Origin of the sequence: uncultured Sneathiella sp. (assembly GCF_963973085.1) — a bacterium.
GTDB lineage: Bacteria > Pseudomonadota > Alphaproteobacteria > Sneathiellales > Sneathiellaceae > Sneathiella.
This window is the reverse complement of sequence record NZ_CAXAXA010000007.1, coordinates 1-57671: the sequence shown is the minus strand read 5'-3', so window position 1 is coordinate 57671 and position 57671 is coordinate 1. Positions and strand designations below refer to the sequence as shown.

Annotated in this window: 46 protein-coding genes (1 of these 46 running past the window's edge); 23 read left to right on the top strand and 23 right to left on the bottom strand. The window is 52.1% G+C overall.

From position 1 onward, the window contains the following. Positions 1-790, top strand: the 3' portion of a protein-coding gene (locus tag AACZ19_RS15710) for a glycosyltransferase family 9 protein (RefSeq protein WP_339635432.1). The gene continues 167 nt to the left of window position 1, outside the view; 790 of the gene's 957 nt are visible here — the last part of the coding sequence; the start codon falls outside the window, past its left edge; its stop codon occupies positions 788-790. 12 nt (positions 791-802) lie between these two features. Here the strand turns inward: AACZ19_RS15710 and AACZ19_RS15705 are convergent, their stop codons facing one another. Next, positions 803-2605, bottom strand: coding sequence for an ABC transporter transmembrane domain-containing protein (locus AACZ19_RS15705; RefSeq protein WP_339635431.1), 1803 nt, complete (start codon positions 2603-2605; stop codon positions 803-805). A 267-nt stretch (positions 2606-2872) separates the two neighbouring features. On the opposite strand from AACZ19_RS15705, the gene AACZ19_RS15700 reads away from it, so the two are divergent. Both AACZ19_RS15700 and AACZ19_RS15695 read left to right on the top strand, forming a co-directional pair. After that, positions 2873-3247 (top strand): hypothetical protein, encoded by a 375-nt coding sequence (locus AACZ19_RS15700; protein ID WP_339635430.1) that lies wholly within the window; start codon positions 2873-2875, stop codon positions 3245-3247. 344 nt (positions 3248-3591) lie between these two features. Beyond that, positions 3592-3963, top strand: a complete 372-nt coding sequence (locus AACZ19_RS15695; protein WP_339635429.1) for a MarR family transcriptional regulator — start codon at positions 3592-3594, stop codon at positions 3961-3963. Here AACZ19_RS15695 and AACZ19_RS15690 read toward each other — a convergent pair. After that, positions 3960-4844 (bottom strand): DMT family transporter, encoded by an 885-nt coding sequence (locus AACZ19_RS15690; protein ID WP_339635428.1) that lies wholly within the window; start codon positions 4842-4844, stop codon positions 3960-3962. The genes AACZ19_RS15695 and AACZ19_RS15690 overlap by 4 nt on opposite strands. 184 nt (positions 4845-5028) lie before the next feature. On the opposite strand from AACZ19_RS15690, the gene AACZ19_RS15685 reads away from it, so the two are divergent. The 3 genes from AACZ19_RS15685 (at position 5029) to AACZ19_RS15675 (ending at position 8469) form a co-directional block, all read left to right on the top strand. Continuing rightward, on the top strand, positions 5029-6021 hold the full coding sequence (locus tag AACZ19_RS15685; protein WP_339635427.1) for a metal-dependent hydrolase: 993 nt from the start codon (positions 5029-5031) through the stop codon (positions 6019-6021). 249 nt (positions 6022-6270) lie between these two features. Further along, positions 6271-7161 carry a DMT family transporter gene (locus AACZ19_RS15680; RefSeq protein WP_339635426.1) on the top strand — a complete coding sequence of 297 codons (891 nt, stop codon included), beginning with the start codon at positions 6271-6273 and terminating at the stop codon, positions 7159-7161. A gap of 69 nt (positions 7162-7230) precedes the next feature. Continuing rightward, positions 7231-8469, top strand: a complete 1239-nt coding sequence (locus tag AACZ19_RS15675; protein WP_339635425.1) for a glycerophosphodiester phosphodiesterase family protein — start codon at positions 7231-7233, stop codon at positions 8467-8469. Here the strand turns inward: AACZ19_RS15675 and putA are convergent. The 7 genes from putA to AACZ19_RS15640 all read right to left on the bottom strand — a co-directional run bounded on the left by putA (position 8466) and on the right by AACZ19_RS15640 (position 19266). Then, positions 8466-12167, bottom strand: a complete 3702-nt coding sequence (gene putA, locus AACZ19_RS15670) for a bifunctional proline dehydrogenase/L-glutamate gamma-semialdehyde dehydrogenase PutA (protein ID WP_339635424.1) — start codon at positions 12165-12167, stop codon at positions 8466-8468. The genes AACZ19_RS15675 and putA overlap by 4 nt on opposite strands. Positions 12168-12349: 182 nt before the next feature. Beyond that, positions 12350-13897, bottom strand: coding sequence for a carboxyl transferase domain-containing protein (locus AACZ19_RS15665; RefSeq protein ID WP_339635423.1), 1548 nt, complete (start codon positions 13895-13897; stop codon positions 12350-12352). Between the two features lie 138 nt (positions 13898-14035). After that, a complete protein-coding gene (locus AACZ19_RS15660; protein ID WP_339635422.1) occupies positions 14036-14908 on the bottom strand; it encodes a pirin family protein in 873 nt (290 codons plus the stop codon). Then, positions 14908-15690: a 3-hydroxybutyrate dehydrogenase gene (locus AACZ19_RS15655; RefSeq protein ID WP_339635421.1), complete on the bottom strand. Its 783-nt coding sequence runs from the start codon at positions 15688-15690 to the stop codon at positions 14908-14910. The genes AACZ19_RS15660 and AACZ19_RS15655 overlap by 1 nt, the downstream gene beginning before the upstream one ends. Before the next feature lie 61 nt (positions 15691-15751). After that, positions 15752-17527: an SLC13 family permease gene (locus AACZ19_RS15650; RefSeq protein WP_339635420.1), complete on the bottom strand. Its 1776-nt coding sequence runs from the start codon at positions 17525-17527 to the stop codon at positions 15752-15754. Positions 17528-17566: 39 nt separating this feature from the next. Further along, positions 17567-17956, bottom strand: a complete 390-nt coding sequence (locus tag AACZ19_RS15645; protein WP_339635419.1) for a nuclear transport factor 2 family protein — start codon at positions 17954-17956, stop codon at positions 17567-17569. After that, positions 17953-19266 carry a mechanosensitive ion channel domain-containing protein gene (locus tag AACZ19_RS15640; RefSeq protein WP_339635418.1) on the bottom strand — a complete coding sequence of 438 codons (1314 nt, stop codon included), beginning with the start codon at positions 19264-19266 and terminating at the stop codon, positions 17953-17955. The genes AACZ19_RS15645 and AACZ19_RS15640 overlap by 4 nt, the downstream gene beginning before the upstream one ends. A 169-nt stretch (positions 19267-19435) precedes the next feature. On the opposite strand from AACZ19_RS15640, the gene AACZ19_RS15635 reads away from it, so the two are divergent. The 6 genes from AACZ19_RS15635 to pgi all read left to right on the top strand — a co-directional run bounded on the left by AACZ19_RS15635 (position 19436) and on the right by pgi (position 29890). Continuing rightward, positions 19436-20683, top strand: a complete 1248-nt coding sequence (locus AACZ19_RS15635; RefSeq protein ID WP_339635417.1) for an MFS transporter — start codon at positions 19436-19438, stop codon at positions 20681-20683. A 218-nt stretch (positions 20684-20901) separates the two neighbouring features. Beyond that, the gene (locus AACZ19_RS15630) at positions 20902-22239 is read left to right on the top strand and encodes a TolC family protein (RefSeq protein ID WP_339635416.1); all 1338 of its coding nucleotides are present in this window, start codon (positions 20902-20904) and stop codon (positions 22237-22239) included. Continuing rightward, a complete protein-coding gene (locus tag AACZ19_RS15625; RefSeq protein ID WP_339635415.1) occupies positions 22240-23370 on the top strand; it encodes an efflux RND transporter periplasmic adaptor subunit in 1131 nt (376 codons plus the stop codon). It abuts the gene before it with no gap. A gap of 34 nt (positions 23371-23404) precedes the next feature. Further along, on the top strand, positions 23405-27025 hold the full coding sequence (locus AACZ19_RS15620) for an efflux RND transporter permease subunit (RefSeq protein WP_339635414.1): 3621 nt from the start codon (positions 23405-23407) through the stop codon (positions 27023-27025). 110 nt (positions 27026-27135) lie between these two features. Then, positions 27136-28128, top strand: coding sequence for a TRAP transporter substrate-binding protein DctP (gene dctP / locus AACZ19_RS15615; protein ID WP_339635413.1), 993 nt, complete (start codon positions 27136-27138; stop codon positions 28126-28128). A 130-nt stretch (positions 28129-28258) separates the two neighbouring features. Then, complete coding sequence (gene pgi, locus AACZ19_RS15610) at positions 28259-29890, top strand: glucose-6-phosphate isomerase (RefSeq protein ID WP_339635412.1); 1632 nt, start codon at positions 28259-28261, stop codon at positions 29888-29890. Here the strand turns inward: pgi and AACZ19_RS15605 are convergent. From AACZ19_RS15605 to AACZ19_RS15580, 6 genes are all read right to left on the bottom strand, one after another. Further along, positions 29887-30855 carry an ABC transporter ATP-binding protein gene (locus tag AACZ19_RS15605; RefSeq protein ID WP_339635410.1) on the bottom strand — a complete coding sequence of 323 codons (969 nt, stop codon included), beginning with the start codon at positions 30853-30855 and terminating at the stop codon, positions 29887-29889. The two genes, pgi and AACZ19_RS15605, sit on opposite strands and share 4 nt — an antisense overlap. After that, positions 30852-31844 carry an ABC transporter ATP-binding protein gene (locus AACZ19_RS15600; protein WP_339635409.1) on the bottom strand — a complete coding sequence of 331 codons (993 nt, stop codon included), beginning with the start codon at positions 31842-31844 and terminating at the stop codon, positions 30852-30854. Before AACZ19_RS15600 ends, AACZ19_RS15605 begins: the two co-directional genes overlap by 4 nt. Next, positions 31844-32725, bottom strand: coding sequence for an ABC transporter permease (locus tag AACZ19_RS15595; protein ID WP_339635408.1), 882 nt, complete (start codon positions 32723-32725; stop codon positions 31844-31846). Before AACZ19_RS15595 ends, AACZ19_RS15600 begins: the two co-directional genes overlap by 1 nt. 1 nt (position 32726) lies before the next feature. Beyond that, positions 32727-33704 (bottom strand): ABC transporter permease, encoded by a 978-nt coding sequence (locus AACZ19_RS15590; RefSeq protein WP_339635407.1) that lies wholly within the window; start codon positions 33702-33704, stop codon positions 32727-32729. A 42-nt stretch (positions 33705-33746) separates the two neighbouring features. Continuing rightward, entirely contained in the window at positions 33747-35327 is a 1581-nt protein-coding gene (locus AACZ19_RS15585) for an ABC transporter substrate-binding protein (RefSeq protein WP_339635406.1), read from the bottom strand. Between the two features lie 86 nt (positions 35328-35413). Then, positions 35414-36385, bottom strand: a complete 972-nt coding sequence (locus tag AACZ19_RS15580; RefSeq protein ID WP_339635404.1) for a LysR substrate-binding domain-containing protein — start codon at positions 36383-36385, stop codon at positions 35414-35416. A gap of 149 nt (positions 36386-36534) precedes the next feature. Between AACZ19_RS15580 and AACZ19_RS15575 the strand changes: the two genes are divergently transcribed. The 4 genes from AACZ19_RS15575 to AACZ19_RS15560 all read left to right on the top strand — a co-directional run bounded on the left by AACZ19_RS15575 (position 36535) and on the right by AACZ19_RS15560 (position 42198). Then, positions 36535-38124 (top strand): amidohydrolase, encoded by a 1590-nt coding sequence (locus AACZ19_RS15575; protein WP_339635403.1) that lies wholly within the window; start codon positions 36535-36537, stop codon positions 38122-38124. Continuing rightward, positions 38121-39062, top strand: coding sequence for a CobW family GTP-binding protein (locus AACZ19_RS15570; RefSeq protein ID WP_339635402.1), 942 nt, complete (start codon positions 38121-38123; stop codon positions 39060-39062). Before AACZ19_RS15575 ends, AACZ19_RS15570 begins: the two co-directional genes overlap by 4 nt. A gap of 148 nt (positions 39063-39210) precedes the next feature. Further along, positions 39211-41529, top strand: a complete 2319-nt coding sequence (locus AACZ19_RS15565; protein ID WP_339635401.1) for a heavy metal translocating P-type ATPase — start codon at positions 39211-39213, stop codon at positions 41527-41529. 90 nt (positions 41530-41619) lie between these two features. After that, positions 41620-42198: an HdeD family acid-resistance protein gene (locus AACZ19_RS15560; RefSeq protein WP_339635400.1), complete on the top strand. Its 579-nt coding sequence runs from the start codon at positions 41620-41622 to the stop codon at positions 42196-42198. A 2-nt stretch (positions 42199-42200) separates the two neighbouring features. Here the strand turns inward: AACZ19_RS15560 and AACZ19_RS15555 are convergent, their stop codons facing one another. Next, positions 42201-43115 (bottom strand): HAD-IIA family hydrolase, encoded by a 915-nt coding sequence (locus tag AACZ19_RS15555; RefSeq protein WP_339635399.1) that lies wholly within the window; start codon positions 43113-43115, stop codon positions 42201-42203. 100 nt (positions 43116-43215) lie between these two features. On the opposite strand from AACZ19_RS15555, the gene AACZ19_RS15550 reads away from it, so the two are divergent. After that, positions 43216-43950, top strand: a complete 735-nt coding sequence (locus AACZ19_RS15550; protein WP_339635398.1) for an SDR family oxidoreductase — start codon at positions 43216-43218, stop codon at positions 43948-43950. Positions 43951-43985: 35 nt separating this feature from the next. Beyond that, positions 43986-44765 (top strand): SDR family NAD(P)-dependent oxidoreductase, encoded by a 780-nt coding sequence (locus AACZ19_RS15545; protein ID WP_339635397.1) that lies wholly within the window; start codon positions 43986-43988, stop codon positions 44763-44765. Between the two features lie 8 nt (positions 44766-44773). Here AACZ19_RS15545 and AACZ19_RS15540 read toward each other — a convergent pair whose 3' ends face one another. The 4 genes from AACZ19_RS15540 to AACZ19_RS15525 are packed head-to-tail and all read right to left on the bottom strand — an operon-like array spanning position 44774 to position 48488. Beyond that, the gene (locus tag AACZ19_RS15540; RefSeq protein WP_339635396.1) at positions 44774-46189 is read right to left on the bottom strand and encodes an MFS transporter; all 1416 of its coding nucleotides are present in this window, start codon (positions 46187-46189) and stop codon (positions 44774-44776) included. 27 nt (positions 46190-46216) lie between these two features. Beyond that, on the bottom strand, positions 46217-46678 hold the full coding sequence (locus AACZ19_RS15535) for a MaoC family dehydratase N-terminal domain-containing protein (RefSeq protein WP_339635395.1): 462 nt from the start codon (positions 46676-46678) through the stop codon (positions 46217-46219). A gap of 52 nt (positions 46679-46730) precedes the next feature. Further along, positions 46731-47975, bottom strand: a complete 1245-nt coding sequence (locus AACZ19_RS15530) for an MFS transporter (protein ID WP_339635394.1) — start codon at positions 47973-47975, stop codon at positions 46731-46733. 3 nt (positions 47976-47978) lie between these two features. Then, complete coding sequence (locus AACZ19_RS15525; protein ID WP_339635393.1) at positions 47979-48488, bottom strand: nuclear transport factor 2 family protein; 510 nt, start codon at positions 48486-48488, stop codon at positions 47979-47981. A 94-nt stretch (positions 48489-48582) separates the two neighbouring features. Between AACZ19_RS15525 and AACZ19_RS15520 the strand changes: the two genes are divergently transcribed. Beyond that, positions 48583-49365 carry an enoyl-CoA hydratase/isomerase family protein gene (locus tag AACZ19_RS15520; protein WP_339635392.1) on the top strand — a complete coding sequence of 261 codons (783 nt, stop codon included), beginning with the start codon at positions 48583-48585 and terminating at the stop codon, positions 49363-49365. Between the two features lie 43 nt (positions 49366-49408). Here the strand turns inward: AACZ19_RS15520 and AACZ19_RS15515 are convergent, their stop codons facing one another. From AACZ19_RS15515 to AACZ19_RS15505, 3 genes are all read right to left on the bottom strand, one after another. Beyond that, positions 49409-50386, bottom strand: a complete 978-nt coding sequence (locus tag AACZ19_RS15515) for a nitronate monooxygenase family protein (protein ID WP_339635391.1) — start codon at positions 50384-50386, stop codon at positions 49409-49411. A 154-nt stretch (positions 50387-50540) separates the two neighbouring features. Then, positions 50541-52211 carry an acyl-CoA dehydrogenase family protein gene (locus AACZ19_RS15510; protein ID WP_339635390.1) on the bottom strand — a complete coding sequence of 557 codons (1671 nt, stop codon included), beginning with the start codon at positions 52209-52211 and terminating at the stop codon, positions 50541-50543. Positions 52212-52265: 54 nt separating this feature from the next. Further along, positions 52266-54152, bottom strand: coding sequence for an acyl-CoA synthetase (locus AACZ19_RS15505; RefSeq protein WP_339635389.1), 1887 nt, complete (start codon positions 54150-54152; stop codon positions 52266-52268). A gap of 146 nt (positions 54153-54298) precedes the next feature. Between AACZ19_RS15505 and AACZ19_RS15500 the strand changes: the two genes are divergently transcribed. From AACZ19_RS15500 to AACZ19_RS15485, 4 genes are all read left to right on the top strand, one after another. Continuing rightward, a complete protein-coding gene (locus AACZ19_RS15500) occupies positions 54299-55357 on the top strand; it encodes a carbohydrate kinase family protein (protein WP_339635388.1) in 1059 nt (352 codons plus the stop codon). A 78-nt stretch (positions 55358-55435) separates the two neighbouring features. Next, complete coding sequence (locus tag AACZ19_RS15495; protein WP_339635387.1) at positions 55436-56062, top strand: FecR domain-containing protein; 627 nt, start codon at positions 55436-55438, stop codon at positions 56060-56062. A 295-nt stretch (positions 56063-56357) separates the two neighbouring features. Further along, entirely contained in the window at positions 56358-56993 is a 636-nt protein-coding gene (locus AACZ19_RS15490; RefSeq protein ID WP_339635386.1) for a FecR family protein, read from the top strand. Positions 56994-57015: 22 nt separating this feature from the next. Further along, positions 57016-57552: a PAS domain-containing protein gene (locus AACZ19_RS15485; RefSeq protein WP_339635385.1), complete on the top strand. Its 537-nt coding sequence runs from the start codon at positions 57016-57018 to the stop codon at positions 57550-57552. Positions 57553-57671: the final 119 nt, after the last annotated feature.

The following is a 57671-nucleotide window of genomic DNA, read 5'->3' as shown; positions in this document are numbered from 1 at the left end:
TGGAGTCAAGAAGCGACGCTTCAGCTTGCATTGGCCGGAAGTAGCTCTATCCCTAGGGCCTGTGATCTGGCATCGTATTGTTGATTTTCGTAGTTCTCTTCTCGGTTTTCTCCCGACCCGCCACCGTCATATTTGGCATGGCGGAAAAGATGATATCCACAAGGCTCAGGCCAATGCACAGCTTATCGGCCTCGATACCCCGTTACCGCCTCGCATATTGCCGACACCAAGCCAGCTAAACGCTTCAGAAAAGTGGCTGGGCCCCCTCAATCAGCGAGGGAAAATCCTGGCCCTTGCCCCCACAGCAAATTTTTACCAGAAGCAGTGGCATCATGAGAACTACCTCAGGCTCGCTCAGGCATTAACGGCAAAAGGCGGTATTCTGGAAGGCGCCCGCATCGCTGTCTTTGGCGCACCCGGTGAAGAAGCGCAGGCAATGCCCGTCGTCAATGCCTTGCCCGTGGATCAGGTTATTTGCCTTGTCGGGAAAACAACGCCCATGGAGGCGGCGACCATCCTTTCGCAATGCGACCTGTTCGTCGGGAACGATTCCGGGCTGATGCACACAGCAGTAGCAGTCGATATTCCAACGGTTGCGCTTTTCGGCATCGGCAAACCAGCTGTCTACCGCCCGTGGGGTGATCGCTCCCTGTGTCTCGAAAGCTCGCCTCCGGGTGCGCCCATCATTCGGCCTGAAGGATATTCCGATATCGCCCCTGAAGAACCACTTCCGTTTGAGTTAGTCTTGAGCGAGATTGAAAGCTTTTACGCCAGCATTATCAGTAAATAACTCTGCGGGCTCTCAGGACCTGACTTCGCGAAACGGCGTTACGCTGGAATCAATGGAAAACTGATGATTATAAAGATCGGCATAGACCCCCTCCTTTTTAAGAAGCTGGTCATGTGGCCCACTTTCAACGATTTCACCTGCAACGACGACATTAATCACATCAGCGTCCAGAATAGTTGACAGCCGATGTGCTATTACAAGGGACGTCCGCCCTTTCATGAGATGTTTTAGCGCAACCTGAATCTTCCGCTCAGATTCTGTATCCAAAGCCGATGTCGCCTCATCGAGCAACAGTATTGGCGCGTCTTTCAACATCGCCCGCGCGATTGAAATCCGTTGCTTCTGCCCGCCGGACAGACGAACGCCGTGGCTTCCGACAAGAGTGTCGTATCCTTTTGGCAAAGCCGAGACAAAATCATGCACCGCCGCCGATTTTGCCACTTCGATAATTTCGTCATCACTCACGTCGTCGCGTCCGTAGGCAATATTGGCCCTGATGGTATCATCAAACAGAAACACATCCTGACTCACCAAGGCTATTTTCTGGCGAAGCGAGGCAATTGTTACATCCCGTATGCTCTGACCGTCGACCAGAATATCGCCGCCATTGACATCATAAAACCGGGGAATGAGGTTTAGAATAGTTGATTTGCCCCCGCCGGAAGGCCCTACCAACGCAATCCTCTTACCAGCTCCCAGGCGAAGTGATATATCCTTCAGGACCACCTCATCCGGATGATACGCGAAGTTAACATTCTTGAATTCGACTTCACCCCTATGAAATTCAAGTGGGGCGGCATCCGGCTTATCAACGACTTTATGCTTAATATCCATAAGCGTAAATATTCGCTGCGCGGCAGCGAGGCCTGTCTGCATTCGCGGAAAAAGCTTAGCCACACTCTTGATAGGTTGATAGGCGAGCATGATCGCCGTAATAAAAGCGAAGAAAGTACCAGGTGTCGTCTCCCCCTCAATGACGTTGCTGGCTCCGTAAAAAATAACGCCGGCGATCAGAAAGCCGGCAAGCGTCTCGACAATCGGACCGCTCGACGCTTCAATACGCAGCGCTTTGAACTGAATTTTAAACCGATCTTCTATAACACTGTCGCCCTGTTGCACGGCCTGAGTCTCACGATCATAGGCTTTGACAACACGGATGCCCTGGAAATTCTCTTCAAGAAAGGAGCTAAAATCCGCTGTCTGCTCAAGAACTTTGCTTGACGCCTTACGGGATCGCTTTCCAAGCTGCCGGATCGCCAGAGTGCCCGGTGGCAGAACGATCAGGATGAACAACGCCATCTTCCAGTCATAGTAAAAAAGAGACCCAATCAGGAAAATTGCCGTCAGGCTATCCTTGGTCATCACAACCAGTGTTTGCGTCGCGACTGTTTTCAGATAATTGGTGTCAAAAACGAAGCGTGAGATCAGGCTTCCCGATGCGTTATCGTGAAACCAGGCGAGATCCGCAAAAACCAGCTTTTTGAAAAGGTCTTTCTGTATATCCGCGACAACCCTTGTCCCCACCCAATCCATAACTATCGTCTGACCATAGGTAGCAAAACCGCGTGCAGCGAAAATACAGACAACGGCGAGAGTTGTATAGATAACGTATTCAGGATTCTTGTCGAAAAAGACCTCATCGATAATTGGCTTCATCACGAAGGCTGTCGCCGTCGCCGTCAAAGCGCTTATAATCATGAAGAAAATTGCCAGAAAAAGGCGGCCTTTATAATGAGTGACATAATCACGCAATAGCCGACTGTACAGGACGATAGTCGCCGACTTAGGCAGCTTTTCAGAAGTCAAATCGCTCAATCTTTTATCCGATTTTACCTGTCACAATTTCTCAACTGGTATCACAGCTGTTATTTATCCAATAGAAAAAATACCGGTTTACGACGCCAGAGATTTCAATCACAACCGAGATACAACAGTTTCATGACCGAATTTTTATTTCCAAAGATGCATAATCCAAAAACTGCACGCTCCGCCTACATTCGTATTGATAATGATTATGGTTTTCATCATCAATACGAATAGCAAGTTTGAAAATGAAATTCACTTTCATAAAGATAAATTTCCATGTCTATGTACCAGTCACAATCGGTAAATCTATCCGCATTGATAGTTATCGCTTCGCAACTTTTCCTTTATGGGCTTTCCGCCTCTGCCGGAGAGCCCGCCTATCCCGACATTAGCAGAGAGATCTCCATTGAGATTGATGATAACTGGACGTATCGATCCGATGACCCAACTGCAGAGTTCTACGATCCTTATCCAACAGTAATTCTGGGAACAAATATCGCCTTTACCAAAGCATTTTTCTTCAATTTCGAGGCGACAATGGAGCCGGTTGAAGATTCAACAGGAGATCGGGCGTTCAAGGGTCTGGGCGGATATCATGCAGCTTCTGGCGTTCCTGAATTCGCTATAAGGCTCATATGCGGCTTGCAGTAAATCATGCCCACAGAGCGCATTTCCAGCGACTATCAACCCGAAGTCGTAAAATAAAGAAGAAAACATGACGGTCCCGAAACCGACCCTAATTCTATTTTTAAGAGTATTTAATTAGTATATCACCCCCATAAGGAGATATATGCATGATATGAAGGGAAGAAGTTTCCCCAATTAGGATAACAAACGGGCGTTTTCCCCTCCCCACACCTTTAAATGCCTGATATACTCCTGGAATGAGCGCATCCAGAGAAAATGAGAAATATGACCGCAAGGAAGAGTTATCCTCTTCCGATTTTAGGATCATAAGTTGGATCGGGATAATCAGTCAGCAGACGGATACGAAAATGCGTCAACTTCTGGATGGAACCGATGTGCCGCCGCCCCAATTCATGCTCCTCAACCATTTCCTTCATCAGCCCGAAGAAGGCAAAACGGTTTCAAAAATCGCCTGGGCATTGCAACAACCGCAGCCGGGGATTACAAAAACGGTCGCAAAAATGTTGAAGAAGGGCTTTTTGCGGGCAGAGGAAAACCCCGAAGACGGTCGCTCCAAATTTCTGTATCTCACAGATAGTGGGAAAAAAGCCCATCAGCAGGCGCAAGCCCTACTTGAAGCCGCTCTGTCCGATACCTTCTCAGGATGGCGGGAGTGGGAGAAGAAGGATTTCTTTGGCTTTCTCGACAAACTAAAAACCTATCTTGACGAGAACCGTTAAACCTCCGGTTCCGGGGCAGCCTTAGGGTTCTTTTTTGCGGTTCGCATATTAATGATCCCGACACCGACCAGCGTGATAGTTCCCCCGATAAGGAAGCGTATGGTAATCGGCTCGGAAAACAGCACAACGCCAAAAATCACCCCGAAAACCGGCGCCAGCAGTCCAAAGGGTGTTAGCACGGAGATCGGGTAGCGTTGTATCAAAAAATACCACCCGCCATGAGCAATAATCGTTGTCACAATGACGACGAAAGCAAGGGCTCCCCCCGCCTCCCATCCCATCGACATGACAGCGTCAAATTGTCCTGTTTCGGTCGTAAAGGAAATCAACATCAACGGCAAAAAGGAGATGGCGCCGATCCAGGCCTGCATTGTCATTGTTCCGACATTCTGTATCTGCCGCATGAGGATAAGGCCAACTGCCATGAAAAGGCCGGCGAAGGCGACAAGCGCGACACCTTCCAGCTGATCAAATATTACCGGATCAAAGCCGAGGAACATAACCCCGCTGAAGGCCATAATGATACCAAGGATCCGTCTCCAGCCGATGGTTTCCTTCAAAACGATAACGGCCAGGATTACGGAAAATGGTGCTATCAACTGGCTAGTGATGGCAACCGCCGTAACCCCGCCCGCCGCATAAATACCGAGATAAAGAAAGGTAAAATGAAATACGCCTACCGTTACCGCGATCCAGAAAATCGCTTTCATTCGGCCCTTGACGATTTTCAGGAAAGGAGACAGCAAGATAGCTACGAGAGAAAACCGCAAGGCCGTGAAAAAAAGTGGAGGGAAATGATCAAGTCCGACTTTTGAAGCAACAAATGAAAATCCCCATATCGCACTTATCATCAAAGCCATTGCGATATGTGGTAGTGACATGGCAGATACTTCCAGGTTTTCTTGAGAGGCAGATTGAGGCGAATCGATAAATTGTGCACGAGCGACTATGCTGCACTGCCGCAGGATAGCAGTATATATTTCAGGTTTGACCGCCGATTACAATTCAGAAGTTGAAAACAGCCCTCAACCGACCTATTCATCGTGATAACGATATGGAGATTCAATGGATTCTGTAACGCAGTTTGTTTTAGGCGCAAGTATTTCCGGCGCGCTTCTCGGTCCGCGCATCGGCGCCAAGTCATTGCTCATAGGCGGCCTTGTCGGCACATTGCCGGACCTAGACAGTCTCATTCCCATCGACGACGCCATCGACAGCATGACGTACCATCGGGGTTTCAGCCATTCCGTTTTCGTTCAGACTGCGCTTTCACCCGTGATCGCCGTGGTCATCGGCAAGATTTTTCCATCAAGCTGGGCGCATAAAAAAATATTATTCCTGACGGTATGGCTTGTGCTGATCACCCACAGCCTGCTTGACTCACTTACGACATACGGAACTCAGATTTTCTGGCCGATGGATTTCGGACCCCCTGTCGCTTTTTCTGCCGTCTTTATCATTGACCCCATTTATACTCTCCTACTGATATCTGGAGTCTTCGCTGTCTTCTTTATGCGAAAAAGATCTGGAGGATTTCGAACAAACCAGATTGTTCTCGCACTCAGCTGCGCCTACCTGATTGCCGGGCTGACGGGGAACCTGATCATATCTGATCGGGTAAAGGCAGATCCGAATTTCAGTGATATGCGCATTCACGTCCAACCCACAGCCTTTAATCTGCTGGTCTGGCAGGTCACTGGCGTAACCGATGATCGTATGGCGACTGGATTAATGAGCCTGACCAATGAATGTGGTGTACGGCATCTCGTAACTGCCGACCGGAGAAATGCCCCGCGTGATCTCGACAATATTCCCGCATCGGTCAAACGTCTTGAATGGTTCACAAATGGTTTCTTCACCTACGGGGAAATAGACGGGCGCCAGTCTATTTCAGACCTCAGAATGGGTTTTTACCCAAATTATGCATTTTCCTTCAATTTTGCGGAAGATAGCGATGAAGGCGTTGTCGTTATCCCACCTGAACGCATTTCCCTCACCTATGAAGAACGGGCCGGAGACATGTTTCGCTATATGGCTGATACCTTGAATAGCTGCTAAGCAGGGCAACAGAACCTTATTACTACCAATTAATCGTCATAAAAAATTACTGGCGAACTGCTTTTCCGCAGGTTAGTCTTTTTGGCAACGAGCCGACCTCAATGAACAAACAATATTTTTCCGGCGGAATCATGATGCATTCAATTTATAAAGCCGGAAAATTCAGCGGCAAACACCATACCATGTACAGCCTCGACCTTGCCTGACACCGGAACAAAAGCCAGTCACGCGATTCGGCCATTGCCCCTCATGCTCCCGCATATAGCGCTTCTACTGGCCGTCATGCTTCTCGGTCTCTCCTTTGTGGGCATCAGGGCCATCATGATGGATCAGGATGCCCCCGCGTCTCTTGGCTTTTTACGCTACGGGATAGCAACGCTGATGTTACTCCCGTTCCTGTGGTGGCGCCGGATTATCATGCCGCCACTCCACATAACCGTCATCATCGCGGCCCTCGGCGTCCTGCAGTTCGGGTTTTTCCATCTTTTTGTCAATACGGCGCTTGAAGACATATCGGCCTCCCGCGGCGCCGTGATTTTTGCCCTGATACCAATTTTGACCATGCTGATCGCGGCCATGGCCGGACGCGATACGCTGAATGCCATCAAACTTTTCGCGGCAATACTGTCGTTCATCGGTGTCGCCCTTGCCATCGGAGAAAAAGCTTTCACCGAGGGCAACGCGTCCACAGGCTGGACGGGAGAGCTCCTTTTTTTCATGGCGGTATGCTGTGGTGCGACCTACAACGCCTTTGCCAGTCGAGTCATGCAGAACCGCTCCGTTGTTCTAATGACGATTGTCGGAATGAGCGCTGGAACGATGGCAATTTTTCCATTTGCCTATGCTGAAGGACTTGGCAGCGCCATTAGGGGGTACGACACAGGCGACTGGCTCTGGATACTTTATCTGGCGGGGCCCGCCGCCGCCTTTAGTCTCTTTCTATTTAACTGGGGATTGCAGCAGCTTTCCCCGTCACAGGCCGCCATCTATGTTCCGATAGCACCGATTATGGCGGCGGCTTTCGGTGCGCTGATACTGGACGAGCATCTTTCTAGCCTTTTTCTTCTGGGGTTGGCTTGTGCGGTTAGCGGACCAATTATCCTAAACTGGCGACGAACAGCACGCCAGTCCAAACCCTGACTGTCATAAAAGTGAATACCCATGGTTGCTATAAACCGGTAAGCTAAATTCCTGAAAAAAGGGAAAAGAATGATCAAAAGCCGCTGTCCTGCCCTCTTAATCCAGGTATTCTTCGTCATAATCCTGATCGGGTTCAGTAACATTGCTTTAGCGATTGACGGTGTCTCGCTCGGACCGCGCCCTATGTTTCTAATCGATGACATGGAGGCGGGCGAACTGAAGGAAAAGCTTCAGCAGTGTCAGGCCGGACCATTCTCCACATCGGATTTTTCCATAGGACATCGTGGCGCTTCCTTGCAATTTCCGGAACATACGAAAGAGAGTTACCTCGCGGCGGCGCGCATGGGCGCGGGAATCATCGAATGCGACGCGACATTTACCAAAGACAAGGAACTGGTCTGTCGGCATTCCCAATGTGACCTGCATCTGACAACCGATATCCTGACCCGACCGGATCTTGCCGCTAAATGTTCAATTCCGTTCACGCCTGCCAATGGCGGCAAGGCATCGGCGAAATGCTGTACATCCGACCTCACCTTGGCAGAATTCAAGTCTTTGCGCGGCAAGATGGACGGCGCGGACACGTCCGCCGAAACCGTGACCGAGTACATCGCGGGCACACCGGGGTGGCGAACCGATCTTTATGCCGTCCCCGGGACATTGATGACCCATAAGGAAAGCATCGACCTCATCGACAGTCTTGGCCTTAAATTTACCCCGGAGCTTAAATCAGCCGATGTGCCGATGCCATATGAAGGTGACTACAGCCAGCAGGACTATGCAAAGGCACTGATCGCCGACTACAAGGCCGCAGGGATCGCCCCTGAACGCGTTTTCCCGCAGTCATTTAATCTGGACGATGTGCTTTACTGGATCAGGAATGAACCGGAATTCGGAACACAGGCCGTTTATCTGGATGATCGCTATCGCGGCAATGGCATAAATCCTGATGATCCGGCCAGCTTCTCGCCAACCATGCAGGAACTGAGTGATCAGGGCCTTAAATACATCGCGCCGCCGATCTGGATGCTTCTCGCGCTTGATGAGACAGGCAAAATCGTTCCATCCGCCTACGCAGAGGAAGCGAAGAAAGCTGACCTCAGTATCATCACCTGGACGCTGGAACGCTCCGGGTCTCTCGCCAATGGCGGAGGCTGGTACTATCATAGCGTCAAGGACGCCATCGATAACGAAGGCGATATGATGACCGTCCTTGACGTGCTCGCAAGAGACGTCGGCGTCAAAGGTGTCTTCTCCGACTGGCCTGCGACAACAACATATTATGCGAACTGTATGGGCCTCGATTAAGCCTCGTTCGCCGCAAGCAGCTTGGCGTTACCGCCGGATGCCGTTGTATCGATGCTCAGCGCCCGTTCCGCCACCATATAGTCCCAGCTGTGCCCGTTTGTTATGAGGGGGATAATTGCACCTTCCCGCGCTGCCACCGCCTGTCGGTAACGGACAAGTTCATAATCACCGGCGGACAGAGCGACACCACTGAGAGACGGAAGATTTCTCACAATTGATGGGGACAACGGAACGGGCAGAGACGCGATCAATCCTTTCGGAAGTTTTGACTTTTCCAACGCGGCGATCACTTCTGTCGCCTCCGACGGCGCATCAGCAAGCAGGACAGTATTCCCGGTTAGCAAAGCCAGCGCTGACAGCGAAAGCGCATTTTTGCCCGCGCAGATGATAACCCCGCGACCATGTAGGCTAAGTCGGTTGCTTTCGCCCGTCGGCCCAACGAGGTCTCTGGGCCTTGGGTCGTAGTCAGCCGCCCTCTCCAGTGCCGTTGTCATTTCTGACGCGGCCTCATCGCCAAGTTTGGCGGCGACTTTTCGAAGCAGGGAAAGACGGTCATCCTGCCGGTCCCATTTTAACTGCGCCTTTTGGGCCTCAATTACAAGCGCAAGCGTTTCTTTGGAAACTGTGACATCTCCGGCGTCTTCGGACGAGTCCACCTGTGGCGGGGTCTCATGGTCACGCAGCTTCATGAACCGGCGCAAGTATAACGGTCCGCCCGCTTTTGGTCCCGTGCCAGAGAGCCCTTCTCCACCAAAAGGCTGCACACCAACAACCGCGCCGATCTGATTGCGATTGACATAAAGATTCCCGACATGGGCCAGATCGCAGACATCCTGCACCCGGGTATCAACACGCGTATGCAGCCCGAGAGTCAGGCCATAGCCGGTTGCATTAATTTTTTCCACAACCTTGTTAACGTCTTGCGCCTTGAAGGTTGCGATATGAAGTACGGGGCCGAAAATCTCCCGCTCGAGCTCGTTAATATCGCCAATACGATAGGCCGCCGGCCCAACGTAGCAGCCCTTGCCTCCGCCCTTCGGCGGCGGAATCTTCCGGATCAGTTTGCCTTCGGATTCCAGCTTATTGCAATGGGCTTCAATCATTGCTTTTGCCTCTTCATCAATCACCGGACCAACGTCCACCGAAATATCCCAGGGATTCCCGATCCGGAGTTCCGCCATCGCCCCGTCCAGCATTTTTGTTACCTTCTCCGCGACATCTTCCTGCACGTACAGAACCCGCAAGGCTGAGCAACGCTGTCCGGCAGACTGGAACGCCGATGCCACAATATCGCGCACCGCCTGTTCGGGAAGAGCGCTGGAATCAACAATCATTGCATTGAGGCCGCCCGTTTCAGCAATCAATGGTGCTTCCGGATCTGCATTCTCCGCCATCGCACGGGAAATCCGCTGGGCAGTCTCTGTTGATCCGGTGAAGCAGACGCCCTGTACTTGCGGATCGGAGACAAGTGCGGCACCGACAATCGCCCCATCACCCGGCAGGAATTGCAGGACCTCACCGGGGATACCGGCTTCAAGCATCAACTCAACAGCCCGCGCGGCGATGAGGGGTGTTTGCTCCGCCGGTTTTGCAATCACGCTGTTACCCGCGACCAGCGCCGCGACGATCTGACCCGTAAAAATCGCAAGTGGAAAATTCCAGGGCGAGATACAGATGAAAAGGCCTCGTCCGATCATTTCACCGTTTGCCGCATCCTCACGCGCACGTAGCGCATAGTAGCGACAGAAGTCAGCAGCTTCCCGTACCTCGGAAATGCCGTCCATCAGCGACTTTCCCGCTTCACGACTGAGAAGGGCCATTAACTCGACGCGATGGGCTTCATAAAGATCCGCGATGCGCTCCAGAATGGCTGCCCGCTCGACTGATGGTTTGTTACACCAGTTTTCCGCACCCGAAACAGCGACCGTGATAGCGTCCGCCACATCCTTTTCCGTTGCATCCAAGCATTCTCCCACGATATCCGAAAAATGCGACGGGTTCTTGACTGTATAAAATTTCCCCTCAACCTCTTTACCGTTAATCCGGGGAGCCGCCCGCCATTGAAACGTCTTAAAGTCACTCCGCGCCTTGTCAAAATCAGCGAGAGTCGCCGGGTTTGGAAAATTGATACCAGATGAATTCGCACGCGCCTTTCCGTAAAGAGCGCTCGGGAGAGGTATTCTATCGTTCGCAATTGAAGGATACTCAAGAACTGCCGCGACTGGATCGCGGACCACCTTTTTCGGCGGCACTTTTTCATCGAGTACCTGATTGACGAAAGAGCTGTTCGCGCCATTCTCCAGCAAGCGTCGCACCAAATAGGCAAGCAGATCTTCATGCACCCCAACCGGCGCATATATCCGGCATCGGTTCTTGTTTTGATTCATGACCAGATCATGCAACCCTTCCCCCATGCCATGGAGGCGTTGAAATTCAAAATCGCCATTCCCCTTCGCCATTTCCAGTATAGCGGCAACCGAGTGGGCATTATGGGTCGCGAACTGCGGATAGATATGATCCGTCATGGAGAGAAGCTTTTTCGCACAAGCGAGGTAACTCACATCGGTTGCCATTTTTCGGGTGAAAACCGGGTATCCGTCATATCCCATAACTTGGGCCAGCTTGATTTCCGTATCCCAGTAGGCGCCTTTTACGAGACGCACCATGATCTTGCGATTCAGCTTTTTGGAGAGCGCATAGAGCCAGTCAATTACATAGGTGGCGCGTGGTCCATACGCCTGCACGACAACTCCGAAACCATCCCAGCCTTTCAAATCAGGATTGGAAAGGACAGCTTCGATGATATCCAGAGAGAGGTCGAGGCGATCTGCTTCCTCGGCATCGATATTAAACCCCATGCCGGCATTCTTTGCCTGAAAGACCAGAGACGAAAGGCGCGGCACCATTTCATCCAGAACGCGCTTTTTCTGGGTATATTCGTAGCGCGGATGCAGTGCCGACAGCTTTACCGAAATTCCGGGGTTGCTGCGAATATCAAGGTTTTTTATACGTTCGGAAATGCTTGAGATTGCCTTGGAATAAGCCATGAAATAGCGCTGCGCATCCTCTGCCGTGCGGGCAGCCTCGCCCAGCATATCGTACGAATAGCTGTACCCTTTTTTCTCCATACCTCGGGCACGATCCATCGCTTCATTAATATTCCGCCCCAGAACGAACTGATGTCCCAGAACCTTCATAGACTGACTGACGGCAGTGCGGATAACCGGCTCGCCAACCCGCCTTACCAGTTTCCGAAGTTGCCCCACAACATCAAGCGTCCCGTCGCCAAGCGGATGCACGACCTTTCCAGTCAACATCAGCCCCCATGTGGAGGCGTTCACCAGTGGGGAGGAGGAATGACCGAGATGCTTGCTCCAGTCCGCTGGCGCGATCTTGTCGCTGATCAGCGCATCCATGGTGATTTCGTCCGGCACACGCAACAACGCCTCGGCAAGGCACATCAATGCAACACCTTCTTCCGTGGTCAGACCGTACTCGCTCAGAAAGGTTTCCATGACGCCGGGATCATCTGCACGGCGAAGGTCCACGACAAGCCGTGCGGCTTTATCGACTATGGCTTGCCGGGCGGCATCCGATAAATCGAGATCGTCGATCAGTTTCCTTACAGCTGCCGCTTCATCCGTAATATAGTGGTTGCGGATATCAGCACGCAGGATCGACAATTTCTTTTCTGGCATGGCGCACCTCGTAAACAAGACATGATCGGAGTTTCAGCTATTACTCCATACTACCCTTTTTACCGCAGGCTTTCAGACCAAAATTTCCAGCTAAATACAAAATTTATATCGAAAACTATCCATAAATATTACTTTTTTCCTGATATACGTATCTTTCAAAGGATATTAGCCTAAACAATTCTCTATGGACGAACCTTGAAGCTGGACACTCCGGTTGTCCTCAGCGGTGCGGCCATTTCCGCGAAATCACACAGAATTTTTCGGGTATCCCGGGGATCGATTATTTCCTCGATCAGAAACCGCTCCGCCGAGCGGAAGGGAGAACGAAGGCGATTCAACCTCTCCTCGATTTCATCCAGCTTTGCTTTGGGATCATCGGATGCCTCCAGCTCAGATTTATAAGCGGCTTCCAATCCACCCGCGATGGGCAAAGATCCCCAGTCACCGGATGGCCATGCATAGCGAAGATTGAAACGACCGGAATTCATATGGGCCGCACCCGCAACGCCGTAAGTTTTACGCACCAGAATTGCACACCAGGGGACTGTTGCCTGGGCTATTGCAGCCATCGCCCGCACGCCATGCCGGATCGTGGCCTCATCTTCGGCTTTACGGCCAACAAGGAAGCCTGGGATATCGACAAGATGGGCGACCGGCAAATGGAAGGTCTGCGCCAGATCAACAAAACGCAATACTTTTTGCGCGGCATTCGCCGTCCAGGCGCCTCCGTAATGATAGGGGTCACTTGCCATGATCGCGACGGGCCATCCGTCCAATCGGGCAAAGCCGGTAATAACAGAGCGCCCCCATTTCTTGCCAATTTCAAAGAAGCTGTCTTTATCGACAGTCGCCTCGATTATCTTGCGCATTTTATATACTTTACGCGCGTCCCGCGGTATCGCATCGATCAACCATTCTTCCCGCCGGTTCGGATCGTCGTCCGTCTCCTCCCGTTCGGGCAATTCAAAGACCGATGGTGGCAGGTAGGAAAGGAAGCGCCGCACTTTTTCGAACGCTTCTTCTTCCGACTTTGCTTCATCATCAACCGCCCCGTTGCGTGTATGTATATCGGAGCCACCCAGTTCGTTCTTGGTCAGTATTTCGCCTGTGCGTGCAACGACCGGGGGACCGGCGACGAACATCTGCGATGTTTCCTTGACCATTACGGAATAGTGACTTGCCGCAACGCGGGCCGCGCCGAGACCCGCTGTCGATCCGAGCGCCATGGCGACAACCGGCACCTTCGAAAGATTATCGATGACAACATCCCAACCCCGAACCTCGGGCACGTAGGTACGCCCCTCCGTTTCAATGGTTTTAACTGAACCGCCGCCACCTGTGCCGTCGACCAATCGAATTAGTGGCAGTTGCAGGGCGCTGGCCATGCTTTCCACATGAATAAGCTTTTCCCGGATGCCAGCATCGTTGGCGCCACCGCGCACTGTGAAATCGTCTCCGGCCACGACCACCCGCTTGCCGTTGATACGACCGCGACCGGTGATCAGGTTCGCCGGCTGCATATCAACAAGTATACCATCAGCGTCATATTCCGCCCGACCCGTCGTTGAACCAACCTCTTCGAAAGAATTTTCATCCAGAAATTTGTCAATGCGGTCACGTACCGTCAGCTTGCCCGCGTTCACATGACGGGCGACCTTTTCCTTCCCGCCCATTTGTTTCGCAAATTTTTGGCGAAGTTTCAGTTCTTCAATCTCTTTTTCCCAACTCATCCGGATGTCCCTTTTTTATTGTTATTTTATGGGTTCGGGCCGTAGCGCGAATGCCCCCTGTCGCACGTATATGTTTTTGAACATCAAACCCTTGTATCGGTCTGCTGTCAACTGCTTCAATATTGCTATGTCGTCTTGCTAATCCGGCAGAGGTATGTAGCTATCGTCGCCAGGCACGCCGTCAAAACGATTTTCTTTCCAGTCGTCTTTCGCCTGCTCTATTTTTTCGCGGCTGCTGGATACAAAATTCCAGTAGATAGTTCGCGGCTCCGGCAGTGCATCCCCACCCAAAACGGCAACGACAGTATCCTTCATCGCCGTCAGAGTTACCGTCGGATTTTTATCAAGAACTGCGAGCGTTCCCGCCTCTACAGAGGCACCATCAATATCCACTTCACCTTCGATGACATAAACGGCCGCTTCTTCATAGTCTGGCGCAAAGGGAATAGACACGCCTGCCTCTAGCTGAATATCAGCAAAAAACAGACGGCTAAGCGTCGCCACTGGGGATGTCTCATCAAACAGGCTTCCGGCGACGAGACGCCCGTGCCATCCCACGCCGCGTAGTTCAGGCAAGTCGGATTTGGGTGTATGAACGAATGAAGGGTCTGTTTCCTCATATTCCCTGGGAAGCGCGACCCACATTTGCAATCCGTGAACAGACTGCTCAACGCTGCGCATGGCGTCGCTGCTGCGCTCCGAATGGACAATGCCACGGCCTGCCGTCATCCAGTTGACATCTCCAGGGCAGATTTCCTGAACTGAACCGAGACTGTCACGGTGAAGGATCGATCCATCATATAAATACGTCACCGTCGCAAGGCCGATATGAGGATGAGGCCGCACATCCAGACCCTGACCGGCATTTAGTGTTGCGGGTCCCATATGGTCAAGAAAGACGAACGATCCGACAGAACGGCGTTTGGCAACGGGCAATAGCCGACGAACTTCAAACCCGCCGATATCTGCAAGTTTGCCTGTAATACGAAGGGTTATGCTGTCCGCTGTCATTATTGCGCCGTCCAACCCCCATCAATTGATTGCAGGCTGCCGGTGATGTTTTCCGCAGCGTCACTACAAAGAAACAGCGCGAGGGCAGCCACCTGTTCAATGGTCGTGAACTTCTTGGTCGCCGCAGCGGCGAGAAGAACGTCATTGATTACTTCCTCCTCAGTTATGCCGCGGGTTTTTGCCGTGTCCGGGATCTGTTTTTCAACCAGCGGCGTCCAGACGTATCCAGGGCATATCGCATTTACTGTTATATTATCCTGCGCAACTTCCAATGCTGCGGTCTTGGTAAGCCCGGCAATACCGTGCTTGGCCGCGACATAAGCGCTTTTATTCGGGGACGCGACGAGCGCATGAGCAGACGCTGTGTTGATGATCCGGCCCCATCCCCGTTTTGTCATCAGGGGGATTGCATGATGCATGGTATGAAAGGCGGAGGTGAGATTGATGGCAATGATCGCATCCCATTTTTCCGACGGAAATTCTGCGATTGGCGCGACATATTGGATACCGGCATTATTTATCAGAATGTCAACGCCACCGAACTCAGCGACAGTCATATCAAACATCGCAGAAATCTCGTCCGGTTTCGTCATATCTGCCGGGCTATACAGGCATTTAACACCATACTCACTCTCAAACGAGCTGCGAAGCTCTTCAATCTCCGCAGCATCACCAAACCCGTTGATGATAAGGTGACATCCCTCTTTTGCAAGTGCGCGCGCGCATCCCTCACCTATCCCGGAAGTTGAACCAGTAATGACTGCCACCTTATCCTTTAGCATAGAGATTCCTTTTCATGCATCTTGTGACGACTACTTGAAGATTAATCCTGCGCCCAATGAATTACAACGGCCAGAAAAATAAAATGGCCGGAATTGCAACCGCGATAACGAGGATTTCAAGGGGCAGCCCCATTCGCCAATAGTCACCGAATTTATAGCCGCCTGGCCCCATAATCAGGGTGTTGTTCTTGTGACCGATGGGCGTCAGGAAGGCGCAGGATGCCGCAACTGCGACGACCATAAGGAATGTATCCGGATTCACGTTCAGCCGGTTCGCTATGTCGAGCGCGATTGGTGCCCCGATGACGGCCGTTGCTGTATTGTTCAGAACGTCTGACAAGGTCATGATCACTACCATCAGAACCGTAAGAACTACTACAATTGGCAAGCCCTCCGTCAGATCCACTATACCCCCGGCAATCAACCCTGTTCCCCCTGATTGCTCAAGCGCAGCGCCAAGCGGTATCATCGAGCCCAAGAGCACAATGACAGGCCACTCAATGTGATTATACACTTCCTGTATCGGCACAATATCAAGCGCAACATAAGCGGCCACAACGATTGCCAGAGCGACGGCCAGATAGAGCCAGCCAAAACTTGCGGCAATAATACCTGCGGCGAAAATGCCCGTGGCCAGCCCGGCGCGACGATACTGGGTCACAGAGAGCCCGCGCTCGGCTAATGGCAAAATTCCCAGCCATTGAGCTACCTCGGGCACCCGGTCGACAGGCCCCAGCAAAATCAAAATATCACCTGCCTCTATATCAAGCTTGCGGACCCGTTCGCGAAACTTCTTACCCTGACGAGAGACGCCAAGCAAGGTAACGCCGTGGCGCGTCAGCAAACGCAGAGACATGGCAGACCGCCCTTCTATCCGCGCATACCGCGGCACCACAAATTCCATCAGCCCCATACCGCCGGAGGCAGCTTTCTCATGTCGTTTCTCACCGTCAAATTCCAGCTTCATCGCGCCGCGGAACTGATCAATACTTTTTGCGACCGCATCCACAACAAGGACATCCCCTGCGCGGATTTCCGCATTTCTTGCTTGACCGGCAAGACGTTTATTATTGCGGACCAGGCCAACCACCGCAGTATCATTTTCGTCCGCCACATCATCCAGTTCCCGCACGAGCATCCCGATCGCTGGCGACTCTTCAGGAACGAGCAGCTCCGCGAGATATCCCTCCTGATCAAGGAGGTCAACGGTTGGCGCCTTGCTATCCCTCGAACCTGGAATGAATCTCCAGCCGATAACGGTAATAAAGACGATACCGACAATCGCACAAACAAGTCCGACCGGCGCGAAATCGAACATTCCAAACGGAGCGCCGAGCGCGGCCTCCCGATAGGAGGCAATAATGATATTGGGAGGAGTGCCGATCAGGGTGATCAACCCACCCAGGATAGTCGCGAAGGCGAGCGGCATCAGGGTGATACGAGGAGATCGTTTGGCTTTGGCAGAAGCCTGCAAATCCACTGGCATTAACATGGCCAGAGCCGCAACATTATTCATAAAGGCGGAAAATACAGCGCTCAGTCCGCCCATTGCCGCAATATGACTCGAAAGCTTTAGATCAAGCGCCGCCAGCCTCCGCGTAATCAGGTCAATCGCTCCGGAGTTCAACAGGCCGCGTGAGACGACCAGCACCAACGCAATTATTACGGTCGCCGGATGTCCAAAGCCTGAAAAAGCCAGCTCTGTCGGGACTAGGCCCAGTACCAACGCAATGACAAGTGCGACGAAAGCCACCAGATCATAACGCCAACGCCCCCAAATCAGCAAAGCGAAGACAACTCCGAACAGTGAGAATAAAAGAATTTGGTCAATCGTCATTAGTCATTATCCGAAACAACGCAGAAAAAAACATAGATATCAGGAGGATTTGGCAAGCATTGCGGCCATCATCTGATGGAGCAGGTTGACTGCTTTCAACGGACGCACCATCACCTTGAAATCCGTGATCCGCCCATCTTCCGCCCATTGGATGATATCAACGCCATTTATGACGATCCCGTCAATAGTTGTTGTGAATTCCAGCATTGCATTGCTCGAACCTACAACCTCCCGAACATAGGTAAAATCATCCCCGTTCAGAACCTGAAACGCCGCCAGCAGATATTTACTCGTAACGGCTTTTCCGCGCTGGGGCGTAAAGACAACCGGACTGTGGAATACAACGTCATCATGGAGAATACGGCCGAGCTTTACCGGATCTCCTGTTTTCACACACTCATGCCAAGCCACAATAGTATTTTCAATCATCGTTCAGCCTTGTCTTCCAACGAATTTGACGAAGAAGGATTGACCATTTCAACACGAATATCCCGCTGTGGGAAGGGAACATTGATGCCCTCATCCCGGAACATCTGCCAAACGCTGACAAGCACCTCACTCGTCACATTCCGGCAGCCATCCTCCGGATCGGCAATCCAGAAACGCAACTCAAGATCAATGGAGCTATCGCCAAACCCCCGCATCAGACACCGTGGCGCGGGGTTGCTCAACACCCGCTCTACATTTGCCGCCGCCGCCTCGATCAGCTTTTGAGCTTTCGGGATGTCCGTCTCATAGGCCACCCCGATTGGGGCACGAAGCCGCACATTCTTCGAACTGTAGGACCAGTTGATCACTTGTTGCGTGATCAGGTCCTCATTGGGGATCAGATACTCCATGGCATCGCGGGTAATGATAGAGGCGTAGCGCGCGCCCATGGCATTGACCCGGCCATATGTCTGCCCGACTTCGATGACGTCCCCCGGCTTGATGCTGCGATCAAGAAGCAGGATAATCCCGCTAATCAGGTTTGAGACGATTTTCTGAAGACCAAAACCAATACCGACACCCAGCGCACCACTGAAGACAGCAAAGGCGGTAACATTGATTCCTGAGTTAGAGAGAATAATCAGCACTGCCGCCGAAATCAGCCCAACCCGAACCAGTTTTGCCGTCAACACCTGAACAGACGGGGTTAAGGCGCGGGATTTATGAATGCGCCCTTCAAGGAACCGCGACAGCCCAAACGTAAACCAGAAGACGATGATCCCGGCCACCAGCGCCTTAGCGATCCCCAGCATGGAAATGCGCGTTTCTCCAAGGTTAAAGGCAAGATCCTCAAGAAACACCAAAGTGGGGTTGAGCAATCCGAGAATATTGAGAGCCGCAATAGTCCAGGCGCAGAAGGCAACGAGGCGTGCCCATATCTTGTTTTGGGCAAGGCTAGTAACGATATTTATGACGATCCATGCGACCAGAAGCGAGCAAATTGCACTAATGATATGAGACGGCGGGCCAACCCCCTGGAAAATCGCAAGGATCGTGAATTCGATACTGAGCCAGATGAGTGGCATTGCCAACGCAGACAGGATATCGAAGAACCGCGCAAACATTGCGCGCTCAGGCATGTGGGTCTGAAGATTGGCGAGCTGGCGCTGCAATTGACGACGCGTGAGAATGGCGACGAGCAAACCACCGACGACGGCCAAAACCTGTGAAATAATATTCACATCGGACCCGAGAGCCACGATCTGCTCAAATCCCTGATTCAAAAACTCGCGTATATTATCAGCATTCATTAAATCCGAGCTTACCTTGATTGATTTGGAAATCAAACAACTATCCAGCAACCTCTGGGCTGACTATCAATATTTGATCAAAAAGGATGTGTTGGTCTAATTCCTTATGATAAGGTGTTGCACAACGATAAAAACCACTGGCCTTTCACCAATGAGAAAGGGCGCCCTCTTGTCCTTTTTTAGCTCTCAAAATATCACAGGCAAACCATATATCGACAGCGATTATTCATGGTTTCGTCTGTGCATTTCCGTCCTGATCTCACTTGTTGGCAGCGCCGGCATGTGGGCAGTCGTTATTGTATTGCCTGCGGTTCAGGAAGAATTCGGCATTGACCGTTCAGCAGCCTCCCTGCCCTACACCACCACAATGATCGGCTTTGCACTTGGTAATTTCCTGCTGGGCAGGATGGTCGATCGCTTCGGTATTACCCTTCCCATGATTGCCGCCGCAATGATGCTCACCGCAGGATTTACGCTTGGCGCGCTTGCCGGCAATATCTGGCTGTTTGCTGCCGCTCAAGGTGTCCTGATCGGTGTCGGCTCATCAATCACCTTTGGACCCCTGATCGCAGACATCTCGCACTGGTTCGAACGGCATCGTGGGGTCGCCGTCGCAGCTGCTGCGAGCGGGAATTATCTGGCCGGGACCTTTTGGCCGTTGATCCTGAAAGACGTGATCGCCACGGATGGCTGGCGTGATGCCTATATGCTTGTTGCGATTAGCTCCTTCGCCATCATGACGCCAATGGCATTGTTGCTGCGCCGCCGCCTTCCTGCGCAAGTTGTTGACCTCTCAACGGGCACTGTGGTGCCGCCGGTCGTGAAGCGGCGGATTGATATCTCACCGCGCGTCCTCCAAATTCTGCTGTGCACGGCGGGAATCAGTTGTTGCGTCGCCATGTCGATGCCGCAAGTCCATATTGTCGCCTACTGCGCCGATCTGGGATTCGGAGTGACAGCCGGAGCGGAAATGCTCTCGATTATGCTTGCTGGCGGGATTGTCAGCCGCCTGCTTTCCGGCTTTCTCGCCGACCGTATCGGGGGGGTGCGTACTATCCTCTTGGGATCATTCCTGCAATGTCTGGCTCTCTTCCTCTACCTGCCCTTTAATGGCTTGGTGTCGCTTTATGTTGTTTCTTTGATCTTTGGACTTTCGCAAGGCGGCATCGTTCCAAGTTACGCAATTGTCGTTCGGGAATATCTTCCCGCGAAAGAGGCGGGTGAACGTGTTGGGCTGGTCATTATGATGACAGTGATGGGCATGGCATTGGGAGGCTGGATGTCCGGACTGGTCTATGACCTGACCGGCTCCTACCAGGCGGCCTTTATCAATGGCATTGCCTGGAATATGCTGAATATGGGCATTATGGCACTACTACTTTGGAGAACACGTGAAAGGGGGACAGCAACCGTGTGATCCCGAAAAGGAACAGATGCCATCATAGCTTTCAGCATAAAACAGTCTATTGCCTGAACGGCGCCATCGAACTTGCCGCAGTCGCCTAAAAAGCCCCATTTGAAGGAGTATAACTAAGCTACAAGGGGTTTATAATATCGATGCTATAGTTTTGACATAAACCGAATGAGCCGTTATGTTTTTTCTGTAAATGGGGATCAGCCGAAAGATTAGATGCTATGATGAATTTGCGTCCTGCCTTGCTCGCAATTCTAGTCAGCATGGGGCTTGCCGTCGCGACATCAATGGCGGAGGAAGCACCACTTCTTACCCTTGAAGAAGCGTTAAGCCTCGCTAAAGCCCAGAACCTGCAGCTCAAGAACGCCGATCTGCAGATTAATGTGGTCGAGGAACAGAAAAAAGCTGTTGAATCCAAGCAGTATCCGCAGCTTTCTGCCCATGTCCGCGGCCTACAGAATTTTGTCGATAACGAGTATACCTTCGAGCAAGGGTCCCTGGGAACTGTTGGCGGCTCGCCCGTTCCATCAAGCAACGTGGCTATTGATACAACAAACGGCTTCACGACCCACTACTCACTGACGGCCACCCAGCCGCTTGTCGGGCTATATGAGATCGGTTTGAATGTCGACAAGCTGAAGACAGAACAGGAAATTGCACGCCAGCAATCCCGGCAGACGGAGCAATCCATCACCCTGCAAGTCAAACAGCTTTACTATCAGATACTGAGTGATGAAAGCGCCATTGAGGCGACCAAATCCTCGATCCGGTTCAATGAAGAACTCGTTAAAATTCTAAAGGACAATGTCGCCCAGAAGACTGAACTGGAGTATCAACTTCTGAACGGAGAAGCGCAGCTCGCGTCCACCCGCCATCAACTGTTCGAGCAACAGAATGATATCATTACAGCCAAACAGCAACTCAATGTCCTGCTGGGACGCGAGATTTCCACTTCCTTCCGAGTCAGCCCGGCGAAGGCCAATCCGTCTGTTGCCTTTAATCCGGATGACGCCGTTGATCAGGCAATAGCCCGCAGGCCCGAAACAATGCAGGCACGCCTGCAGGTGGAAGCTGCCGAAACCGAAATCGAAATCGAAAAAAGCGCCTACCTGCCGGAAGTCAACCTGGTGGCAAGCTATGGCCGCTCGGAAAATACTAAATTGTTGCCGGACGAAAGCATGTATGTCGGGCTTATCGCGAAATGGGATTTTTTCACCTGGGGTGGAAACGCAAGCAATGTCGCCGGCTCCCGCCTCGCTTTGAAGCAGGCGTTTAACTCCCTGCGCGATAATGAGGACCAGATCCGTGCAGAAGTGAGCCAGAATATCCGGGCGCTGGAAGTCGCGAGAACACTTGTGCCGGTCACGGAAATGGCGAAGACGGCCGCCGAGGAACAATTGAGGGTGAGTCTCAATCAATATAAAGCACAAACTATCCTCCTGAGTGATCTGCTGAATGCTCAGGCTCAACTGGAAGAGGCGAACGACAATTACCATCAGGCGCTGCTCGGAGTTTGGAACGCCAGCGCCTCACTCGAACAGGCACTAGGAGAAGAGTAGATGCCATCGCGTTTTATTGCTGCCATTGGCATCGCGCTTGGGCTGTCCTTTCTGACGGCCTGCGATTCAGAAGAGACCCAGAAAGCCGCGCCGCTACAGCCGGTACGGGCAGAGATACTTACCCAGGATACGCTCAGCAACGACATTCGCTATAGCGCCAATATCGAGGCCAATACTCAGGTGAATGTCGCCTTCAAAGTGACGGGTTATGTTACCGAGCTAATGCAGATCAAGGGCAGTAATGGAACTGAGCGCGCAATTCAGGCCGGCGATGTGGTGACCAAAGGCGACATTCTGGCTACGGTGGACTCCAAGGACATTCGAGACAGCCTGGTCCAGGCAAACAGTCAGGTGTCTGCCGCACAGGCCAATTTGAACAAGGGTAAGCAGGATTTTGACCGTGCCACGGCCTTGTTTAACTCTGGCAGTATGACAGCACCAAATTACGACAGTGCAAAGCAGGAATATGAAAACGCCGTTGCGCAGATGGAGAATGCCAAGGCCGCCCAAAAAATTGCGAAAAACAATGTAAATGATTTTGAGCTAACCGCACCGCTGGACGGAGTGGTTTTGCAGCGCAATATTGACGTAGGAACACTTGCCAACCCGCAAACAGTTGCTTTTGTCATCGCCGATACCAGCACTGTCAAGGCGGTCTTCGGCGTACCGGACAGCAGGGTGCAATCCCTGAAAATCGGTGATACGCAAACATTGACGACACAGTCCTATCCGGGAAAAATTTTTACTGGCGAGATATCAGAAATTGCCCCATCCGCCGACACCAACAGCCGGGTTTTCGACGTTAAGATAAATCTGGATAACAAGGATGACCTTCTGAAAGTCGGGATGATTGCCTCACTCAGCCTGCCGAAAGAAGCCACAGATGCTCACCAAGGATCCCTTCTCCCGCTGGCGGCCATTGTCCGGTCCAAAAACGATGCGAAGGGCTATGCGGTTTTCATCCTGAAAACCGAAGACTCCAAGACGATCGCGACTCTCACGGATGTAAAACTCGGAGATGTGCACGGAAACCGGATTACGGTTCTCTCCGGATTAACGCCAGATGCCCGGGTCGTCGTCAATGGCACCGCCTTTTTAAGAGATGGTCAGCAGGTCGCGGTCATTCCGTGATGAATTTAGTTGAGGGGATGGGGGAGTCTTGCCGGTGAAAGATATTACGGAAACCCATAATACCGCCCGATATTTTACCGAAAATCGTCACATCTCCTGGGTATTGCTGCTCGCTGTCTTTATGTGGGGCATATACGGGTACCTCTCGATGCCAAAGGCCAAGGATCCGGCAATCCAGGTACGCGTTGCCTCAGTTGTCACAAGCTGGCCAGGCGCAGATGCCACGAAAATTGAACAACTGCTCACCCGACCGATTGAAGAGCAGATCGCGCTGAGTTCTACGCTCCATCCGGTTGGCCCGACGAAGTTCGCCGTAAAATCGCTTACGCTGCCCAATCTCTCTATCGTCCAAATCCAGCTTGAAGAAACCCTGACGGACACCAAAGCCGCCTTTAACGAAATAGACCTCAATCTGAAGGCGCTCAACCTGCCGGATGGGGCCGGCCCAATCCAGTTTAACGACGGATTTGGCGATACCGCCGCGATCCTGATGACGGTCGCAAGCCCCTCTGAAAGCCCGGTAGAAATCTCGCTCAGGGCCCGCGATATAGCAGCCGCCATTGAGACCGCACGCCAACAGCAATCAATCAATTCCGAAATGCAGCGCTCCCTTATTGTTGTAATGCCTCGGGATATCGCGTTAACGGCCCCAGCGCAGGATATGGACCTTTTTAAAGATTATCTGGTCAACAAGAAGGTCGTCACAGATGCCATATCCCTGAAAGGCGCGGGCTTCATCGGTCTTGATTTTTCCACAGCCCTTAGTGATAACGAACTGTTGGCGGAGCTCAATAAGTTCCTGAAGGAAAAACTTGCACAAGTCAGCTTTCATGAAGATGCCTGGCCTGCCATCATAATCGACGATCCGGCCCAGACTGAAGCCAAGCTGCTTGCCTCCCCCGGCGGCAAATACAGCTATCGGGAACTCGATAATTTTACCAACCTGATAATCCGCAATCTACAGACCATCCCGCTTGTCACGGTTGTCAATAGCTCCGGCGTCGTGGATGAGCGGATTTACATGGAGTATTCGCAAGACCTTCTGGCGTCCTATGGCCTGACACCAAGTGACGTCAGCGGGGCGATCGCCGCACGCAACAGTGATATTTCCGGAGGTGAATTTTATGCCAGCGGATCAAACGTGCTGGTCGAACCTGTCGGGAAATATACAAGCCCGGATCAGATAGGCGATACCGCGTTCACGAAGTCACCTTCCGGCGCGCCAGTCTATCTGCGCGATATCGGCGAAGTTGTCCCCGGCTATCAATCCCCCCCATCATTTCTTAATTACTATAACTGGCGGGACGAAGACGGAAACTGGCAACGCGGCAAGGCAATTTCCCTTGCCATCCAGATGCGCGATGGCGGCCAAATCGGTAAATTTGGCGAAGCTGTTGATGAGGTCCTGAAGCAAGTGCGGCCGCATTTGCCCGATGACCTGGTGATCGAGCGAATTTCCAACCAGCCCTCACAGGTTGCGGAAAACATCGATCTGTTTATGACTGCCCTTATAGAAGCCATAATACTTGTCGTCTTTATCTCCCTAATCGGTTTCTGGGAATGGCGCTCGGCCTTGCTCATGATGGTGTCAATCCCGATCACGCTGGCCATGACCTTCGGCATCATTGATACGCTGGGCATTCAGCTGCAGCAGGTTTCCATCGCCACATTAATTATCGCCCTGGGCCTTTTGGTGGATGATCCCGTTGTCGCCGGCGATGCCATAAAACGCGGCCTCGCCGCAAAGGAACCGCGTATCCTGGCGGCATGGCTGGGTCCGACCAGGCTTGCCCATGCGATCATGTTTGCGACCATTACGAATGTAGTTGCCTATCTACCCTTCCTGCTATTAAGCGGGAATACAGGGGAATTCCTCTATAGCCTGCCAATTGTGATGACAACGGCACTTGTCTGCTCCCGCCTTGTGTCGATGAGCTTTCTGCCCTTCCTTGGATACTATCTCCTTCGGGCACCAACAAAGCCAGAGCGCACGATTGAGGAACGGCGGAGCAAAGGATTTACTGGTCTTTATTTTCGCGTTGGAAGCTTCCTCATAAATCACCGGAAAAAAGCGCTGGTGGCTTCATTCGCTTTTCTTGCCCTGATCATTCCGCTTAGCAATACGTTGAAAACCTCGTTTTTTCCGGATGATGTGCAATATCTATTCTATGCGGACATTTTCCTGAAGAACAATGCGACAATTCACGAGACACAGCGGGTTGTCGAAGATTCTGTTAAAGTCATCGAAGAGGTGGCCGCGCAATTTGGCGCCGACCTCGGCCCGAAAGAAGGCGGCGATCCGCTACAGTCCATTACCAGCTTTCTTGGCGGTGGCGCCCCCCGCTTCTGGTTTTCCGTTACCCCTCAACTGCATCAACGCAATTATGCGCAGCTGGTCATGCGGGTGGATAATAAGGAGCTGACCGCCGAATTGATCCCTCCGCTACAGGAAGCGTTAAGCTCCAAGATTCCTGATGCCGTTATTGATGTACGTCAACTCCAGACCAATCCTGTCCCTTATCCAGTGGAGATTAGACTGGCTGCGAAATCCGCCGTCCAATCTGAAGGACCGGAATCAGATGCGGAAATAGCGACGCTTCGCCAACTCGCCGGTGAAGTTGTTGAGATTCTCAGCAAAGCTCCCAATGCGGCGCGGCCACGGGATGACTGGGGCGGAGAATCGCTCAGGCTCCGAATAAATATTGATGCGGACCGAGCATTCCTTGCCGGCGTCACAAACCAGAATATAGCCGCCTCCTCTTCCGCCGGTCTGAATGGTAACCAGGTGACCACACTGCAGCGGGGCGACAAGAATATCCCCGTTGTCTCAATCCTGAAACCATCCGAACGGGCGCAGCTTTCCGACATTGAAAATCTTTATGTATTTGCCTCGACCAGCAATGAGAAAGTTCCACTCGGGCAGATTGCCACGGTGGAATATCAACTTCATACAGAAAGAATTCGACGCGAAGAACATTTTCGTTCGGTAAATGTACGCGCCTTTCCCTTACCGGGAGTTCTCCCGTCCGAGGTGATGGCCGCAATCAAGAATGATCTTGCCATATTTGAAGAAAAACTGCCGCCAGGATTTTCCATGGAAATCACCGGTGAACAGGCAAATGCGCAGCAGGGATTCAAACAGCTCTCAAAAGTCATGGCAATTTCCATCGGCCTGATTTTTGTTGCCTTGGTGTTTCAATTCAAAAACGCGATCAAACCTCTCATTGTTCTGGCCGCCGTCCCCTATGGCGTGATCGGCGCCTTGATTGCCCTGGCAATCGCTGGCAGTCCGTTCGGTTTCATGGCATTTCTGGGAATTGTGGCGCTGATCGGCGTGATCGTCAGCCATATCATTGTCCTTTTCGATTTTATCGAGGAAATGCACGAAAAGGGGGAGCCATTACGCGAAGCCTTGCTGGATGCCGGCATCGTCCGATTACGGCCGGTTCTGATAACTGTCGGCGCAACTGTCTTTGGTCTCGGACCTTTGGCACTGCATGGTGGCCCACTATGGCAACCTCTTTGTTATGCGCAGATTGGAGGGTTGACCATTGCGACTTTTACAACGCTATTACTCGTTCCCGTAATCTACTCGATTTTCGTTCTGGACCTGAAAGCCGTCAAATGGGAAGAACGTAAAACTGCCGTTGCGTGAAGCAAAGGAATGGCAAAGCCCTAACATTGCCGGTATAGTCTTCTGCAACAAAAGCTGCGGCGCTGAAAATGCGGCCATGAATAAGTTTCTTGCGTAAGGGAAGATCGAAGTTGAAAAGAATTTCAGGCGCCGCTGTCGGCCTGTTGCTAATGAGTATTATTACGTCTCCTGCACAATCCGCAGAAGTCATGCGGTGCAGTCATCAGCTTCCGCCAGATAATCATATCGCCAAGGTCATTGATCAATGGGCGGCCGAGATTGAAACTCTTACAGAAAATGGCATAGACGTGCAGGTGAATGGCGCGGGCAGCCTGGTTCAGGCCCCCAGAAATGCCGCGGCGGTGAAAGCCGGGGAAATTGAATGCGCTTTTTCAATGAATAGCGAATGGACAAAAGACCTACCGCTGATGGACGTCACACTGGAACCATTTGCCCTTCGCAATGTTGAAATCCTCAAGAAATGGGATGAGTCCAGCGCCGCGCGTTTGCTGGAAGAAAAAATCCAGGAAACCGGTCTTACCAATGTCGCGTGGCTGTTCACCACATGGCGAACGGCAATTACCTCCAAAGGCAAATATCTGGTAAAACCCGAAGACTTTGAAGGCATCCGGATACAGGGCTTGGGCCCGATCTCCAACGCATCATTTGCAGCAATGGGAGCCACGGCTATCGACATGTCCGACATGGAAGCTGTTGAAGCTCTGATGGAGGGAGAACTTGATGCAGGCCTCACCAATATTTCATCGGCGCTATCCGCTCGTTATTTCAATGTCCAGAACCATGTCACAATTCTGCCGTTGCTGACTATCTTTTACAACGGCTACCTTAATTCCGAATGGTACAACAGCCTGTCGGAGGCAACCCGGCAAGCGATACAAGATGCAAGCGACAAAGCGGTCCTCTGGGCAATTGAAGCAAGTGAAATCTCAGCAGCGGCTGCCCCCCGAATTCTTGAGGAGGAAGGAATGCGGGTCCATATCGCAACGCCGGAAGAAGTGGAAGCACTGAAATCCGTCATGCGTCCCGCTTTCACCAAAGCCTTTCTCGGCGCAACGGGGAGTGAAGGTGCTGAACTGATTGAGCTTGTCGAGAATATTATGTGATCGGGAACCGAGACATCTTTCCCGTTTGTAGAAAAAATGTGGATATTGAGAAAACTTTAATGCCTGCCGGGATAATAATACGCAAAATCAACTGTCCATTACTCAAAGCAGTTGCTGCAGGAGAAGCGTAATGGTTGAGGATATCTGGTCTCGTCTTGCCAAGCATTACGATAACAACAAGGGTGTTTCCCTCGCAGACCAATTCGAGCGCAACCCACGACGGTTTGAGGAGTTTACTCTGCGCCTTGATGACATGCTGCTTGACTATTCGAAAACCAGCATTGACGCAACCGCACGGGATCTGTTGCTGAAACTCGCAAAAAGCGCGCGCTTGGAACAAAAGCGCGACGACATGTTCAGGGGAGTTCGTATCAATGAAACCGAAGGGCGCGCAGCCCTGCATACCGCTCTTCGAAACATAGAAAATAAACCGGTCTACGTCGACGGCGAAGATGTGATGCCTGACATCGCCGCAACGCGAGAGCGGGTGAGCGCATTTGCAGAAGGAATTCGATCAGGTGGCATCACAACATATGACGGAGTATCTTTTACGGACATCGTCAATATCGGAATTGGCGGCTCCGATCTTGGCCCTTCCATGGCCACGCGCGCTCTTGCCCCCTATCATGACGGTCCGCGCGTTCACTTTGTATCCAATATCGACGGGGCGGACATCGCGGATACACTAAAAACACTTGATCCGAAGAAAACCCTCTTCATCATCGCTTCAAAAACATTCACAACAATTGAAACCATGACGAATGCCGATACTGCAAAGTCCTGGGTTTCAGCGACACTTGGCGATGCTGCGGCGAAACATTTCGCGGCTATCTCATCTGCTGTTGAAAAAGCGTCGGATTTCGGCATTGATCCGGATCGTGTTTTCAGCTTTGAGGACTGGGTTGGCGGACGCTATTCCGTCTGGGGTCCGATCGGACTCTCCCTGATGATCGCCATCGGAAAGAGTGATTTCAATGATTTCTTGCGGGGGGCCTATGAAATGGATTGCCATTTTCAGTCCGCTCCGCTTGAGAAGAATATGCCGGTTATGCTTGGATTAGTCGGCATGTGGCACAATAACATCTGCGGTTATAATAGCCGCGCCGTCCTTCCCTACGATCAGCGGCTCGGCCGTCTGCCAGCCTATCTACAACAGCTGGATATGGAAAGTAATGGCAAGAGCTTTACACTGAGCGGAGAGCCTATCAGCCGGATGTCTGGCCCGATCGTCTGGGGAGAACCCGGCACAAACGGACAGCACGCATTCTACCAGCTTCTCCATCAGGGGAGCCATGTGATCCCAAGTGAATTTCTTGTCGCCGCGCAGTCGCATGAAGCTGACTTACAACATCATCATGATATGCTTCTCGCCAATTGCCTGGCCCAGTCTGGAGCCTTGATGCACGGGCGTAACATTGAGCAGACAATCGAAGCACTCCAGAAAAAAGGCGCATCTGATGAGCAGATCAATCTGGCCATCCATCAGACGTTCCCTGGAAACCGGCCATCAACCACCTTGCTTTATCGCAAACTCGACCCCCGGACACTTGGCCGGATTATTGCGCTCTATGAACACCGGGTCTTTGTTGAAGGAGCTATCTGGGGCGTGAACAGCTTTGATCAATGGGGAGTCGAGCTTGGCAAGGTACTGGCCGCCCGATTGCTCCCCGTTATCGAGAATGAGAATCCGTTGGAAGGTAAAGACGAATCAACCGCTGGCCTGCTTGACGCTATTTTCCATCTTCGCCGGAACGAGAACTAATCGAGTAAATGGCAGGAAGCCAAATGGCCATTTCCGCGATCTTTCAGTTCGGGTGCCTCACTGTGGCATTTTTCCATTGCAACCGGACAGCGTCCAGCGAACCGGCAGCCTTTCGGCAGATTGATCGGGCTTGGGGGATCTCCGATGAGCGGAACGCGTTTTTCGCTACCATCACGCGCACGCGCCTTCGGCACTGCCGCGAGAAGGGCCTGAGTATAGGGATGCTGCGGATTTGAAAAGAGTGAAATACGATCCGCCTGCTCGACGATCTGCCCCAGATACATAACCGCGACATGATCACAAAGATGCTGAACCACACCGAGGTCGTGGCTGATGAACAGATAGGTTACGCCTAGCTCTTCCTGCAATTTACGCATCAAATTGAGAATTTGCGCCTGGACAGCAACGTCCAGCGCCGAAACTGGCTCATCGCAGACAATCAGTTCCGGTCGGGTCGCCAATGCCCGCGCGAGCCCAACCCGCTGCCGCTGCCCTCCGGAAAACTGGTGCGGGAACAGCTTTGCAAGTTCGGGACGCAACCCAACCTGGACAAAAAGATCATGGACCATCTGATCACGATCCCCCTCGGCCCCGATTTCCATCAGATCAAGCGGCTCCCTCACGATATCGCCAACCCGGCGACGCGGATCCAGTGACGAATAAGGGTCCTGAAAAACCATCTGGACCTTTCGGCGTGCTTCCCGAAGTGCTTCCTTGTCAAGGGAACTTATTTCAGCGTCCCCAATCCGGATAGTGCCGCCTGTAATCGGCACCAGCCGCAGAACAGCGAGAGCTGTGGTTGTTTTTCCTGATCCGCTCTCTCCGACGATACCAAGTGTTTTTCCTCTCGGCACAGAGAAACTCACGCCATCCACCGCATGGACGACTACGGATTTTCTGAACAGCTTTTTGCTGCCAAAATGAACTTTTAGATTGGTAACTTCTAGAAGAGTTTCCTCACTCATACCGCCACCACATATTTTGTGTTGTAGCAGGCAACCGCATGTGCGCCATTGACCGTCTCAATAGGTGGGCGCACTTCCTCACACACCTCCGTTTTGTAAGGACAGCGAGGTGCGAAGGCGCAACCCTTGCCGAGCTCTGTCAGTGAGGGAATAACCCCTTTTATTTCGCTTAGATACGGTCGGAGTTCCGTCGGGCTTTCTTCCAGATGTGGGACACAGGCGATCAGCCCTCTCGTATAGGGGTGTTGTGGATTGGAAAGAATGTCCGCTGTGGTCCCTGTCTCGATAATATGCCCGGCATACATGACGGCCACTCTGTCAGCCAGTTCGGCTATTGCGCCCATATCATGTGTAATCATGATAATAGCCGTTCCGGTTTCCCGTTGCAGGTCCTTTAAAAGATCAAAAATCTGTGCCTGCACGGTAACATCGAGCGCCGTTGTCGGCTCGTCAGCAATAAGAATGCGCGGACGACAGGAAAGCGCCATCGCGATCATGACCCGTTGTCGCATTCCTCCGGAAAGTTCATGCGGATAGGCGCGCGCACGGATTTCCGGCTCCGGTATGCCGACCTTCGTCAGCATCTCCACGGCTCTGTTCCAGGCGTCTTCCTTCGTTATTTCCTCATGCAGCAAAACACATTCGGCGATCTGATCGCCGACACGGAAAACCGGGTTAAGAGACGTCATCGGCTCCTGAAAAATCATGGAGATAATACCGCCGCGCACCTGACGCATGCGGGAGCTCGGAGCCTTAACGAGATCCTCATCTTCCAGCAGGATTGTCCCGCTGGTTATTTTCCCGGGTGGACTTGGAACCAGCCCCATAACGGAAAGCGCGGTCATACTCTTTCCGCAACCGGATTCACCTACAATTCCGAGGATTTCACCACTTTTCAGCTCTATTGAGATTTCATTCAGCACCCGGGCGTTGCCCGCTCTGGTTTTGAAATCAACAATCAGATCATTGATGGAGAGGATAGTCGACATCACCGCTCCCTCAGTTTTGGATTAAAAGCATCATTCAAACCATCTCCGACGAGACTAAAACCCAACACAGTCAAGAAAATCATGAAGCCGGGCAACGTCACGACCCACCACCCATCGAGAATATACTCACGGCCGGCACCGATCATCAGCCCCCAGCTGAACACATTTGGATCGCCAAGACCCAGAAAACTAAGGCCCGCCTCGAACAGGATGGCGATACCAATGGTCAGGGTCGCCGCGACAATCAGCGGCGCAAGGGCATTAGGCAATATGACCCGCCATATAATCCGCTGGTTCCGTGCACCAATGGAGCGGGCTGCATTAACATATTCCAGATTACGAATACGCAGAAACTCAGCCCGCGTGAGCCTTGCCGTGGTAGGCCAGCTCACGATGCCGATGGCAAGCGCGATAACATAAATTGTCGGGGAAAAAAGGGTAACAAGGACCATCGCGAATAGAAGCGCTGGCAAAACCTGAAAAAACTCCGTAACCCGCATCAGAAGTTCATCGACCATGCCACGATAAAATCCGGCAAAGGCACCAATCAGAATACCAATGGTTATTGTAATAAAACCAGCAGCCAACCCGACATAAAGTGTGGCCGATCCGCCATGAATAAGGCCGGCAAGTATATCCCGGCCAAGATAATCCGTGCCCAGTGGGGCTTGTTCAGCCGTGCCCGGTGGCGTCAATGGCGCCCAGACAATCTCGAACGGATCCACCGGATAAAAGAACGGTCCGGCAAATGTGAACAGTATAACAAGGATCAAAATCAGAATGCCGAGCATCCCGGCCCAGCTCTGCCGAAAAGCGCGCAAGGCCTCCCTCAGCGGGCTCTGGCTCTGAACAATCTGGATGCTGTTGTCCACTGCCGCCATCCTAGCCTTCCTTTCGAATACGCGGATCAACCAGGCGATAGACGAAGTCTGTAATCAGGTTCGCCACGATCACCAGGACCGATGAGAAAAAAAGGATTCCGAGGATTGTCGGATAATCGCGTGCGAGAATGGCGTCGAATGCGAGGGTGCCCAATCCGGGCCAGCTGAATACTGTTTCCACCAGAACCGCACCGGAAATGATGCTGCCGAACTGGAGACCCGCAATCGTGACAACCGGCAAAATTGCATTTCGCAGGGCATGATGGCCATAGACCTTGATCTCCGACACTCCCTTGGCCCGGGCCGTGCGGATATAGTCGGATCCCAGTATCTCCAGCATACTGGCGCGTGTGAGACGCGCATATTGCGCCAGATACACAATGCCGAGCGTAATGGCAGGCAGAACCAAATGGTAAAGAATATCGATAGCGCGGCTGAAAGCACCGCCGCCTTTTGTAATGTCATACATATTTGCAATCGGGAAAATAGGATAGACCCAGGCAAACAGGATAACCAGCATCATCCCTGTCCAGAAGATGGGGGCTGAATAACCGACCACCGAAAGCAACGTTACTAGTCCGCTGACAATCCCCTTGGGTTTATGTGATGCCAGTACACCCAAAAAAGTTCCCACAATAATTGCAAACATTAAGGCTGTCGTGACAAGCAGGATGGTCGCGCCAGCACGCCCTGCTACCAGTTCGAGCACCGGGGCGTTATAGAAGAAAGATTGGCCGAGATCGCCCTGCAACGCCCGACCCAGGTACACGCCAAGCTGCACATAAACAGGCTTGTCAAGACCGTAGTTCTTACGGATATCGGCAAGCATTTCCTCCGTCGCACCGCCCATCTCCCCGGCGATCACGTCCGCCGGATCTCCCGGTGCAAGATGGATCAGGAGAAAATTCAGGACCAGAACCGCCAGGATCAGGAGAAAGGCATGCAGCAAACGGCGGACGACCATAAATGTCATTCTCATGACCGGATCATCCGCCGCAGGTTGTTCATCCGCAAAGGCATATTACTTAATATAAACCTCATCAAGCGGCGACATGGCGCCCCATATAGTCAGCGGCGGATTGCCGATTTGCTTGTTATAGGCAGTATGATAGGGAAGCACGTTGATATAGACGAGCGGCGCATCATCAACGATGATTTCCTGCGCCTCTTTATAAAGCGCAACCCGCTTCTCTTGATCGAGTTCCGACCCTGCTTCGTTCAGCAATTTATCAACCTCTTCATTGCAGTAGCTCTGGGTATTTGACCAGATCACACCTTTCTTGATGTTGTCACAAAGATAGGTACGGTGAACACCGATAACCGGATCGCCCCAGTTAAAGACGATGTCCATGCTCATATCGAAATCATGCCCGCCGACACGCTTGGCCCAGGTCGGAAAATCCGGTGAGGCGCGAAGTTCGACATCAATACCCACCTTCTTGAGCTGGGACTTCAGATATTCCGCAACCCCTTTCTGAAGCTCAGCTGAGCCCGGAATATAATCGATCGTCAGCTTGAAACGCATATCCTCGTCACCGCGAGCGAAACCGGCATCATCAAGCAAGGCATTCGCCTTATCGAGATCGACATCATATTTCTCTGCATTGTCTGCATAAAAGGGACTTCCCGGAACAATTGGTCCCGTCGCAGCCTTGGACTGACCGGCAAGCAGCGCATTAATGACGAAATCACGGTCCATTGCATAGGCAATGGCCTGTCGGACCCGTTTGTCTTTGAGATACTCATTCTTTGTGTTGAATGCCAGCCAGTTAACAGGACCAACAGCTTCATAGCCCTTATCCGTAACAATCAGTTTGTCGTTTTTCTTCAGCCGGGCAATATCCTTTGTTGGCGCGAGGAACGGATACATATTGATTTCCTCTGTATCCATGGCCAGTGCAACACTCGTCGGATCTTTGTAGTTCTTGATGATAATCCTGTCGAGATACGGACGCCCTTCAATGAAATAGTCCGGATTTTTCTCCAGAATGATATATTCACCGGGCTTGAACTCAACAAATTTGAACGGGCCTGATCCGACCGGCGCATTGTTTGCCGGATGACTTTTCGGATCCTGCCCATCGCCATAGACATGCTTGGGAATAATTGGCAAAAGCGCGCTCGACATGGCAAGGAAAGCCGCCGGATGCGGTTTGTCAAAATTAATAACAGCAGTCAGAGGATCCGGCGTATCAACGCCGGTTACCGGCGCGAACATGGATTTGAAGGGATGGTTCTCCTTCACGGTTTGGAGGGAAAACGCCACATCTTCAGAAGTGATCGGCTCGCCATCATGAAATTTCGCGTTTTCACGAAGTTTCAGAGTAATGCTTTTCCCATCGTCGGCAACGCTCCAGCTCTCCGCCAAATAAGGCTGCGCTTCCCATTTGTCGTTAAAACGAAGTGGTGTCGCAAAAATCTGGGTTCCCGGCACGGCCGTCGCAATCCCGGACTGCACCGCCGGGTTGAGATGGCGCGCTTTTTGCGTTGAACCAATGACAAGCGTTCCGCCATTTTTTGGCTCGTCCGCCTGACCAATTGCAGCAGTTCCGACGGTCATTAGCATCGCCGTCGCAGCCGCTATATATCCTATTTTCCTCATCCTGCCTCCTGAGTCTTCAAATAATTTTTGACTATAATTTACTGTAATCAGGCTAGTTCAGGGACCTTCATTCGTAAAATATATTTTTATGCTGTTATTAATACATTTTTTCGACAATCCGCAATGACCCGCCCTTCAGGCAAAACGGCTCGATTGAAGGCCCCACTATCGCGCAGCCGGATACAGGTATTAATCACAACATTATCCACCTTGCTCAAATGGGCATCATTACGATGAATGATTCCATATTCGACAGCACGGTAGCCCGGAGTAAGTGGAATTCGCACCAAGTCGCCAACCGTATATTGCTGCTTCTGCAATGACCTGAGATTAAATATTGAATAACCTAATCCAGCCGCGACCATACTACGGACCATTTCAGAAGATTGGGATGAATAAGCAACCCTGGGTGTCAGGTCATCCTGATTGAACAGACCAAACATATAATCCCGAGTTTCATCTAGATCGAGCAGTACCATAGGTTCATTGCAAACATCTTTCAGTGACAGGATGCTGCGATCTGCAAGCGGATGATCATGAGGCAGAACAATATGAGGCGGCGCAACAAACAACGGCACAAAGTCAATATTCATGGCGAGATTCGCGCTAACACCTATTGCCAGATCAATCTTGCTGTCGACAACATGCCGCATATTCTGAGCGATATCGCCTTCTGTCAGATGAATGGAAATCCCCGGATGATTATCCGCGACAGACTTCGTGATGAGAGGCAGGATAATCGGTGCCGCGGGCGTAAAGCAGCCCATCCGAACCGCCCCCTTAATCGCCTTTGCCTGTTCGTCCACCGCCTCTTCAAACGTGAGATGCGCTTTCAGGAGTTGTCGGGAGTTAGACAGGAATACATGACCAAACTGCGTTACGCTGATTCCTTTTGAGGGTAAACGTGTGAAGAGCTTCTTGTTTGTCTGTATTTCAATGGCATCAATAGCCGACGAAATGGATGAAGCTGAAATATTGAGGGCTTTTGCGGCTCCTGTGATGGATTTGTGGCGCGCCGCCACATCGATATAGGTCAGTTGCTTTAAGGTATAGCGCATCGATTCCTCTGGTTTTTACAAGAATAACCCCGGAATAAACTATTTTTCAGAGGTTAAAGAGGGGCTTACACTCTGTCCACCAAAAACGAACGCAAGAGGGACTGATATTGTCGGCAATTACTGTATTTAGCGCTAAAAAAATTATCACTATGAACCCAGCCCGTCCGACGGTCACCCATGTCGCCGTATGCGAAGGCAAGATTATCGCCACCGGCACTATTGACGAGATTAAGGGGTGGGGTGATTACACTCTCGATGACAGCTTTAGTACCAAGGTGATTATGCCCGGTCTTGTTGAGGGACATTGCCATTTGATGGCGGGGGGAATCTGGAAGTTCGTATATGTGGGCTATCAGGACCGGATAGATCCGGATGGCAATGAATGGCCTGGCGTAAAAACGTTGGAAGATGTTAAAGCGCGGCTGGCTGAGGCTGAATCAACGCTCGGTCCGGATGAGCCGCTCGTTGCCTGGGGCTTTGATCCGATCTTTCTGATGGACAGGCGCTTGGACAAGACGGATCTGGACTCCGTTAGCAATTCCCGACCCATTGCCGTGATGCATTCCAACTTTCACTTGATGACCGTAAATTCCGCGTCCCTCAGCCTTGCGAACTATGTCGCGGACATGGAGATTGAGGGGATTTCAATCGGATCTGACGGCACTCCGAATGGCGAGTTGCAGGAAATGGCCGCCATGTTCCCGATTATGCGACGGCTCGGTATAAACTTCAGGGAAGTTGGCCGCTCCAGAGAGAGTGTCATTGATTTTGGAAAAGTCTGCAACCGGGTCGGCGTGACGACAGCAGCTGATCTGATCAATGACCTGCCGGACGAAGACGTTGCTGAAATGACCGATATTACGAATGGATCGGATTATCCCATTCGCCTTATGTCGCTCCTAAACGGACTTGCGCAACCGGCGGAAGAAACCAGTGCACGCGCCCTGGAACTCAAGAAAAAATGCACGGACAAGCTCCGTCTCGGGTCGGTGAAGATTGTCACGGATGGCTCTATTCAGGGATTTACGGCGCGACTTCGGTGGCCCTATCATTATAATGGCGCTCCAAACGGGATCTGGAATATTGCTCCTGAACAGTTGAATGGCCTTGTCGCGATACTGAATGACGCTGGTGTCCAGATGCATATTCACACAAATGGTGATGAAGCGATCGAAGTCGCCTTGGATGCGCTGGAACTGGCCAAGATACAGAATAACAGGCCCGATTTGCTTCATGTTCTGCAACATTGCCAGATGGCCGACCGGGCGCAGTTTCGCAAAATGAAGCGCCTGGGTGTCGCTGCCAATCTGTTCGCGAACCATCTCTATTATTTCGGCGACAAGCATTATGAACTCACAATGGGACCAGATCGGGCCCTTCGCATGGATGCCTGTCAGTCCGCAATAGATTATGGCGTCACTTTCACTATCCACTCCGATGCTCCGGTAACGCCCATGGCGCCGCTCTTTACCGCGTGGTGCGCCGTCAACCGGTTAACGGAAAGCGGAAGGACACTCGGCGAGTATGAGAAAATCACGGTCGCCGAAGCGCTGGAAGCGATTACGCTCGGAGCTGCGGCCACCTTACAAATGGATCATGAGGTTGGCTCAATCGAGGTTGGAAAATGGGCTGACTTCGCGATCCTGGAGGATGATCCGGAGACGATCGGTGCGGACAAGCTCAAGGATGTCGGCATCTGGGGAACGGTTCTGGCCGGGGAAAAGCACAAGATTCCATGAAGACCCGTGAAAAGCCGCTTCCAATGACCGTGCTTGCCGGCTTTCTGGGGGCAGGTAAAACGACCCTTGTCAATCATCTGCTCCGGCATCCAGGTGGCCGGAAGATTATGGTTCTGGTGAATGATTTCGGCGAGCTCCCCATTGATGAGGAACTGATTGCCACCAGGGAAGAGAATATCCTGACCCTTGCCAACGGCTGCGCCTGTTGTTCTATGGGGGGAGACCTGTTCGCCGCCTTTTCCGCCGCACTCGATTTTACCCCCCCGCCGGACCATCTGCTCATTGAAGCAAGCGGGGTCGCCGAACCGAAACGGATTGCCAACTTTGCCCGAGCGGAGCCGGACCTTGTCCTGAACGGCATCGTCACCGTCATCGATGCGAGCAATATTGAGGATACCCGTTCAGATCAGAGACTCTCGGGAATACTCAACAATCAAATACTCACTGCTCATTTGCTCCTTTTGAATAAATGCGATCTGGTTGGCACTGGCGATATTGAACGGCACAAAGAAACGCTGGTCGAAATTAACGCATCCGCGCCAATTCTAGCAATTTCAAATGGCGTTCTTCCGGCAGACATATTTTTTGGAAACGATAGCCCCCAACCCGATAGTGCCCCGACGGAAGAGGGCGTAAATACCCATAGCCACGAGTCGGACTTTTCCCGTTGGTCCTTTGAAACAGAGAGTGCAATCGACAAGACGGAATTGCGCGAGATATTGGAGACGCTCCCGTCCTCCGTCTTGCGGCTGAAGGGCATATTCAAATCTTTGGACGATGACCAGCTCTGGACCGTTCATAAAGTCGGTTCATATATTGATTTCGCCCTCCTGACCACATACGGTGATGTCTCAGGAAGAACTGGATTTGTCGCCATCGGGCTCAGCAATTCAAAACTCAGGGAAATCATGAACGAGGCTTTTGATTCCCTTGAATAGTTATTGGCATACAGGTAATAGTCGCTAACTATTTGTTGGGCGAATTGTCGCGCCCGCTTGTATGTGCCCCAATACTTCAGTACATAACTTATCGAGAATACGCCAACTACAATCAGGATATCTGGTTGGATAACAGCGGGAAAATACCATGACGCCCAACGGTGAACAAATGGCGACCGATCCGGTTTGCGGCATGTCAGTCGATCAACATGCCGGCAAGCCGAGCTACGCATATGAGGGCGAAACATATCATTTCTGCTCGCAAAAATGCCACGACAAATTCGAACGGGATCCTTACTTCTATCTCAGCGGCAATCACAAGAAACAACAGAAATCTGCTGCCAAGGGCACGCAATATACCTGCCCCATGCATCCGGAGATCGTACAGGATCATCCGGGCGATTGCCCCAAATGCGGCATGGCGTTGGAACCCATGGGTATTCCCTCTGGAGACGAGGGGCCAAATGAGGAACTGGTTGATTTTACCCGCCGCTTCTGGGTAAGCACAGCCCTTGCCTTGCCGCTCTTGATCCTGACAATGGGGGAAATGGTCGGTTTGCCGTTCGAGGACTGGATCGGCGCACAGCTTTTCACCTGGATACAGTTAGTTCTGGCGAGCCCTGTTGTTCTATGGGCCGCTTTCCCCTTCTTTAAACGCGGATGGTCCTCCATCCTCAATCGCAGCCCGAATATGTGGACACTGATTTCGCTGGGCGTCCTGGCGGCCTATGGTTTCAGTGTTGTTGCAACATTATTTCCGGGAAGCTTCCCCCCGTCGTTCCAGACTGACGCGGGAACAGTTCCGGTTTACTATGAGGCTGCAGCCGTCATCATTGCGCTTGTCTTTCTCGGACAGGTGCTTGAACTTCGCGCCCGCGAACAAACAGGTTCTGCGATCAAGGCGTTGCTTGATCTCGCGCCAAAAACCGCCCGTCGAATTAATCCTGACGGGACAGAGAAGGACGTCCCGCTCGAAAATATTCTCAAAGGCGACAAACTCCGCGTCCGCCCCGGAGACAGCGTACCAGTTGACGGTATCGTTCTGGATGGGCGTTCGTCGGTCGATGAAAGCATGATCAGTGGAGAGCCGGTCCCCGTCGAGAAAACGGATGGCGACAAGCTGACGGGAGGAACCTTAAACCGCAATGGCTCTCTGATCATGCAGGCGGAACTTGTCGGTGCCGATACCACGCTTTCGAAAATAGTCGAGATGGTCGCCTCTGCCCAACGGTCCCGCGCGCCCATACAGGGATTGGCTGACAAGGTAGCCGCCTGGTTTGTCCCGGCCGTCGTAATAATAGCTATCCTGGCGTTTGGTCTCTGGGCCGCATTTGGCCCGTCGCCCGCAATGATTCATGCGATTGTTGCGGCGGTTTCCGTATTGATAATCGCCTGCCCATGCGCCCTCGGGCTCGCAACTCCCATGTCGATCATGACAGCGACCGGGCGTGGCGCCATGGCGGGGGTACTCATACGGGATGCGGAAGCGCTCGAACGTTTCGCAGCTGTCGATATTCTCGTGGTGGATAAAACCGGCACACTGACAGAAGGGAAACCGAAGCTCACCGATGTCATTGCCCTTTCCGATGGCGGAGAAGACGAACTTCTCACATTGGCGGCCGCCCTCGAAAAAGGATCTGAGCACCCTCTTGCCGAAGCGATTGTCGCCGGGGCTCAAGCACGGGAATTAAGAATTCCAGAGGCGACGGACTTTGATGCTGTAACCGGTAAAGGCGTGCAGGGACAAGTCATGAATAAGGCTGTCGCCCTTGGAAATCGGGCAATGATGGAACATCTCAGTATCGATATTTCAAAACTGGAGTCCCAGGCGGCAGATATGCAGAATGACGGGAAAACGGTCATGTATATTGCGCATGGAGACGAACTTTCCGGGATAGTCGCGGTGGCGGATCCGATCAAGGAAACGACGCAGGAAGCTATCAAAGCCCTGCACAAGTTGGGCATCAAGATCATTATGGCCACTGGCGACAATGAACGCACGGCGAAAGCCGTTGCCCGCCGTCTTGGCATTGATGATGTAAAAGCCGATGTTCTCCCCGCCGATAAGAAAGCCCTGATAGAGGAGCTACGCGAGAATGGCCATCAAATAGCGATGGCTGGGGATGGCGTCAACGACGCTCCCGCCCTTGCGGCAGCCGATGTTGGTATTGCCATGGGAACAGGCGCAGACGTTGCCGTTGAAAGCGCCGGTGTTACGCTGGTCAAGGGTGATCTTAACGGTATTGTCCGGGCAAGAAAACTTGCAACGGGAACCATTCGCAATATCAAGCAGAACCTGTTTTTTGCCTTTGCCTATAATGGTGCTGGCATTCCCATCGCAGCGGGCATTCTTTACCCTTTCACCGGAACGCTTCTATCGCCGATGATAGCTGCGGCTGCCATGAGCCTGTCGTCCGTCTCAGTTATCTCGAACGCCCTCCAATTACGCACCATAAAGCTGGGTTAGGGACGACCAGAGCGCGAATTCCTGACTTGATTTACCCCTTCAAGCCCCTATAGTGCGAGCAGGGAAGCATACCGAGTCAAGAGGGTTAAAATGAGTGAAAATGTTCCGCCAAAGCTAGAAGAATTGCAGCGTATGATGGCGACAGAACTCGCCAAACACTGGAAATTATTCCTGTTTCAAGGGGTTATCATCAGCCTTCTGGGCGTGGGAGCGATTGTAGTGCCGCAAATTGCGACACTGGCAATTGACATTTTCATTGGCTGGATCCTGATCATGGCAGGTATTATCCGGGGGATAACACTTTTCCGCTCGCGTAGTCTTCCGGGAACCATCTTGTCGGTTCTGGGGGCTCTTCTTGCGATTGTCCTCGGTGTCCTGTTGATCGCAAAGCCAGCAGAAGGCGTTCTGACCCTGACGATGGTTCTTGTCGCCCTTTTCATCTTTCAAGGTGTTTTCTCCATCCTCATCGCCCTTCAATTTCGAAAGCATGTCCGAAGCTGGGGCTGGACTATGGTCAGCGGCATAATTGACCTGTTCCTTGCATACTTAATCATGCGCGGTTGGCCGGATACAGCGAGTTGGGCTATCGGGTTGCTGGTCGGCATCAATATGCTCTTTGTCGGCGTGGCGTTGATTTCCAACGCGATCGCCGCCAAACCCGACAGCTAAATTTAGGTTGTCGCCGCGATAAAATCCGGAACGATCCCCGAGCGTTGTATTAAGTCTGACGCGTTCATTCCTTTGAGCAGTCCATGATCTGTTACCAATACAGTGCGCAGACCTGCAGCCGCGCCACCAAGGATGTCAGTATGCAATGTATCGCCAACCATGGCTATCCGGGATCGATCAACACCGGTCAAATCGACCGCCCGTAGCGCGCGCTCAAATACTGCGGCATATGGTTTGCCGTAAAAAACTGGCTCGATCCCTGTTTCATCGGCAATCGCATGAGCGAAATAGCCAGGTTCAAGTGTCAAACCCTCTTCCCGCGGGGCAACAAGATCGGGATTACCCACAAGAAACGGTCGTGGATGGCGCTGAAGGGCCTCCGTCAACAACTGCTGCCGTTTATCCGTCCATTGGGCTGAACTCAAAAAAAGAAATCCATCCACCGCGTCATATGCCTGCGGATCGTCAGCCAGCAATCTGGTTCGGTTGGGCAACTCTTCAATAGCTGAATAATCCGTCGCGGCAACACCCCATGTAAAATGATCCGGGATGTCATTCAAAGCCAAAAGAGCTTCATCGCGACTGGAAATCACCTGACGTTGTTTCAGACTGAAACCGAACTTACGATATTTCTGATATGCCTGATTGCTGTTATATGTCGCACCGTTTGTCAGCACGAAAATCTGCTTTCCTTGGTCTGCGAGCATTTCTAGCCGTTCGACAGCCCCTGGTATGACTTGTTCTCCCACATTCAGCACACCGAACGCATCAAGAAGAAAGACATCTATTTTATCTGTAATTGCACCTAGATTGTCAATAAACTGACTGCGATGTGGAAACTTGGCCGCGGGAAGTCGCAACCGGATCTCCTCGTAACGCTCGAATATTTCCGCAGATGTGACGGTGGGAGCTGGCATCTCTCATAGTTTCCTTCGCATGTCGAACAGGGACAGAAGTTATGCTTTACTCTGTCGCATTATACGCCGTAAAGTTTGAAAAAAAAAGAAGGAGGTGCCGGTGAGTGATCTTGATTTTTCAGGGAAAACAGCACTCGTAGTTGGTGGTTCAAGCGGGATCGGCAATGGTATCGCCCATGCGCTTAAGGACCGTGGGGCAGAGGTTCATGTCTGGGGCACCCGCAAAAGCGCCAGAGATTACGACAGCGTCGAAGGCTCGGACCTGAACGGGCTTCAGTACGGACAGATCGATGTCAGTGATTTCCAGGCAATTAACGACTACACACCAACCTTCGACAAACTGGATATTCTGGTCCTGTCGCAAGGAACGGTCGTGTATAGCCGCGGTGAGTTCGAGATGCCCGGATGGAAGAAGGTCATGGATATCAACTTGAACAGTCTGATGGCCTGCGCGGCAAAATTTCATGACATGCTGGCACAATCTCATGGATCCATGGTCATTATCAGCTCAACTGCGGGCTATCACGCGACCAAAGGGAACCCGGCGTATAACGCATCCAAAACCGGGGCGCTTGGTTTGACCCGGACGCTCGGTCAGGCCTGGGCGGGGGAAGGTATCCGTGTAAATGGCGTCGCTCCCGGACTTGTCGATACCAAACTGACCAAGGTAACGACGGAAAACCCGAAGCGACGGGATGCGGCAATTGCGACCATACCACAAGGGCGGCTTGGTACGCCGGACGATATCGCTGGCGCCGTCCTTTACCTAGTCTCGCCGCTCGCGAGTTACGTTGTCGGGCAGACGATCGTTGTCGATGGTGGCCTCATTCTATAGAATTTGTAAAAAGCAGATTTAAATAAGGAAAGCAGATGACAAAACTGTCAAAGTTAAGTCGGTCAATTGCTGGCAAGACAGCCTTGATAACAGGAGCGGCGAGTGGAATGGGACGGGCCACGGCCCATCTTTTTGCTGACGAAGGCGCGAATGTCGCCGTAACCGACCTGACAGAAGAAGGTGTGAGCAAGGTTGTTGAGGAAATCCGCAACGCAGGTGGTTCCGCTGAAGGCTGGGTTCTGGATGTAACCGATAAAGCGCAGATTCAATCTGTTGTATCGGCAATCGCCGCTCATTTTGGTAGGCTTGATATCCTGATCAACAATGCGGGCTTCTCCGGCCATATGTCCGTTGAAGACGACGCGTTCGAAGAAAATTGGCAGCGGCATCTGGATGGATTACTCACGGCACATGTCCGGCTCATCCGTACAGCGCTGCCTCATCTGAAAGTTTCCGGCGCTGGCCGAATTGTCAATATAGCGTCCACAGAGGGCCTCGGCGCAACACCCGGGATTGCGCCCTATACCTCGGCAAAGCATGGCGTCATCGGCCTTACTCGCTCACTTGCCGTCGAGCTCCCGAAGTACGGCATTACCGTCAACTGCATCTGTCCGGGAGCAATCCATACGGGCATAACGGCGCGTATCAAGGATGAGCACAAGGAGATTTTCTCACGCCGCCGCATTCCCTTGAAACGATATGGCGAGCCTGAAGAAGTCGCTCATGCGACGCTAAGTCTTGTCTTGCCCGCATCTTCCTACATCAACGGCGTGGCACTGCCTGTTGATGCAGGTCTTACGATCAAGAACGCCTGACCACTGTCTTATTCGTCATTCTCATCCGTCCGGCGTTGTGGGAAGAGATTTTCGCGGGTAAGCGGGCCGGCCACATATAACAAACTTATAAATACAGCCACCACTGCCACGATGGCGTTGACCGTAAAGGCGCGTTCTATTCCATGTGACAATGTCGTCGCCGTCACTACAATAGCTGTCGTTAGCCCAAGGCCGACAGCACCCCCTGCATTCTGGACCATGAAAACAATGGCACTTGCTAAACTACTTCGATTTTCATCAACAGAAGTAATAGCTGCCGTCGTTATCGAAGAATAGAAAAGACCCAGCCCCATCCCGACGATTACCATTCCGGGCATCAATGCCAAGAAGCTAGTTGATGCTGTCAGCCAGGATAAAATATAAATTCCTACTGCGAGACATAGCAAGCCAAGCGTTATCACCATTTTCGATCCAAGCCGATCATATAGAGGCGCGGCTAAAAATGAAGAAACCGCAAACATACCCAGAACGGGCAAGAGGCCGGCTCCCGCTTCAGCCGCAGAAAAACCTAGTTCCTTCACCATGAATTGCGGCAGATACAGGAGTGACCCGAAATATATGGCTGCGACCATCTGGACAATAATATTCGCAGCCCGGAACTCTCGGTTTGCGATAATATCTTTTGGGATGAGGGCATCCACTCCCCACTGGCGTTCAATATAGAGAAAAATGGCGAGAAGCACGACGGCCGCCCCAAAAAGAGAGATAACGGTCGGGCTGAGCCAGCCGAGGTCCGATCCGATATCGAGCATGAACATCAACCCGAACAAGCCAAGCGACAACGTAACGATCCCCGGATAGTCAATCCGTTCTGTCTCTTCATCATCTCTGTCCTTTGGAATAGTAAAATAGATTGTCGCGACGGCGATGATCGAGACAGGAATATTGATAAAGAATATCCAGCGCCAGCTTAAATATTCCACGAATACACCGCCAAGCAAAGGCCCCATACCGTTGCCAATACCACTCACGCCCATCAGCAGTCCACCGGCAAGTGCGGCTCTTTGTTCAGGCAAAATGCCATAGATCATACCGATCAGCGACGGCCAGATCATTGCACCGCCAATTCCCATTGCCGCCCGCGCCCCCACGAGCACCCAGGCATCCTCTGCAAGCCCGCCAATCAATGAGAAAAAGCAGAAGATTGCCATGCCGATAAAAAAGATGCGACGGCGGCCGAACATGTCCGCGAGACGTCCCGCAGTGACAAGAAACACGCCGAATACAAGTGCATATCCGCTGATCACCCATTGCGCCGTGGTAATATCGACCTTGAAAGCATTCTCGATTGCCGGCAGAGCGACATTAAGAGCCGTAAAATCATTGGTAATGACCAATGTTCCTATCAGCAAGGCGGCGAGGCCGCCAACCTGCGCTGTTGTCAGTTTCTCCTTTGCTGCCATCGCCCCCCCCCAAATGGTTAGCCGCCTTCAGTCGACGTCGCGACATTTAATCATGCGAAGTGGTGTATACTCAATAACAACTTGCCCGTTTTGATTGATAATCTTGTTCCGTGTGCGAACCAGCCCTCGCGTTCCCTTGGACGTAAGCCGCGATTCAATCACTTCGCATTCAACATGAATAGTATCTCCTGCGAATACCGGCGCACGTACATCCAGTTCCATATTCAGAAACGCAAGTCCTGTATGTTGCATCGTTGATTGAACAAGTAACCCCTCCGCAATTGTGTAACCGAGCGCCCCGGGCGCGACCCGACCTCGAATATCCGAATGTTTCTCCAAATATTCCAGATCTATGAAGAGCACCTCTGTCATACCGGTACAATTAATGAAATTAACAATATCGGATTCGGTAATTGTGCGTCCGATCGTTTTAAACTGCCTGCCCATTGGTAATTCTTCAAAATGCAGGCCCAATCCAACAGTTTCCATATATCTCTCCCTTTTTCTTTTATAATTACGCCACACTTATATTGACTAACGCTCAGTCCGATGTGGCTCCAACTGGAACTTTTGCCGTCATCAGCCAGGCTCCGCTAGCCGCAGCAATCAGTGCCATCACGCCATATGCCTGCCAATAGTGAGCCGCATCACCGACGATTAGGCCAAAGACGGTCGGCATGATCAGCACACCGGCAAACATGGCGCCCGATCCCAGCGCCGTTGCCTCCGTCCTGTATTTACCACTGAAAGCGGCAAACGCTCCATAAGCGATGCCTGTATAGCCGCTTGCAGTTGCGCCAGCCACTATAGCAACCAGCAGAACAGACCAAATCGACCAGCTATCTGATAGCTGTCCGGCAGCGATTGCCGCCATCCCCATAACCAGTCCCAATACCCCCAATAGACGTATTGATGTTATATATCTGTCGGCGATCCATCCCCAGAGCGGTCGGCTGGCAACCCCTGCGATCTGGTAAAGGGCGAGGACCTGTCCCGCGGCAATCAGGTTGAGACCGGTCATTTCCGTCAGATGCAGCGCCATGAAACCTATAAAACAGAGTTGGATACCCGCGTAAGAGAAACTGGCGATCGCAAGCAGCCGCATCAAGTGGTTATCACGGAGAAGATAAAACGGCCGCAAAAGCTCTCCCTTGAAGAGTCGGTGCGCCCGGTTCCTCCCAGCGTCCCAGCTATTGCGGTAATACTGAAACCAAAGAAGCAGCAACGCCGCCGGAACAAGTTGCGCCCAGAAGGCAATTCGCCAACCGAATTCCACGGCCAGAAAAGGTAGAATCAATGCCCCGAGCACTCCTCCAAGCGGCACTCCTATCTGACGGATCGAGAAGACCAGATTGAGAACGCTGGGTTTCGTACGCGGGATGAGAAGATGGGTGGAAACCGGAGCCGTCGCACCATACCCGACACCCAGAACTACCGCACAGAATGCCAGGGCATACAGCCCGCCGGAGCCCGCGATCGCGAGCATGGCGATGACGCCGAGCATGACAAACTGTCCCACCCGAACCGCCCCGAATTTCTGAATAAAGTCAGGGGAGAGAAGCGCGGAGAAAATACCTATGCCATAAACAGTCGAGACGAAAAAGCCAATGAGATGACCGTCCACCCCGAGATCTTCGGCAATTTTCGGGGCAAGGGTCGGCGCGGAAAAGGCAGCCATCGTCGCAAGGGTTTGCATCGCCAACGTCAGAATGAGCGGTCCATAGGGGATACCCACTGCCAAACTCCCGCTCCCCGGCGTGCTGTCCCTACCGGTTGATGAGGTCATCTTTTACAGTCCGTCTTTCCGGGACCCTTTAGACCGGGCAAGGTATTCCCGAGTTTCAGGTTGCTCAATCAACATGCGTGCCCATTTGGCGCATACCTTGGCCATCCGTTCAGGCTGGACACCAAGCTGCGCCATGGCAACCCCGCCATTGACCGCTTCCCTGTAATCCGCAATCAAACCATCCCGGAGCTCAAATCGGCTCATTCCGTCAATGACGACTTTTTGTCCCGCAAACTCCGGAACTGTTGACGTGAAGCTAGAGAGGGACCATGCATAGGCTATATTACCGTCACATATCGGATCGAACATTTCCCATCGGTAGTCGTCTCCGGCATCACGATGAAACTGGTTTTCCATCATATCGGCGATTTCCGCCCGCCCTTGGTGATCCCCGTAGACATAATCATGATAAATGCCGTCTTCGGTGAAACAGGCAGCGAAGGCCCCGCCATCGCCGGATTCTGCGGCATTTGAAAACCGTTTCAGGAATTCTCGAAATTCGGGCGTCTTCATTCTTGCCTCTTTTTATTGATTTTCTTCCGCTAGCATGCGTTATGATTTACTTTCAATCCAGAAAATATGTAAAAAAAATAATGCGAGTTCAAAAATGACCCCCTTCTCCCTGCTCCACTACTCCGTGGAGGACGGGATTGCCGACATTATTCTCGACAACCCTCCTGCCAATGTCATCAATCCGGAAATGACGACCGAGTATTTCGCGGCGCTTGATCAGGCGAATGCCGATCCGGACGTAAGAATTATAATTATCTCCGGCAAAGGTAAAGGGCTGTCAGGTGGAGTCGATTTAAAGCTGCTGGATACATATGGCCCGAGCGATATGAAAGCATTTCTATCCCGCTTTTACGTCGAAATGATCGACAAGGTCCGCGCCCTGTCAAAACCCATCATGGCCTCCGTTCATGGATATGCCATGGAAGGTGCCTGCACGCTCGCCTTCGCCTGCGATATGGTTATCGCTTCCTCGGATGCGAAATTCGGCTATCCGGGCGTTCCAAACCTTGCGGCCCCTCCTGGCATGCATGTCTGGTTTCTGCAGCGGCTGATTGGCCGGATGAAAGCGGCCGAACTGATCTACACAGGCGATACGATATCCGCCGTAGAAGCAGAACGCCTAGGCATGATCACGCGTGTCGTTGCGCCGGAAGAATTGACATTCGAAAGCCGTAAGCTGGCGAAGAAAGTCGCAAGTATGTCCCCCGTTGGACTGAAAGCTGCCCGCGAACTTATTTATCGTATGGAAAACATGGATTTCAAGACAGTCCCCGGCACCGCACTCGACGCCGTCTCGCTTGCGTTCGCGTCAGAGGACAGCAAGGAAGCTCGCAGAGCCTTTGTGGAGAAACGCAAACCCGTCTGGACCGGTAAATAGGGCTGAAAATCCGCGAGAACTTTCAGCCCTGAATAAAACTTTCTTAGGCTGCGGCAAATTTGTTGAGACGTCCTTTGATGATCTCTTCCGCTTCGCTCATGATCCGGTCAATGAGCTCCTTGCAGGTCGGGTTATCATGGATGAGACCGGCAACCATACCGCAGCTCCAGGCTCCGACACCAACGTCGCCGTCCTGCATGACCTTCGGGTAAACGCCACCGACGAGATCGACGATATCCTCAATCTTTGTATTTGCGCCTTTTTCCCGCTCAATATCGAGAACTCTTTCCACGGCTTCATTATTCAATACGCGTTCCGTATTACGGAGCGGACGCATGATCAATTTGGTGTCAAGCTCACTTGCCGCAATAATGGCATCTTTCACGTTCTGATGCACCGGGGCCTCCTTTGTCACCATAAAGCGGGTGCCCATATTGATACCATCCGCCCCAAGAGCGAGCGCTGCCACGAGTTGCTGGGCGTTGCCCATACCGCCGGACGCGACGAATGGCACCTTCAATTCCTCCGCCGCACGCGGCAACAGGATCATGTTCGGAATATCGTCTTCGCCCGGATGTCCCCCGCATTCAAATCCATCGACACTTACCGCGTCGCAGCCAATCTTCTCCGCCTTAAGCGAATGACGCACGGATGTGCATTTGTGAATGACCTTGATACCTGCGTCTTTCATCGGCGGCAGATATGCTTCTGGGCTTCGTCCGGCGGTTTCCACAATCTTGACACCGCCCTTGATGATAGCGTCGATATATTCCGGATATGGAGGTGCCGCAAAGCTCGGCAGGAATGTCAAGTTTACACCGAAGGGTTTGTCCGTCATATCCTTGCACCGGGCAATTTCATTGGCGAGATCTGCTGGCGTTTTCTGTGTCAAACCCGTGATGATACCTAAACCGCCCGCGTTGGAGACAGCCGCCGCCAATTCTGCATAGCCCACATAATGCATGCCTCCCTGAATGATGGGATGTTCGATACCGAAAAGTTCCGTTATTCTTGTTTTCATGGATGCCTCCGACTGATTGTTATTCTTCTTGCTTTAATAGGAAGTGATCACCTGCGGCACAACATTCCGTCGCAAGAGGCAATCCCTGATCCCCAGTATTTAACGGATAGAACGGCCCAAAGGCAATTCCCAATTGCCGATATAGCCACAATAATCACAGGGATGCGCCTGCCCGCGTCAGGATGGCGTTAAAATCCACCCCGTCCGGCAAGGTGCCATAGGCCCCGGACCAGTAGTCACCAAGACGTGACACGCAGAAGGCATCGGAAACCGCAGACGGTGCATATTGCACCAACAGGGCCGCTTGCCAGGCAAGTGCCATCATCTCGGTGATCCGGCGGGCCCGCGCCTCGAGGTTTCCCCGCTCATCGACCTCGGCTTTCAGTCGGGTGATATGAAGATCAAGGTTTTTATGGCCGCCTTTCGCGCGCTCAATTTCCGCAAAGAATGCAGGAAGCGCTCCGGGATCCTTGTAAAGGGCACGCAGGACATCAAGGCAGATTACATTGCCCGACCCCTCCCAAATACTGTTTACCGGCGCCTCACGATAAAGTCGCGGTAGGATGCTCTCTTCGATATATCCGGGACCGCCGTGACACTCCATGGCTTCGTAAATATGTCCCGGCGTACGTTTGCAGATCCAGTATTTGCCGATTGCCGTCCCGATGCGCGCCAGCGCCGCCTCAGCAGGATCCGTCTCAGCATCGCCTATCGCACGGCCAAGGCGTAAAAACAGGATCGTCGCGGCCTCAGATTCCAGCGCCAGGTCCGCAAGGACATTCTGCATCAATGGTTGCTGAAGAAGTTTTTTCTGAAATGCCGAACGGTGAGTTGCATGATGTATCGCCTGTGTTACTGCCTGCCGCATCAAGGCCGCGGATCCGACCGCGCAGTAGTAACGCGTGCCCTGTACCATCTCAATGATGGTGCGGACGCCCCTTCCCTCTTCACCGAGCATCAGGCCCCAGGCCTCGACAAGTTCCATTTCGCTCGATGCATTGGATTTATTGCCAACTTTGTCCTTCAGGCGTTGGATATAGAGCCCGTTTCTAGTGTTATCCGGACGCCATCTCGGGAGTAGGAAGCAACTCAGCCCATTTTCCGTATAGGCAAGCGACAAGAAGGCATCCGACATCGGGGCAGAGCAGAAAAACTTGTGCCCCGAGAGGATGTAAGGAGCCCCGGGCCCGGTTTTGGAGCCCTCCGGTCTTGCCTTTGTCGAGTTGGCGCGCACATCGGAGCCGCCCTGCTTCTCCGTCATGAACATGCCCATAGTGATGCTTTTCTTCTCCTCCGCAGGAATATCCCGGAGGTCGTATTCCTGCGCTAACAACCTAGGTATCCATACGTCCGCTATCTCCGGTGTGGCCTTCAAGGCTGGTACAACCGCATAACTCATTGCCATTGGACAAAGAACCCCGCCTTCAATCTGATTGAGAAGATAGGAAAGCGCGCCATGGGCGACATGATTTCCGGAGCGTGGGTTGTTCCAGGCGAAGCTCGGAAGGTCATTGGCGATCGCGAGATCCATCAGATTATGATAGGCCGGATGGAAAGTTACCTGATTGATCCGCATGCCATTGCGGTCAAACGCTCTCATTTCGGGAGGATACCGGTTGGCCTGATTGGCCCATTCAAGCGTTTCCTCCGTACCCGCCTTCATGGCGAAATCTATCACATTGCGTTCTGCCCATCCGGCCCCTTCCCGGCGCAGCCCTTCCTGCAACGGTAAATCCTTGCCATAGAGATCCTGATCCCCTAGGGGGGGCGGCACATTTGTCACCTCATGGGTGGGCAGGTTTGAAATCGGGCTGCGGATTTTCATGGCACACCTCCTTCTCACTTGTTATGGAGCTGATACAGAATATGGGTCGCAATCTCAGCCTCGCCAAACAACTTCATGCCGTAAAGTGTAGGGCCCGAGTTTTTCCGCAATCTGCGGCCCCAATTGGTCCTTATCTCCGCCCGAGACTGACACAGTTGCCAGGCTGCCGTGCACCGGATGATTATCAACAGTCACCGTGATTTCCACGCCGTCCGCAGCAAGCGCCTTAAGTTCGGCATTGAAGACTTTTACGGCGGCATCGTGCCGGAGCGCAGGCTTGAATATCTTACCAACACCCGTCAGCGGCATTTCGCTTATAATTGTGAGATCCGCCGGATTCGCAGCTCGCTCCGGGATATGCTCGCGCGCAAACACCTTCAATTCCTCCGGCGTCACCTTTGTGTCCGGCTTCAACTGCACATAGGCCACCGGCATTTCACCGGCATAGGCATCGGGCCGTCCCACAGCGGCGGCAAGCTCAACTCCCGGATGTTCATGCAACGCTTCTTCAATGATTGAAGGATCGATATTATGGCCTCCACGAATGATCAGATCTTTTGCCCGGCCCGTAAGCCAGATATAGCCATCAGCATCAATCCGCCCGAGGTCGCCGGAACGCAGCCAGCCATCGGTCGTGAACGCCTTCTGATTATATTCAGCCTGCACATAACCGGGCGTGACGCAGACGCCCTTCATGATAATCTCGCCGATCTCGTCGACGTCGGAGAACCGGGTAATATGACCGCTTTCATCAATGTCCGCTGCTTTCACTTCAACAAAAGGAAAACGCAATCCGACAGAGCCGAAGCGCACTTCTCCCTGTTGCGGCTGCATGGTGGTGAAACAAGTCACCTCCGTCATCCCGTAGCCTTCAAGCATGGGAACGCCGGACTTTTCGCTAATTGCCTTCAGGACTTCGACTGGCGCTGCGGACCCACCGGTGAGCCCAGCCCTTAATGTGCTGATATCTGAATCACCAACCGGTACATTCAATAGCGCAGATAGCATGGTCGGCACCCCGCCCAGCACGGTCACGTTATACTTGTCCACCAGCCGCCAATAATTCCCGATAACAAGAGGGTCTCGGAATCCCTGAGGGCTGGCAATGACCAAAGTAATTCCGTTCAGCATTGGCACCAGACCAACGACGATGGAACCGCTAATATGAAACATGGGCAAGCCGGCCAGCAGGCAGTCTTTTTCAGAATAACCCAGCCCGAAACCGCTCGAGGCGATTTGGGAGAGCTGCATCCGATTGGTATGGGGCGCAAGTTTGGGCACGCCGGTCGTTCCGCCTGTATGATAGTAGCCGATGACATCATCCAGAGAGTCATTGAGCGGACCGTTTATCGCCCCTGAGTCCTGCTTTGCTGTCTCTGCATCGAGCGGGAAAATTTTCTTGCCGTCACATTCCTTGTCACCCCCCAGCACGTATACAGCCTTGAGGTTAGGCATGCGTTCGATAACATAGGCGGCTTTCTCCCAAAGCTCGGGGCTAAGCGCCTGTCCGGTCGCAATAAGGATGGTGGCGTTGGCCGCCTTGGCTATGCCATGAATATGTTCCGGCTCCAACAAGGGATTGACTGCATTGACCGTTCCCACAGCCTCCGCGCCCAGCATCGTAAAGTATGCTTGTGGGCAGAGTGGCAGCAGGTAGGTAACTGTCTCTCCCTTCTTCAGGCCCGCGGAAAGAAACAGATTGGCTGTCTGGTTTACCTTGGCCAATAACTCCCGATACGTGATTGGAACACCTTCTCCCATCGGATCGCCCGGAGGCAAAGCGATCAGAGCAGGCTTGTCCGGGAAGTGCTCAACGGTCGCGCAAAACGCCTCATATACGGAATGATAAGGAACCCATTGCTCGACCGGTGTCCGCTCAAACTTCTCGACATCCGCAAGCGAATGAAAGGGTAAGTTGAAGGCTTTCAGCGAATTCGCCATTCTTTTTCTCTCCCAAGGTATTTTATTTTTATTGAGGATGATTGATCATCTCTCGTTATATCGTTCATGATGCCATATTAAAGACAGGACACAATCAAAAATTGGCAGCTCACCTTCGCCAATTTTTGAAAACGCCCGGAGGCATCATGAAGGACTTCAAGGATTTAACGGCCCTTACCATTGGTTCCGCGACAATTGACATCATTGCCTCTGTCGAGGATCAGGACATCGAGCGCATGACTATGCATAACGCCACGTCATCTTTCCTTCTGCTCGAAGAAGGCCGGAAGATAGACGTAAGCTCCATCAAGTCCTCCGTCGGCGGCGGCGGCACGAACTCTGCGGTTGCACTGGCGCGCCTTGGATATCACACCAGCGCTTTCGTAAAGACCGGAAAGGATATTGAAGGCGCAAAAATAAAAGAAATCCTTGAGACAGAACAAATAGAAACCGATTTGATGATCATGGATGATGCATTAGCGACCGGGCAAGCCATCATGATCATGTCCCATGTCCGCAACCCCACCATATTCACTAATCGGGGGGCGAATACATCACTTACAACTGATGAAATCAGCCGCGCTCTGTTTCAACAAAAAGACCTGGTTTACATCGCCAGCCTGTCCGGAAACTCTGCGGCATGCCTGACGCATATCACGCGCCTTGCCAAGGAAGCCGGCGCTTTCGTGGCAACAAATCCGGGCATCCGCCAGATTACCTACTGGGCTGGGGATATTGTGGAAGCGTTGGCGCATGTGGACCTTTTATCGATTAACGCTGTTGAGGCTGAACAACTCGCGCTGACCTTATTGCCCAAAGGACAACCACTCCCTGCAGACGAAACGGTTAGTGACGGCCCGCTGCTGTTGGATAAAGGGCTCGGCGGGCGGTCCTTTGAGAGTTTTGTGAGGGAAGTCTGTAAGCTCGGACCGAAAATCGTTCTGGTCACCAATGGTGCAGAGGGAGCCTATGCCGGGACGTCAGAAGGTATCAGATTTCACCCGGCCGGCAAATCCGAAGTGGTCAATACCGCTGGTGCCGGAGATGCTTTCGCCACCACTTTCTCCGCCTATGCCGCCGCCGGTGCGGAACTTGAGGTTTGCCTCAAAGCGGCGACAGCCAATGCCCTGTCCGTTATCGCGGCTCCGGATACTCAAAGTAGTTTGTTGCGAAAGCAGGAACTGCAGGATTTGTTACGTGCTTGAGATCACAACAACAGGTATCTTTCATTGTTCGGCCCCCTGTAATGTTATAGTACGGTGCTGAATAGGAGCGCCGTCGTCATGGGTAAAAATCTTCTTTTAAGCATTGTTATCTCAGCTTTAGTCTTAATAAGCGCGTTGTCGCAAGCAATTGCCGACGATATTGGTACGGTAACAAGGCTGAAAAATACAGCTTCTGTTATTCGGGCCGGGCAGCAATTCAATATTGAAACCGGTTTCAATATCCAGGAATTCGATGAGATCCAATCCGGCGAAGAGTCTCGTGTCGAGATTACCTTTCATGACGGAACAAAGCTCAATATCGGTTCTAACTGTCGTATTGTTGTCGACAAGTTTATGTTTGATCCGGATGTTGGTATTGGCATTGCAATTTTACGGGCTTTGCAGGGACCGTTTCGCTTCATCACCGGTCAAATTGGAAAAGCCCGCGACCCTCAGATCGTGGTTCAGACCCGCTTTGGCGTGATCGGTGTCCGCGGAACCGACTTCTGGGCAGGCCCGTCACGTGGGCAGTACGGCGTATTATTGCTTGAAGGAGCGATATCAGTGACCAATCCCGCTGGTCAACGTATCCTCACAACCCCTGGGACAGGCGTCAACCTGACAAGTAATGGGGTGCCACCGAGTGAAGTGGCAACCTGGGGTACCGGCCGGGCAGCGGAGGCGCTTGCTGCCGTCGCATTCTAGACCATAAATTCACGTAACTGTTTACACCTCTGTTCCAATACTCTGCGATATTAGTATGGGAAGATACGACAGAAAGGGTTTATTCGTGTACAAAGCGACCTCCTTGCTTCAAGGTGACCGAATGAATTGAAGTATAAAAGCATGAAACTTTTAACCGGCTTTTCTCGTTTTTACCATGTTACCTGGAATAATGTGATCCTTTACGGTGAACGGCTCGTATTCTTAGGTAGAATGTAGGGTTCGGCATATCAGCCTACCTGACCAATTATATAATTTCCCTTTCGAGGAGAGCGGTATGTTAAAGAAAATACTTCTGGTTATTTCGCTAACGATTGTCGGATCCACTTCAATCGCCGGGCAGACCTTTGCAGCAAATCCTGCGGTCGGAACTGTTACCCGGCTGCAAAGCGATGCTGAAATCGTCCGCGACGGCAAGGATATTCCGCTTGAAGTCGGAACAGTTGTTCAGGAAAATGATGAGATCAACTCCAAATCAGATGCCCGCGTTGAAATTACGTTCAATGACGGCACAAAACTTCTGATCGGTGAAAATGCCCGCATCGGGATTGATGAATATCTATACGAGCCAAAAAATGGTATCGGCACTGCAATTTTGAGCGTGCTTCAAGGTCCGTTCCGGTTTATCACTGGTAAAATCAGCGATATGAAGACAAAACGCCTTGAAGTTAAAAGCAGTCTTGCCACAATTGGCATACGCGGTACTGACTTCTGGGGCGGACCGTCCATGGGAACATATGGTGTATTCCTGTTTGAAGGTACAATTGTTGTCTTTAATGCGGAAGGCGGCCGGATCGTTAATACGCCCGGCACCGGCGTCGATGTAGATGGCGTGAATATAGCACCGGATGAAGCAGAAAAGTGGGACGAAGGACGAGCTCAGGCGGCCGTCGCCACAATAACGTTTAAATAGGGCTGAGCGCTTCGGGAGAGCGATGGATCGGATTTATACAGACCTGCCGTTGTCACCACCTAGTCTGCTGAAAATTCGTGACTATTGGGTGACATTGCGCGGAAGCCGGAAAATGCCGTCACGCCCGGAATTCAATCCCGCCGCCATCGTCCGTTATCTACCCTATTTAACTCTGGTCGATGTCGTCGAGAACCCCTTGCGATTCCGCTATCGCCTAATTGGAACCAGAATCACCGACCTTGCAGGGCGCGATTCGACAGGAAAATGGCTCAATGAAGAGCTGTATGGTGATAAAACAGAAGATATTCTTTGGGCGTATACAAAATGCGTAACAGAAAAGACGCCGATCGCTGTTCGCGAACTGGTCCAGTTCGTCGATAAAACCTGGGTCACCATTGATGTCGCTCTATTTCCCTTCGGCGATGAAAAAGACAATATTGACATAGTTCTTGGTGCTGTGGACTTCACTGCTGAAGATGCAGAATTACCCGGTCCTAAACGAAGCTATATCCTGAATTGGGAGGCAAAACACGATACCGGCCCGGGAGAACTATCCTGAAATATGTTTTTCGATACCTTCATTCATGTTATGGGGCACAAAAAGATACCTCATCCCGAACTCCTTCTTGAGCCAGGCGTAAAAACCGCTCGGATGGATGCGCAGGCAGCGGCACATCG

Bases quoted from the DNA above. Each gene is read 5' to 3' on its own strand.
- AACZ19_RS15650 (WP_339635420.1), bottom strand. From the start codon at position 17,527: ATGACGATTGACCAAATTCTTTTATTCTCACTGTTCGGAGTTGTCTTC.
- AACZ19_RS15585 (WP_339635406.1), bottom strand. From the start codon at position 35,327: ATGAGGAAAATAGGATATATAGCGGCTGCGACGGCGATGCTAATGACC.
- AACZ19_RS15525 (WP_339635393.1), bottom strand. From the start codon at position 48,488: ATGAAGACGCCCGAATTTCGAGAATTCCTGAAACGGTTTTCAAATGCC.
- AACZ19_RS15690 (WP_339635428.1), bottom strand. From the start codon at position 4,844: ATGTCACTACCACATATCGCAATGGCTTTGATGATAAGTGCGATATGG.
- AACZ19_RS15695 (WP_339635429.1), top strand. From the start codon at position 3,592: ATGCGTCAACTTCTGGATGGAACCGATGTGCCGCCGCCCCAATTCATG.
- AACZ19_RS15515 (WP_339635391.1), bottom strand. From the start codon at position 50,386: ATGAAAACAAGAATAACGGAACTTTTCGGTATCGAACATCCCATCATT.
- AACZ19_RS15595 (WP_339635408.1), bottom strand. From the start codon at position 32,725: ATGGCGGCAGTGGACAACAGCATCCAGATTGTTCAGAGCCAGAGCCCG.
- AACZ19_RS15570 (WP_339635402.1), top strand. From the start codon at position 38,121: ATGAAGACCCGTGAAAAGCCGCTTCCAATGACCGTGCTTGCCGGCTTT.
- AACZ19_RS15560 (WP_339635400.1), top strand. From the start codon at position 41,620: ATGAGTGAAAATGTTCCGCCAAAGCTAGAAGAATTGCAGCGTATGATG.
- AACZ19_RS15540 (WP_339635396.1), bottom strand. From the start codon at position 46,189: ATGGCAGCAAAGGAGAAACTGACAACAGCGCAGGTTGGCGGCCTCGCC.
- AACZ19_RS15675 (WP_339635425.1), top strand. From the start codon at position 7,231: ATGATCAAAAGCCGCTGTCCTGCCCTCTTAATCCAGGTATTCTTCGTC.
- AACZ19_RS15535 (WP_339635395.1), bottom strand. From the start codon at position 46,678: ATGGAAACTGTTGGATTGGGCCTGCATTTTGAAGAATTACCAATGGGC.
- AACZ19_RS15505 (WP_339635389.1), bottom strand. From the start codon at position 54,152: ATGGCGAATTCGCTGAAAGCCTTCAACTTACCCTTTCATTCGCTTGCG.
- AACZ19_RS15660 (WP_339635422.1), bottom strand. From the start codon at position 14,908: ATGACAGCGGACAGCATAACCCTTCGTATTACAGGCAAACTTGCAGAT.
- AACZ19_RS15600 (WP_339635409.1), bottom strand. From the start codon at position 31,844: ATGTCGACTATCCTCTCCATCAATGATCTGATTGTTGATTTCAAAACC.
- AACZ19_RS15565 (WP_339635401.1), top strand. From the start codon at position 39,211: ATGACGCCCAACGGTGAACAAATGGCGACCGATCCGGTTTGCGGCATG.
- AACZ19_RS15630 (WP_339635416.1), top strand. From the start codon at position 20,902: ATGATGAATTTGCGTCCTGCCTTGCTCGCAATTCTAGTCAGCATGGGG.
- AACZ19_RS15685 (WP_339635427.1), top strand. From the start codon at position 5,029: ATGGATTCTGTAACGCAGTTTGTTTTAGGCGCAAGTATTTCCGGCGCG.
- AACZ19_RS15510 (WP_339635390.1), bottom strand. From the start codon at position 52,211: ATGAAAATCCGCAGCCCGATTTCAAACCTGCCCACCCATGAGGTGACA.
- AACZ19_RS15655 (WP_339635421.1), bottom strand. From the start codon at position 15,690: ATGCTAAAGGATAAGGTGGCAGTCATTACTGGTTCAACTTCCGGGATA.
- AACZ19_RS15495 (WP_339635387.1), top strand. From the start codon at position 55,436: ATGGGTAAAAATCTTCTTTTAAGCATTGTTATCTCAGCTTTAGTCTTA.
- AACZ19_RS15545 (WP_339635397.1), top strand. From the start codon at position 43,986: ATGACAAAACTGTCAAAGTTAAGTCGGTCAATTGCTGGCAAGACAGCC.
- AACZ19_RS15665 (WP_339635423.1), bottom strand. From the start codon at position 13,897: ATGAGTTGGGAAAAAGAGATTGAAGAACTGAAACTTCGCCAAAAATTT.
- AACZ19_RS15625 (WP_339635415.1), top strand. From the start codon at position 22,240: ATGCCATCGCGTTTTATTGCTGCCATTGGCATCGCGCTTGGGCTGTCC.
- pgi (WP_339635412.1), top strand. From the start codon at position 28,259: ATGGTTGAGGATATCTGGTCTCGTCTTGCCAAGCATTACGATAACAAC.
- AACZ19_RS15485 (WP_339635385.1), top strand. From the start codon at position 57,016: ATGGATCGGATTTATACAGACCTGCCGTTGTCACCACCTAGTCTGCTG.
- AACZ19_RS15580 (WP_339635404.1), bottom strand. From the start codon at position 36,385: ATGCGCTATACCTTAAAGCAACTGACCTATATCGATGTGGCGGCGCGC.
- AACZ19_RS15700 (WP_339635430.1), top strand. From the start codon at position 2,873: ATGTCTATGTACCAGTCACAATCGGTAAATCTATCCGCATTGATAGTT.
- AACZ19_RS15680 (WP_339635426.1), top strand. From the start codon at position 6,271: ATGCTCCCGCATATAGCGCTTCTACTGGCCGTCATGCTTCTCGGTCTC.
- AACZ19_RS15575 (WP_339635403.1), top strand. From the start codon at position 36,535: ATGAACCCAGCCCGTCCGACGGTCACCCATGTCGCCGTATGCGAAGGC.
- putA (WP_339635424.1), bottom strand. From the start codon at position 12,167: ATGCCAGAAAAGAAATTGTCGATCCTGCGTGCTGATATCCGCAACCAC.
- AACZ19_RS15490 (WP_339635386.1), top strand. From the start codon at position 56,358: ATGTTAAAGAAAATACTTCTGGTTATTTCGCTAACGATTGTCGGATCC.
- AACZ19_RS15590 (WP_339635407.1), bottom strand. From the start codon at position 33,704: ATGAGAATGACATTTATGGTCGTCCGCCGTTTGCTGCATGCCTTTCTC.
- AACZ19_RS15530 (WP_339635394.1), bottom strand. From the start codon at position 47,975: ATGACCTCATCAACCGGTAGGGACAGCACGCCGGGGAGCGGGAGTTTG.
- AACZ19_RS15500 (WP_339635388.1), top strand. From the start codon at position 54,299: ATGAAGGACTTCAAGGATTTAACGGCCCTTACCATTGGTTCCGCGACA.
- AACZ19_RS15520 (WP_339635392.1), top strand. From the start codon at position 48,583: ATGACCCCCTTCTCCCTGCTCCACTACTCCGTGGAGGACGGGATTGCC.
- AACZ19_RS15605 (WP_339635410.1), bottom strand. From the start codon at position 30,855: ATGAGTGAGGAAACTCTTCTAGAAGTTACCAATCTAAAAGTTCATTTT.
- AACZ19_RS15640 (WP_339635418.1), bottom strand. From the start codon at position 19,266: ATGAATGCTGATAATATACGCGAGTTTTTGAATCAGGGATTTGAGCAG.
- AACZ19_RS15555 (WP_339635399.1), bottom strand. From the start codon at position 43,115: ATGCCAGCTCCCACCGTCACATCTGCGGAAATATTCGAGCGTTACGAG.
- AACZ19_RS15645 (WP_339635419.1), bottom strand. From the start codon at position 17,956: ATGATTGAAAATACTATTGTGGCTTGGCATGAGTGTGTGAAAACAGGA.